The following is a 57,671-nucleotide window of genomic DNA, read 5'->3' on the forward strand; positions in this document are numbered from 1 at the left end:
CGAACTGATTTTTTGACCAGCGACCGGAATCACCAGTGAGCCGTAACTGAATTTCTGCGGCCCCGTAGCAGTCTGACTAGTGAAAGGTTTCAGCGAGGTCTTTACCAGTACTCCCTGTGAAAGCAGGGAATACAAAGCCCTTGAAGCATTGTATTCCGACCAGTTGAGCAAGTACGCCAACTGAGCCTTACCACCCGCTACACCTCCCTGCACGGTCGGCACGGCGGTAACGGCCTGTCCTAGCGAAGGTACCGAGTTGATTTTTGCCTGTTGGATACCATACGCGTGTACAACCGACCACGACGTGTTATCGTAGAACGTACTGTCTTTCAGTTTTGGGGTTTCTTCAAACAAGGAGTGTACGATTCGGAAAAAGGGTTGCTCGGCGGGAACCACGTAGGCTTTTCCCTTCTCGAATTTTTTACCATCGGCGGTTACGTCAGCATTCAGAGCATACACCTTCAGACGGTGCCGTAACACCAGCGATAACAGCTTATTCGTCAGCGAAACATCGCGACTGTCGCCGAAGACAAACGCCTTGGCTGGGTTAGCCTTGCCCTGAGTAACGGCCGATTTGAAAAAGTCCTTCTGGAGTTTGAATAGATTTTCTTTTTCGGCCAAAGCCCCCTTTAGCGTAGCCAGACCCGTTACCAGGTGATTACGAATCGTGAATGGAAACGTAACTGGACCGGACGTACTTTCCTGCACCAGTCCCCGCGAACTGCCCTGCTCGAAGGTTACACCAACGGCTCCGTAGAAATCAGGATACGTCGAACCGTAAATGGGCGACAGGTTATCGAAGCTTTCTTTGGTAAAATACAATGAGCCAATCTTGTCGAGGGCTTCGGCGTGGTACTTAGCCAGCGTCGCATTGAAATCATAGGAAGACTGCGGTAATAATGGACTCTGGTGACCCGCTGGCGTAGGTTCGAAATAATACGTGCTATTCGTACCCATTTCGTGAAAATCGATGTGCACATTAGGATACCACTGATGCGAGAAATCGACCCGGTTCTTGCTTTCAATCTGCTCGGCACTCAGCCAGTCGCGGTTCAAATCCGTAAAATAGTGGTTGACGCGGCCCCCGGGAAAACCCTGGAGGTGTTCCAGATCCGCCGGATCGGATACCGGTGGAAACGACTTGTACATGTTATGCCAGTTGGCCGCCCGGTCGCGACCATCAGGATTTTGTGCAGGATCGATCAGAATGACCGCCTCCTTGAGATACTGAGCCGTTTCAGCACTTTGGTTGGCTACCAGATAATACGCCGTCAGCAGGGCCGCTTCGCCACCGGACGTTTCGGCTCCGTGTACGCTGTAGCCCAGCAGCACGATTACCGGATCGGCCTTGGTCAGATTAGGTTGAGCTGGGTCAGTGACGGTGAGGTGTTTCTGGCGAATCTTTTCCAGATTACTGTAATTCTCCGGAGCCGTAACCGTCAGTATGATCTGTGGCCGTTCTTCGTAACTCTTGCCAATGACCTGCACGTGAGCCTTGCCATTGGAGGTACGTTCGAGTTCTTTGAAGTACGCAACGATCTGGTCGTGACGGGTGTAATGCGTTCCAATCGGATAACCCAGGAACTGCTCAGGACTAGGAATGCGGGAATCAAACGTACCCGTATTCGGGAAGTAATACGACTGCTGAGCCCACAGTGAAGAACTGGCTAGCAGAAGAAAGAGAACGAGTAGCAATCGTTGGTTCATTGGGAAAAGGAATACGAGGTGAATGAAGGATTTTTCTTTTGATTTCAGCGTCTTTGTAATCAGGTATCCAAACGCCTACTACTAGATTAACTAACCTTAGACAGAACGCACAACTGGCTTAGCTGCCAGTCTTAGATGACTGCTACTGACTGAGCTTAATTTGATTATGTAACTATTCACGAAACAACGAACAACTCTACAGTCGAGACCAACTGCCAACCATACGCCACCCAGATCAATACCCTGGATTTTGCTCCAGATCCGGATCGGATAAAACATCCTGGTACGGAAAAGGAAATACCCAGTATTGCGAGTTGGTCAGGCCCAACACGGCACCGGTGCGGCCCGTACGTACCAGATCGAACCAGCGGTGGGCCTCAAAAGCGAATTCGACGTTATTTTCTTCCTCAATAGCCAACAGTAAAGCCTCTTTCGTACTCGTGGTAGCTGCCGCAACATCCGCCCGACTACGTACCGTGTTCAGATCCGCGAGGGCATCGGCGAGTTTGTTTTGCTGAGCCCGTGCTTCGGCCCGTATCAGGTAAAGCTCAGCTATTCGAATGACGTAAGAAGGATCGGTACTCGTCGCCGAGGTATTGTAAAGCACACCGTATACGTTGTTACCCGTACCCGCCAGCAAAGCCTTGCGACTGCCGCCAATCGCTGGGTTATTCAATTTCTCCACGAGCGTGGCCGAAGGTTTCAAGGTATACTGTCCACCCAATGAGCTGGGGTACCATAAATTCCAGTAACTATTTCGGTTATTGGTAGAAAAGCTCAGTTCAAAAACCGACTCCTGACTTAAAAACGGCGACGTAAAAAGGTTTTGTACGGCTTCACCAAGGCATATTTCGTATTGCCAATCACCTGACTGGCGTACGTTTCAGCTTCCGCCCATTCCTTGCGGTACAGATGCACCCGAGCCCGCAAGGCACGGGCCGTACTTTTCTGAGCCCGGTTCCGGGTCGTGGCATCTTCGGCCAGCAACTCTTCGGCTTTGGTCAAATCAGCCAGTACCTGATCGTACGTCTGCGTGAGCGTACTGCGTTTGATGCCCTTCAGTCCATCCAGCGTAGTAGTTGGCGTCAGTTGTAACTGTACCCCACCCCAGGCCCGACCCAGGTCGAAGTAGCTCAGAGCACGAATGAAATAGGCTTCGCCCAGAATGGTATTTTTTCCGTACTGCCCAGATTAGGATCGTTGATGGCCGGAACGTAAGCGATGATGCTATTGACTGTATTGATCGCCCGATAAATGCTCTGGTAGACATCCAGCGTAATGGCATTATCCGGTGTAACGGCATTCTGATCCAGTTGTAGGTACTGACTCAGCGTTCCGTTAAAAATGACATTGTCCGTCGTAATCGTGCCCAGCGTGGGATAACCGCTAGCGTAGTAGCTCTGCACGCGGGAATACGCCCCATTAATGGCGGCCCGAGCCGTACCCGCATCCCGAATGGCCGTAGCGGCGGGGAGGGCATTATTGGGCGTTTCGTCCAGGTATTTGTCGCAGGAAATCAGGCTGGCCGTCAGCATAGCCGCAAGAATATATCGTTTCATGGATCGAAGATTATAGGGTGACACTCAAACCGGCCTGTACCGTTCGGGGCTGGGGTACCGTCGCCCAGTCGTAGCCTGCCGTGTTCTGGTTATTACTTTGCGAGTTCACTTCCGGGTCAAGTCCGGAATAGCGGGTGAAGGTGAGCAGGTTGGCAATTTGTACGTAGGCCCGTACGACCGACAAACGGGCTCGGCGGGTAATCGCATCCGGTAGCGTATAGCTCAGGGATACGTTTCGCAGCCGAATGAACGAGCCATCGAGCAAATACCGGGTACTCTGATTAGTCACGTTTCCGCTATAATTATTAGCTGCTCCGCCGTTGACGGTGGGATCGCCACTGTAGGTCGTCATCCGGGGAATGTCCGTAACGTCACCCGGTTTTTGCCAGCGTTCGAGTTGTCGGGGAATAAAGCCGATGAAATTCTGCGTCCCCCCGTGCACCAGGAAGAAATCATGCATACTCATGATTTTGTTTCCCTGCTGGAAGTAAAAGAGAACGTTCAGATCAAATCGTTTGTACGAGAGTGTGTTGGTGAGTCCGCCCGTAAAACGCGGCAGGGCATTGCCCACTATTTGCCGATCCGCGGAAGTAATCAGTCCATCTTTATTCACGTCTTCATACACGGCATTTCCCGTTTGTGGATCGACGTAAAGCTGTTTGTACAGTTGAAACGAGTTGACGGAGTAGCCCTGCCGCAGAATGGAAATATTCCGACCCGAAGCTCCCTGAGCAATATCCGAGGCCAGTTTTTCAATGCGATTCCGGTTGAAGGAAACATTGAAATCCGTGGACCAGCGGAAGTTTGATCCCGCGAAATTTTCGGAATGAATCGAAAACTCAACGCCTTTGTTACGAACCGCTCCGTAGTTCTGCAAATACGTCGTAAAACCAGAACGTGAGGGTACGGGAACGTTCAGCAGCAGATCGTAGGTGTACTTGTTGTAGTAATCCACGATAAAACTGAGTCGGTTTTTGAAAAAGCTGAACTCCGTCCCAATGTCGACCTGACGGGTTGTTTCCCAGGTGAGCTGGCGGTTTTCGAGCTGTGAAGGAGCAATCCCTGCTGCATCGAGGTAGTTCGCTCCCGAAGACCACAGCCCTTGAGCGGCGTACGGCCCGATGCCGTTCTGATTGCCACTCAGACCCAGACTGGCTCTGAATTTCAGGTCACTAAAGACGTTTAAATCCTCAATGAATGATTCGTGGGAAGCATTCCAGGCTACCCCGCCCGAAGGAAAATACCCCCAGCGGCGGTCGGCCCCGAATTTGGACGAGGCATCGGCCCGTAAACTGGCATCGAATGTAAAGCGGTTATCGTACGTGTAACTGGCCTTTCCGAAGAAACTAAGCAAGGTAGCCCGGCTCCGACCGGAAGAACCCGTGGTGGTAGCGGCTACCGAAATCGCCGTCAGATCATTACTGGCAAAATTCTGCCCCGACGCACTCGTATTTTCGTTCAGTACCCGGTTGAACGTATTGCCTACCAGTGCATTGATCCGATGCTTTTCCCCGAAAGATTTGATGTAAGTAAGTACCTGTTCGTTCGTAAAAATCAGGTTTTTCGTTTCAAACGAAGTTGCCGCTCCCTTAGTGGCAATCCCGGCAGCAATGAGTGTATTGCTGTAGTTGTTTTCGTACATGTCCGTGTTGTCCAGACTCCAGCTGCTTCGCAAGGTCAGTTCGGGCAGGATGTGTAATTCGGCAAATACGTTACCAATGGTCCGCCATCCGACGGCCTGGTTATTCAGATTATTGATCAAAGCCAGGTGATTATCGAAACTACCCGATCGGGCGTAGGTACCATCTTCGTTGAAAATGGGCAGGTACGAACGTGGGAAAATAGCCGAGTTGATGACACCCGTGGGGTTATTATCATTACTGCTGACGTTGCGAAACGAACGCGTCACGTTGATACTATTGCCCAGCTTAAGTTTGTCGGTTAAGTAATTGTCGTAGTTAAATCGAAGGGTATATCGTTCAAAATCAGAGGGTTTGACAATAGATTCCTGCTTGAGATAGCTAAAACCCGCAAAATAGGTACTCTTGGCCGTACCACCTTGAGCCGAAAGATCATACGCGGACGAGAAGCCACCCGAAACAGATCGCTAATGCGGTCGTACGTGGGCACGGTGCTGGGATTGGGAAAAGGCAGTGCAACCGTAGTAGGGTCCAGACCGCGATCCTGAGCCGTATTCCGAACGGCCTCGTTGACCAGCGTGGCGGTTTCGGGACCGGTGGTAGCCTTAAATCTCCTACTGGCGGACGACCAGCCGTGCGAGACATTGGCAGTGATTTTAGCCCGACTATTCAGACTGCCCCGTTTCGTTGTCACGATCACAACTCCATTAGCTCCCAGCGAACCGTAGATGGCGGTAGCGTTGGCGTCTTTCAAGACCTGAATACTCTCAATATCAGCCGGATTGATGTCGGCCAGGGGATTGGATTGCTGTTGCTGCCCCAGGCCTGTACGTATAGGTTCACTGGTACTTACGAATACTCCATCAATGACGTACAGCGGATCGACGGAAGCGTTGATGGAGTTATTACCGCGAATACGGAAAGTAATCCCGCCACCGGGTACGCCGGAGTTTGACTGTATTTGCACCCCCGTTACCTTGCCCTGTAAGAGTTGGTTGAAACTGGCAGCGGGTATGTTTTTGAGTTCCTCCCCGGAAATTTTCGCAATCGAACCGACAATGTCTTTCCGATTCTGAGTACTGTAGCCCGTAATGACCAGTTCGTTGAGTTGCCGGCTGTCGGGTTTCAATTGGATGGTTAGACGCGTCTGGCCGTTTAGCGTAATCTCCTGAGATTCAAAGCCAATGTAGCTTACCCGCAGGGTGGCTGAACCTGCCGGAACATTCAGTTGAAAGGAACCATCCGATTGCGTCAACGCCGCTGATGGCGTGCCTTTGATTTGTACGGTCGCTCCTACCAGGGGTTCCTGATCGGTGGAAAGAACGTTGCCTTGTAGCAATGCGGTCTGAGCAAAGGTTGCCTGACTCAGCAACCAAACCGTCAGCCTACTAAAAGACGGGGTATACTTGTTTTCATACATGAAGGATTTGATGGTTTGAAGAAACGGGAGAAGTGAAGGGGAACACTCATCGGGCTTTGCGTCTACTATAAACCCGACGTTAGGCAGAACATTATGAGATCATGAGGGAATCAGGTTTGTACATGAAAGGGAAGATTCAACCAAAATAATATAATCTATAGACTTTATAGATTATTGGTCGCAAGTAAGTAAAACCTTTTTGTACTTTGATCAACAGACGAGTGATTTCTTAAAAAAAACAGGGACACTCGAAGGCCATTAGCTTCGAATACTGCTGATTAGTAGGGGAATACATTGATTCTGTCGTAAGTAATTTTGAAGGCTCTGTTGAATGCTCAAAAGGTGATGGTCGTCGATTTTACGGAATTAGGTAAACTTAATGTCCTTGTTTCCGTTTTTCCTACGATTGTTTTTCTTCGTCTTTCGAGTAAGTACCCGCTGGCCACCGTAAACCCTTTTTATTATCGATGTATACGCTCAAAATCATTACCTCCACTACTCGTCCGGGTCGTAAAGGACCCAGCATTGCTGACTGGATAGCTTCCGTAGCCCAACGCCATCCTGATTTCTCGGTGGAAATACTGGATCTGGGCGAAATCAATCTTCCCTTGATGGACGAACCCGCCCATCCTGCCATGCGTCAGTACGAACACGAACACACCAAGCAGTGGAGTGCGAAGATTGATGAAGCGGATGCCTTCATAATTGTTACCGCCGAGTATAACTTCAGTATTACGGCTCCCCTAAAAAATGCTCTGGATTACGTCTATCACGAATGGGCCTACAAGCCCGTGGGCATTGTCAGTTACGGTGGTCAGTCGGGCGGACTCCGGGCGGCTCAAGTCCTTAAGCAGGTACTTACGACATTGAAAATGGTACCGCTCGTGGAGAGCGTAGCCCTGACGTTTTTCAATAAGCTATTTGACGATGAAATGAATTTCCAACCCACGGATAGTTCGGAGCGGGCGGCGGATGCGATGTTTAAAGAGTTGGCCCGCTGGACGAAAGCGTTGCAGACGCTACGGGCTTAACCATTCTAATCCCGGACAGGGTCGATTAAAATCCGACCTTAGTAAACTAATCGAGCTACGGCTCTTACAGGCGTGTAAGAGCCGTAGGCTCGATCCATTCTGTAACCTAGGATTTCAACCCCAACCCCACTCCCCCAGGCCTTATTTCTTCAGCAGCCGTACCTCATAAACTCCTCCTGTCGCCGAACCTGGTTCTGCGACAAACTTGACCGTTAGCGGTCCTGTCTGAGCATTTTGAGAGGCCGGAATGGCGTATTCTTCCGTATAAAACGCTTCGCCTTTCTGACCATCCTGCTCAACGGTAGCCAAAGGTTGATCGTTTAAGAGAATTTTGAACTTTCGGTTTCGGTCCTTACCCCAATACGTCACCTGCAAACGATCCGCCTGCTGATTCGGGTTTTTGAGCTGATAACTGAACCAGCCTCGGGCATCCCGCCAGTGACGATCCTGATTTTGCCCCGTATTGCTTTTTTCGCTCTTCACAAAGTGATCGGACTCGGGTTGCTGTTCGCCGGCATAGACTACATCCAGCGTTATCGCGGCTAACTGCTGGGCGGCGGCCTCCTGCCGAGCCAGCTCTTCCTGCATTTTCTGCAAGCCTTCCGGACTTTGTTTTTGCCAGTAAATTACGTAGCGGGCGTCATGGAGCCGGTAAAAAGGAATAAGCTCCAGCGTCCGATACTTGGCCGGATACAGTAATTCGGAAGCCGTGTAAGTAAGTGATTTGCCCGGTACGGGTTTCAGGTATTTTTCGATCTGCGATTCGGTACTCACCAGCAGGGGCATTTGCTGAAGCGGATACGTTTTCCCGGCTGCGATGTGTCCCATCCGACTATCATCGGCCAGCAGGCCATCCAGATCGGTGGTATCCGTTTTAGCCGCCAGTACGATCGGTCCCCGCAGGAAAGCCACGTAATTTGAACCATCCGGCAAAGCTTCCGTAGTCGTTTGCATGGGAAGGGTAATCTCAATCTGATCCCCTTTCTTCCAGGTTCGCTCCAGAGCAATATACGAGCCGGGCTGAGCCGTTACATCCGTCTTCTTCCCATTGATTTGTAGGCTCAAGGCTCCAGCCGCTACCCAGGACGGATACCGCAGGTTCAGCGTAAATTTCCGGGGTTGCGTTGTCGTCAGCGTCAGCCGGGTACTTTCCTGATCCGGAAACTTCGTTTGTTGAGTTAACGTCACTCCCTGCTCTTTCCAATTTAACTGTGAAGGAATGAACAAGTTCACATACAGATCGTTACCCCGGTGAGCATAAATCAGCTCGCCGTATTTGCCATGATTTTCCAGTCCCGAACCTACGCAACACCACATCCCCTGCGGTACCTGCGAGTACACGCGATAATGACGGGGCCGCATGGGCGTGAAGTACACAAACCCGCCCGTACCGGGCCGTTGGGTCGAGAGGATGTGGTTGTACAAAGCCCGTTCGTAATAATCCAGGTAGCTGGCTTTTCCCTCCGCTTCGTACAACTGCTTGGTCAATTTAAGCATGTTGTACGTATTACAGGTTTCTGGCCCCTCCACGCGGCTAATCATCGAGCTGAAATTGTTGGCGGGGTTGAAGTGTTCACTCACACTATTTCCCCCGATGGCTACTGTACGCTGCTTGACGACGGTTTCCCAGAAAAAACGGGCAGCCCGATGGTACGCACTATCCCCACTAAGTTCGGCGATGCGTTCAAAACCGATCACCTTGGGAATCTGCGTATTGGCGTGTAAACCATTTAGCCGATCCTGTTGCTCAACCAGTGGATCCAGAATAACGCGGTGCGAGTAACGGCGAGCCAGTTCGAGGTATTTCTTATCTCCCGTAATGAAGGATACATCCGCAAATACCTCATTCAATCCACCGTGCTCGGAGCGTAACATATTCTGGATTTGCTCGTCGCTTAATCCTGCGGAAAGCTGAATCATCCAGTCGGCCAGTCGGATCAGCATCGTTTTGGCCTGTTCATTGCCCGCCACCAGATACGCATCCCGCAAGCCAGCGAAGGTTTTATGGATGTTATAAAGGGGCACCCATTTGGAATTCAGACTAAAAGTTCCTGCATCAATTTTTCCCTGGGCAATGTCCTTCCAGATCGCAACGCCACCCGGCACGCCCCCAATATAACCGGTTCCCAGTTGATCCTGACACCGTTTCAGCTCGGTAATCATGTAAGCAAGCCGATCCTGTACTCGCTTGTCACCCGTAGAAGCAGCCATGAGCGACAGGGCCGTCAGGTAATGCCCACCCATGTGGCCATCCAGACCCGTATTTTCCCAATTCCCGTAACTGGCTACTTTGGAGGGTAGGCCCGCTTCTCTCCGATACGGAGCCAGCAAACGGTCCGGATCCATCGCCATGATGTACTGGAGATCCGTTTGCTCCGCTTCTTTAAATGCTCCGGGGAGCAGTCGTACCTCACGGAGTGGAAAAGACTTTACCGGTTCCTGAGCGAAACCGAGTAAAGCCTGGGTGCATAACGTACCAATAAGTAGTCCTGTACGAAACCGATTCATGTCAGGTAAGTAATTAAAGAGGTCTTGTTTTAAAATTGCGTCAATTTAACACATTTATCAAAAATACTAAAACTTCTTTGTTTAATCCTTTTACATACCAGTTATTAATTAACCTTTTCGCACGGCCTTGCCATTCAGAAGCGTACCAAGCCAGCGGTCACGAACCAGATAGTGATAGCTCAACAACAGCGTAACGATCGAAACCCCGAAAATGACGATTACTTTTAGCAGCCAGGGCCAGGGTTGGGCACTAACCAGAATTTGCAGGACCACCACCAGCGGAAAATGGGCCAGATACATCCAGTAGGAAGCATCAGCCAAATAGCGGAACGTAGCGTTAGGCCGGGAGAAGAAATGTAGCATATACCCCAGAAACGAAAAAACCAGTCCCGTAGAAGCTAGTCCGTAACCAGCTTTGTATACGTAATCATTGATCGATACAGAACCGGTCTCGGTCCAGGCCCGGTCGGAGTGCGATAGAAAGTATACGTAAACCCCAGCCAGCAAACAGCAGCTAAAAAACAGCGTCGCATGGCGGTGAATCTTGAGCTGCGGTAACAATTCGCTTTGTCGCCGTAAGAGCCAGCCCAACCCAAAAAAAAGACTGTAAACGACAAACGGCCGGGTATTGGGAATCAGATTATTGTTGGGCGTGTCCACCCCAAAGAGTTGATTCATTCGCAACATGGCAACCGCCACCACCAATCCAACCACCCAGGCGGCCCAGGGTTTGTGCAGGAGCTGATTGAAAAAAGAATCAAATCGCGGTCGCAACTGACCCGTTGCATTCAGGACGGCAACCAGCAGCGGTCGTACCAGAATAGCCGTTCCACAAAACAAAGCCAGGTAATACAGAAACCAAAGGTGGTAAAGTGGCATCAGTAATCCATCGGGGTTGAACCACTGCCCATTCCAGAATTCGTTCCAGGAGGTAAGCCAGGGCGAGACCGCCTGTTGTCCAGGTGTTTCGGAGAAATCTCCCAACCGCTGACGACCCCAGATGCGTAAGGCCCGAAAGGTGATCTGTAGCGGCGGCCAAAAGAATACCAGTGGCAAAATCACGCGTTTAAACCGATGCTCTACAAAACCGGCAACCCCGCGTTTGTGATAGAGCTGATGAGCGAAAAAGCCCGCAATCAGAAAGAACGCATGCATCCGAAACGCATGCAGCACAAAAAAGATAAAGTCCAGTACGGAACTACCCGTGTTGTCGTGGGTGAAGTAGGCATTTTGCGGCTTGTACTGGATAAACGACTCTATGCCATGGTAAAAAATACCCAACAGCAAAGCCAGAGCCCGGCTTGCGTCTAAGGCATAAAATCGACTGGGTGGCACTACAATTGTAGGCACACCATCGGCGGATAAGTTCATAGAGCTTAATTGAACAACCCTCGGCGGAACTTAGGGCATGTGGTTAATGAATGCGTACTGAATGGAACGGGGGTACTCGTGTACAGGTAACTAGAAAAGCACGGAAATCAGGAGGGCGGTCTGACTGGGCTGGTAATCAAAGGTAAACAAGAGGGCTGACTTTACAACTGCCTGTTCTTGCTTTCGTTCATGATTTTCAGCTCCTTACTATTTTCAATAACCTTTGAACCCTAACGATTGTTTTGTCCTACTTGAATTCAGCGAATGATTGATCACCTTGCGATCGTTCATTACTGATTAATTTTTGATCGCATATACGCGTTGTAATCCCTAAAGCAGGACCGTAATCAAAGCTACAGTCCTGCTTCATTACAAAGATTCAGCTACTCATTCAGGGGTTCAGCGGCCGGGAAATCTAAGGCCGGTTGAGCCGTTACCGTGGCCCAGACGTTCAGGGCTTGTAGTAAGAATAATCGACGGGAGGATGATTAATGATGTTTCCCAGATGTCTTTGGGAGCATTGAGATTCAGGTCTTACCTGCTCCTGGGTAAAAACGGTGATCGTTTCCCAATCGCGTGGATTGAAAAGGTAATATAAAACCGATTAGCCACGGGGACGACTCAGATACAGACGGGCGGATTCGCTCATGGTCATCAAGGCTCCACCCAGAATAACGATGTCTTTAATGACCAGCCGTCCCCGTCCCGACAGGTACGGAAAACCCCATTGTTCATCGTCCAGGTTCGGCACCCAGCTTTCAGGCGTGGTAACGAGGAAGGAAAGCGTTCCGAGCGTCATGAGGAAAATGAGGATACTCCCCACCATACTCGCCAGCGGAGCTACCCGGTGTAGAGCTACCAGTACGGCTACTGTTACCAGAAATACGCCCAGCCCCCTGGAGAATCCGTAGGTGTTGTTTTCAAGATGCCAGGCGTGGTTTTTCGGGATTAATTCTCCCTCTTTGTTGATATAGGCCTTGTACGCCTTTGGATGTTCGTAAAAGAACGACATGAACGGACTGTTCGCCACAAAGGGTACAATTCCGTCGGCTTCGTAGGTGAAGAATTTGAGTCCGCCGATCCAGAGAAAAACGACGACGATACCCCAGCGAACGACCGTTTTACCGAGGTCATCCAGGTGGGCGATGGTATGAAGGATTGACGTTTTCATTGCTGTGTTTGTTTGAGTGAGACAAAACTACAGCAAGGGTCCACGGGGGAACATGGACAAAAAAGGTTAAGGCTTGGACAAATCCGCCACAATTGAAATGCCCGTCTGCTCGCGGAACGCTTGTGGTGATACTTTCGTGATTTTTTAAAAAAACGACTAAAATAGAACTCGTCCTGAAAGCGTAGGTTGTAGGCGATTTCCTTGATGCTTTGCCGGGTCAGGTGCAGTTGTTTTTTTGCTTCCAGAATTAATCGCTCCTGAATGAGCTGGGAAGGGCTTTTCCGGAAATACTTCTGGCAACGCCGGGTGAAGTTATCGGACGACATGGCCAGAAGGGCTGCGTAATCCGAAGGCTTGTGTAAAGTCAGATAATTTTCATCGAGCAGTTGCCGAAACCGTTCCATTTGGTCGTCTTTCTCGGGGCGATCCGTTTGCTGACCCATCGCCTGCATTTTGATACTACTCGATTTCGCCAGAAAAAGCTGTACATAGGAACGCAGGACAATCTCGGAAGGACTCGTCTGACCAGCTTCGTCCTGAATATCATCTAAAATGGAAACGAAGCGGCGGGTTTCGTCGGGCGTCAGACGTACAATGGGATCGAGGTAAATATTGTTAAAGAGGAGTCCATTACACGCAACTTCGTTCCGATGGTATTCAATACAGTAAAAATCACTGTGAAACTGAAGCATCCGGCCGCCGAATACCTGACATTCGTCCAGGTAAATAATTTGCAGGGGCGTAGCGAATAGCAACACGGGTCCGGTGAACGGAAACGTACCAAAGTCCGCATGAAATGTGCCTTCCCCTTCGGGAATGAACCAGATCGTGTACGCCGACGCTTGCGAGGGTACACACAAAACCTCGGCCGTGAGCGACTTTAATCCCAGTAGATAGGTACCAGCAGCTGAATAAATCGTTTCCAAGATAATCGGTTTAAACTTCGCACTAAACTATACGTTTTAGCGATTAATCCTTTGCTTTAGTACTGTACTGATCTTTTAGTACTTCCTGGAAATCAGATTATCTCTGAATCCTTATGAACACAGCTATTTCACTCGCCCAGCATCTACGTCATGTTTTCTTCGGAGGCAATTGGACCACGGTTTGCCTGAAAGACACCTGACAAACCTCAGCTGGCAGCAGGCTACTACCCCGGTTTTGACACTAAATACCATTGCCGCCCTCACCTACCACATTCATTACTACATAGCGGCCCAGCTTCGGGTATTGCAGGGCCAGCCCCTACAGGCCAGTGACCGGTACAGCTTTGACCATCCGCCCATTCAATCGCAGGAAGATTGGGAACATCTGTTGGCAAAAGTCTGGTCGGATGTCGAAACGATGGCTCAAGGGTCGAATCATCACCCGACTCGATGCTGGAGGAAGCCTTTGCCGATGAGACATACGGCAGATATTACCGGAATATTCAGGGCATGATTGAGCATACCCACTACCACCTGGGCCAGATTGTACTGACTAAGAAACTACAGGCTGCTCCACTTCCCGAGCCTTAATGTGATAAACGGGCGTTTCCTGCAAACGGGAAGCCACCACCAATTCAGTCGTATCCATGTGCGGCAGGAACAGTTCCCGGGCCCGAATGGGACAATTGTTTTCCTTCGATAAATGCGAAAGAATGACGTGGCTCATGTACGCAGGCTTATGGGTACGCAGCAAATCCAGTGCCTGCTGGTTGGACAAATGCCCATGACCGCCCCGAATACGCTGCTTGAGGAAATATGGATAACGTCCCTGTTCCAGCATGGCTTCATCGTAATTAGCTTCCAGAAAGGCAGCGTGACACTGGCTGAAATGTTCAATGAGGCCCGTACAGGTTTGGCCTAAATCCGTGAAAACACCTACCCGCGTACCTTCGTAGGAAACCATAAAACTATGGGGATCGGCAGCATCGTGAAATTTAGGGAAGGCTTTCACACATAAATCGCCCACCCACACGGGATCGGTACCGGATAGAAAACGAATCGCCAATCCCTCGCCCAGCAATCGGGCCGATCGCAAAGTCTTCGGTGTCAGGTAGACGGGCAGCTGATACTTACGGGCAAAATTGGTGGTTCCGCTGATGTGGTCGGTATGCTCGTGCGAGATAAAAATGGCCTTGATGGTATGTACCGACAAGCTCAACCGCCGGAGCCGGGATTCGATTTGCCGACAGGATATCCCTACATCGATCAGAACCGCATCCTGCCCGTTGCCTACGTAGTAACAATTGCCGTTACTACCCGAATTTAAAGACGTAATAAAAAGAGACATAGTCTCAAAGATACGGCTTGACTCCTCACGAATGCAATCTTTTCAAGGGTTGAGTGGTAAGGGACTTGAACCCCAGTCCCCTACTAAATACTTACCAGCCTGCTCGCCGTAATTTTTCGGGTTGCAGAATCCGGATGGAAGAACCGGCAATTTCAATGAGTCCGTCCTGTTTGAATTCGCTCAGCGTGCGAATAAGGGACTCGGTAGCCGTACCCACCATCGATGCCAGGTCGTCCCGCGAGTACTTAATGACCTGTTCGCCCGCGGAGGTGTACAGGTGTAGTAGCGTATCCGCTACCCGCCGCCGCAGTGATCCGTAGGCCATCGTCAGCAGTTGCTGCTCCCGTTCGGCTACGTGCCCGGCCAGTAAGCGAATAAATTCCTGACTCACGGAGCGATTCCCCGAAAGCAGCTGCTGAAAGTCTTCCTTGGGAATGTAATGCAACTGGCTATCTTCCAGAGCTACGGCCGAGTCGGTATACTCCCGGTTTTCCAGCAAGGCTAAGTATCCAAAAAACGATCCTTCCTCGTAAATACCCGTAATGAATTCTTTCCCGTCGGCATTGGTCTTGATCGTTTTAATCTTTCCGCTTTTCACGAAGTACAACCGCAGCGGCTGGTCACCTTCGGCGTAGATGTACTGTTTTTTGGGAATGGTATGGACCTTCCGATCCGCGGATAGGGATTCGAGTTTCGTTTGAGCATCGTCCAGAAAAGCTTCCAGCCCGTTGCTTTTCAGGTCGTAATCCGTACGCGTCTGGTCCAGTTGTTCAAAGCGTTTGAGGCGGCCTTCAATGGCACTGAGCAATTCACTTTCGTCGAAGGGTTTAGTCAGGTAATCATCGGCTCCCAATTCCATACCTTTTCTGAATTCACTCCGTTCGGTTTTAGCCGTCAGAAAAATGAAAGGCGTACCCGCCAGCGTAGGATTCCGCGAAAAAATATGCAAAACTCCGTAGCCATCCAGCACGGGCATCATGATGTCACAAATTACCAGATCCGGCTTGGCAGCCAGGGCTTTTTCAACGCCCACTTTACCGTTTTCGGCCGTTACGACGTTGTAACCAGCCAGTTCCAGAATTTCACACGTATTCTCCCGGATGTCCGAGTTGTCTTCAATTAACAAAATTGTTTTCATAGGTATAGAGCTATTGACCAGGTAAATGAATGGTGACGAGCGTCCCTTTTTCCAATTCACTTTTTAGCGTAATGGTCCCCCGCAGTAATTCCAGGTACTTCATCACGATGTGCAGGCCTAAGCCCGTTCCCTGGTAATTAATGGCGTTTTTCGCCCGAAAAAATCGTTCAAATAAATGCTTTTGATCTTCTTTGGAAATACCAATTCCCTGATCCTGAATAGCCAGGCACAGGTCCGTCCCTTCCAGAGTCGCCTGTATGGTTATGACCGTATGTTCGCCGGAATACTTGACGGCGTTGGAAAGCAGGTTGACCAGAATTTTCCGTAGCAGCGAAGCATCCGTGGGAAACAAATCCGGCGTTTGCAGGTCTAATTCAAATTCCTGTCCATTTTTCCGTAATCCCTGAATATCACTGAGTACTTCCTGAATGAGCGGTTCCAGAGCCACCAACGTAATGCGGGCCTCCACTTTTCCTTCTTCGAGCTTACCCACGGATAGAAATTCTTCCAGAATATCATTCAGGTGATTCACCGAAGCTGTGATGCGTTGAACGTGTCGAAGGCGTTTGTCCTGCTGCTCCGTTGCCGGATATTTTTCAATCAGCGAGGCCGACGTAAGTACGGTTGTGAGCGGAGTACGAAACTCATGGGAGGCCATGGATACAAAGCGTGACTTCAGTTCGCCCAATTCCCGCTCCGTCTCCAGAGCCTTGGCCAGTTCGTCTTTGGAACGCTCCAGCTGGCTTAAGGTCGTCATCAACGCGTGCGTACGGTCAGCTACTTTCTGCTCCAGGTCTTCGTTGAGACGTTCAATCCGTTGGTTTTGTAAGAGCAGGGCTTGTTCGGCCTCTTTCTTGAAGGTAATGTCAATGATATATCCTACGGCGTAGAGTTCTTCCTCCACCTGAAAATAACTCAAACTGATTTCAACCGGAAATACCGAGCCATCCTTCCGCTGGGCGTACAGATCGCGGTTATGCCCCATGGCCCGTACCTGCGGGTGTTGGTAGAACGACTCCCGATCGTGTACGTGCGAGCCCCGCTTGCTTTCGGGTACCAGCAATTCAATGGATTGCCCCAGCAATTCACCCTCTTCGTACCCCAACAGTCGATAACCCAGGGCATTACACGAGACGATCTTTCCCTGCCGATCAGACACAATGATCCCGATGGTGGCATTGGTAAATACGGCTTCGTAACGGCGATCATTGGCCTCCAACTGCTGCTGCATGTGCTGCATCAGCTCCAGGTTTTTCAGCCGAATCAATTGGTATTCGCCGGAAATTCCCTTGAAAGCCGTGATGCGAACCAGACCTTTTAAAGACTGTCCATCGGCCCGCATTAATTCGATTTCCTGTTCGGTAGCATGGGCGGCTCCCCAGGAAAAATGAGCTTTCGCCTGAGTCAATGCCTCCGTCTCGGAGGCGTATCCGAGGAGTCGGCAACCCGCCGGATTGATTCGAATAAACTGCTCCGTACGCAGGGCGTAAAGGGCGATTAAATCTTCCGATTCATCGAAAAGAAGGTTACTGAGTATATGATAGTCAAGCTCGTCGTTCATGCATAGGCGGCGTTACTAACCGGAAAAAACTGTCCGTATCCGAGCGGGCAAGTTATTAAATTCAGTTCAGGCAAAAAAACATTGAGCAAAATCAGGCCTGAAGCTGACAGCCCTCATGCGATCAAAAAGAAGAATGAGGCAAATTCGCTCTATGAAAGCCTTTGAAATCGTTGGCCCTTCACAGAACCTGGAATCTGTCATTCGGCCCGTGCTGCTTGTTTTTTTTGGAGAAGCCCCGGCCAAGGCTTCGGCAGGATTGGTGCAAAAGGTAAAAGAGGAAATGGAACGCATCCGTCGCGGACCCGTCGATGTACTGGGCATTGAGAGTCTGTACCACCCAGAAGTCGTGCGTAGTTTCAATATAACGATTTTTCCAGCCTTTGTACTCGTCGAGCAGGGAATGGAACGATGGCGATACGAAGGCATGCTCAATCCAGAGCAATTGGAAACGGCACTGGCTACTCCCTGTTAAAAACAAAAGACAGCTTTAAAAAGCCGCTGGGTCGTACTTGAACAAGTTACGACCCAGCGGCTTTTTCCTGATTAAGGATATACAAGACCCGTACTGCTTTCGGCTTTTCACCATAAGGTTTTAGCTACCTCTGAATCCCTTGCATTAGCCTGTATTTCAGTTAAAATCGGATAAGTCCGTAAGCCCCTGGTCCGGATATCAGCGGATTCAAAACCAAGGTAGGTGTGAAGCGGAAGCATGGACAGGTTGTAGCCTCTACAAAACAGAACTGGAAGACAACAGCACCGGCAGGCCTACCTGATTGGGCAAGCCATTCAGATGCAGTTGGAGCCGGACGTTTTCCGGGTAAGCTTCCAATTCCCGCTAGCTCCCGCGTTCCGGAGTTTTGCCAGAACCGATCTAGTTCCTGAGAAAAATTTCCTGAAAAACCTGCTCAATCGCCCCAACCTCAGGAGCCGTCAATGCCTTAAACTCCTTTGCCTTCGCCCGTTCGGAAAGCTTTCCATTCCCCTGTTCCAGAAATCGTACCAGCAGAGCTACCAGATCGTCGGGCATTTCAAAGGCATCATCCAGGTAACTTTTCAACTGGTCGTACTGCTGTAAGTACGCTACTTCTTCGGGAATCGTTTGCTGAGCCGTTTGTTTCACGCATTCGTACAGAAACTCAGCCGCCTGAGTCGCATCAAAGTAGCGATACAGGTCAACGGTTTCGTTCAGTACCTCCACATTATGATCGACCGTTGGTTTCCATTCAATCCCATCCAGCCGGGGTTTGGAGAAGGCTTCCAATACCTGCCGATAGGTCTCAATGTGCTCTAAAATAATGGCTGAAACGGGAAAAATAAGGCCTTTGGCTACGTACCCCTTGGCCGCCAGCACATGATGAAAGAGGTAGCGATGAATACGCCCGTTGCCATCCACGAAAGGATGAATGAATACAAAACCGAACGCCACGACCGCTGCCGCCAGTACCGCATCAAAAGAAACGTCCTTTTCCAGTTTCTGACTGGTCTCCAGCAGACCCTGCATCAGCGTCGGCAAATCCTTCCAGCGAGCGGAAATGTGATCCGGTATGGGCGTGCCTACGCGTCGGTCATGTTCGCCAATGAAGCCTTCCTGTTCCCGAAAACCCATTTTTGTAAAGCGGGGGTTATCAATAACGATCTGCTGTAGACGCACCAGTTCTTGGGCAGTCAGGGGTTTCTGTCCGGCTTGGCCCAGGGCCCTGCCCCACCGCTGAGCCCGGGTTTGTGGCGGTTTTTCGCCCTCAATGGCGTAAGAGGCTCTCGAATCTTTTAATAGTAAAAAAGCCGCCGTTCGGCCCATCACATCTGGATGAATTTTCCCAATCATCTGTTTGATGTGCCGGGATAAATCCAGTTGCCGGTAGCTTTCCAATACCGGCGTTTTTCGAATCATCGGGCAGAATTCCCGTACACCCGGCAGATTGTTCCGAATCCGCTGTCGTTTGACAGATACTTGCTCGCTCGTACTTCCGTATTGCAGCCGCTCATCGACGAGATCCAGGTAATTTCCCGTCGTCAGATCCGGCACGTCGAGTAATTCCTCCAGTAACCATTCGTACAGAAACCATACTTTCCGGCTGTACTGCCCCAGCGGTTCCTGGGTTACCCATTCTACAATCGGTTGCGGCCCCAGCGTTTCGAATAGCTTTTTGAGCAGACCTAATTCGATACCCTCGTATTTCAGGGCAAAGGTCAGGTGAGCCACAAGCGTTTCCTCGGGTTGGTATCTTGGCGTAAAGACCTGCCATTCTTCCGTCCGGTACTGGCGGTGTTTCTGACTAATGATCGCCAGTCGATCCGGTAAGGGAACCGCCAGCTCATACGCCCGTAGCAAGGCCGCGTAGCCTGCGAGTGCTCCGGGTTCAGGAGTAATACGATCCAGAAAAATAGTAACCTGGGAAGGAGCAATCGGGTACGTCATACATTCAGCTAAAAAGGTATTAAACGTATGAAATTTACTTAGCACTCATGAAAAGCGGTTATATAAATCAATTGTTATGAAAATCATTTATAAATGTACGAATACGGTTGGGGAAATTTTGAAAATTGATCCTTAAAATCGCCTTCCTGTATTCAGCCCTATCCACTTACGTTCGAGCCAGTGTTACAATATCTTTTACTTCCAGCACTGCTTTGGGATAGCCTTTTTGAGCAGCGTGGATCATGGCCTGCCCTACTTCTTCCAGGGTACAGAAGCCCTTAGGAAACAGGGCTCGCCCCAGTGGGTATATCCAGGCAATCCATTTATAAAAACTCTTTATATTTTTCTGGCCGGGCACCGCTTTCATAAAACCCGGACGAAACATATAGGCTTTCGGAAACAAACGCATCAAGGCATTTTCAGTCGCTCCCTTCACCCGGGCCCAGGCCATGCGACCCTGCTCATTCGTCCCCGCTCCGGTCACGTAACAGAAGGTCAGATCGGGATTGTGTTGGGCAACCGTCTGGGCGAAGTGGAGCGTCAGATCGTAGGTAGTTCGTTTGTAGTCTTCCTGACTCATACCCACCGATGATACGCCCAGACAGAAATAACAGGCATTATAACCGGCCAACTGGGAGGCGATGGGTTCCAGATTGAAGAAATCCTTGTGGATGATTTCTTTCAGTTTAGGATGGGACAAGCCCCCTGGCTTCCGGTTGATCACCAGCACCTGTTCAACGTCGGGATGCTTCAGGCATTCGAACAATACCCCTTCGCCGACCATACCCGTAGCTCCGGTAATGATTGCTTTGATTTTCATCACGGTGATGGTTTAAAATTGGAGTCAATGTTTACTGAACCCAACCATTCTTTTTCATCCAGCTAAAGAGTGGCTGCATCCATTCTTCCGTAGGTAATTTGAGTACAAAACCGTGATTTCCCGTTGGATACAGGTGCATTTCAGCAGGGACGCGATGATGTCGTAGGGCTTCGTAAAAAACGATACTATTGTCTACATCCACCACTTTGTCATCACCCGTATGCGTCAGATACGTGGGCGGGGTCTGATTGGTTACGTGTCGTTCGCTGGAAAAACGTTCGATTAATTCATCACTCGGCTTTTCGCCCAATAAACTTGTACGGGAACCTTTGTGAGCCAGCGTTTCACTCATCGAAATAACGGGATAAATCAGAATCATGAAGTCAGGACGCAGACTAACACGACCGGGGTTTTCAATGACGGGCGTATCGAATTTGGTTCCCGCCGTAGAAGCCAGGTGGCCACCCGCCGAGAAACCCATGATACCTATATGATCAGGTCGGAGTTGCCATTCTTTGGCCCGTTCGCGTACCAGTCGAATGGCTTGCTGAGCGTCCTGCAGGGGGCCCATACTTTTATCGACCATGATCGAATCGCTGGGCAGGCGGTACTTCACGACGAAGGCGGCTATACCATGCTTCACGAAGGTTTCGGCAATTTTTACCCCTTCGCCATTATAGCTCTCTGAGACATAGCCGCCACCGGGGCAGATGACGACGCCCGTACCCGTTGGATTTTCTTTAGGTAAAAAGATTGTTATCGTGGGTTGAGATACTTTGCGGTACCCTTGAATCCGACCGCCGGGTTCAGCATTCACGATTTCCTTCATGGCGTAGGCTTTCGCGTTCGGAATGGCACCTGAATACAGAGGAATGACTTGCTGAGCCTGCGTTGGGAGTAGTGTAGCTAGCGAAAGGACCAGCATTGGCAGGGCCACTTTCCAGAGGTAAGACATAACGTTAGAGGTTAATATGACGGACTAAAGATAGGGAAAGCCGCGTAAAACGCTTACATTCCTTTGCTTCTCCCCTAGCCTACTTCCTTGGCGAAGATTCAGCCGTATCGAGTCTGTTCGATTTATGGCCGTTATAACGCAAGGCCTAAAAAATCTGCGAAGCGTATTCACAGGTTTTTTAGGCCTTGGGTTGAGTATCGGTCCCTCTCTTGGAACACATAATCTTAGATAGGGAAATCCCGTAAATTTTACAACCCCTATCAAAACCAGAAAAGCGATTTAAAACCAGCTACTGATAAGCAGGCTTCTTGTAACGAGCTGCTTATGCTGCTTATAAGGAATGAGCGTCTGTACTCCCTTTTACACCCGACTTTCGGCGAATACGTCACCGAAACGCGTAAAGGTCTCGTTCGCCGCAGCCACGGCCTGAGCTTTATCCGATTCGGTACGGCCCTGGGCGTTGAGCACTTCCGTAAAGGTTTTCCACATACTTCCCGTAGCTGGCCCGTATCCTGAGAAGAAGGAAACACCTTCCGTAATACCTACTTTCTCCAGCATTTTCACAATAATACTGCCGCCCATGATGGAGCCTTCCATAACGTACAAAGCCCCTAAAGCCTGTACCGTCGTCGCGATGGTCGGAGCCGTGGCGGCGGGTAAGTCGTCACTTGTACTACCCAGGGTTTCCAGATCCGCCTTCAGGAAAGAAGCATGGCGACGTTCCGCGTAATCAGGTAGTACCTGCGGCGTAATATAGGGGGCAATGGCCTGTTCAACCGCGTGAAAGTAGGCGTAGAAATGCTTCAGAAAATCAGCGTAATCGGCTTTGTTCGTAATGGCTTTCAACCGCTGAACGACCTGTTTTTCAAGTTGCTGATGGGAGGTGCGGGTATCTTCTTTTAAAGTAAGACTTAACATCATTCGTAAATGTTCATGCAAATCGAAGGATCAACCTAAGCGTTCCTTCGAATAAAGTTCTTACCCAGTAACCGCTTTCCTGCCCCAAAGGTTGCACGGGTACGAACTTCCGAAACGCAAACGGCCTTAAAATTACCGTTTCGTCATTTCAAAAAGATTGGTAGCCTGATCCCCCAGAAAACCCTCAAACCAGACTCCGTTTTCCTGACCCCGCTCGGCCAGTTCGTAATAGGCATAACTCCAGCGGAGGGTTCCGGTACTTCCATCGGCTTCAGTTACGGGGCAATCCTCGTCAACGGCCTGTGTCGAGGACTGGCGTAATTTACTGCCCCGCTCCCCTTCGATTTGACTTTTCATTGGAATGCCCGCGGCTTGTAGACCCGCAATGGTTGTTTCCAGATCGGGCCATTCGGGAACCTGCTGGAAGTTGATGTACGCCGTGAAGTGATTGACCGCATTCCCGTGCAGCAGGGTCCAGGCCGCAAACTGCGATTCTTCATTTAAAGCCAAAACCGTTTCGCGAGGTGGAGCCGGCCAGGGTCGCGTAAAGAAGTTTTCCAGAGCCGATACCAGTGTTACTGCCGATTCGTCTTCAAGCTCCTGCTGGTCTTTTAATCGCTGTAATAATTCCCACGGGGTACCCGCCAGCAAATCCGGCGTATGAGCAACGGCCTCCGAAAGTAACTGCTGAGCCCGCCCGGAGAGTTGGGTTACGTCGAGCTGCGTAACAAAAAACTTGGGAAAGTGAGCCTCCGTGGGGTGCTGGTAATGCCAGGAATTCAGGTATTTGGTTGGGAACGCGTACGGACTTATTTTCTGGTATCCCAAACATTCCAGAATAAAACCGATGGCTTCTAAGCCGGGTGTTTGTTCACCCGTACGCGTGTTGAACGTCCGGAACGCACAGTGGTCATTGACGACCTGCCCCGCTTTTTCAAGAACTAATGCTGCGTAACGCCGGGCATATGGTACCCGTTGCTGATACCGTTCCCAGAGGCGGTCGAGTAATTGTTGGGTGATGGAAGATGGAGAAGTCATGGAAGCGTTTGATTAGAAAGGAAAGGTATAAAAGATTTCGTAGGCTTGGTCGGCTTGTCAGTTACCAACCATAAGCAATCTAAAAGTCAAGTCCAATTCAGGCTTTTGTCCCGTACCACCAATCCATTAACTGCCAGCAACGCCGGAAAGAAGTTCCCTGCTTAGTTTCCAAAGTCGAATTTCAAGCCAATCTAGCCATGGAGTTCCGCATACCAAACATACTTAGGACTCGATTACAGAACTAGTCGTTCGAAATACCCCTCAGGAAAAATAAGTCGCGATCGACCCTGCCGTTTGGCGGAAATCCCCGCTTGCTCTTGCCCGGATTGCCGTACCTTTGCCTACTCTAAATGCATGTACGGCATGAATACCCCCGAGTCAAAGGAATCTGAACAGCCGCTCCAAAACAAGACCTTTCTGGCCATTCTAATCAATACCCTGGCCGCTTCATTAACCAATAATTTTATCTGGTTTGCCCTAACCTTTTGGGTGTATCTGGAAACGAAATCCGTGTTAACCACGTCGATCATGGCAGGAGTTTATTCCGGAACAGTGGCCGTTACGGGCTTTTTCCTGGGTACACTTGTGGATCGTTACCCCAAGAAGCTAGCCATGCTCCTTTCGAGTAGCAGTTCGCTGCTGCTGTACATCGTGGCCGCGGGCATTTACCTTTCCACGTCCGAGACAACGTTCCGGAATCCCGGTAGCTGGCAACTCTGGATGTTTATTACGCTGGCTTTAATTGGGGCTATTGCTGGAAACCTCCGCAGCATTGCCCTTTCCACCCTCGTAACCATTCTTCTTCCCGAAGATCAACGCGATAAAGCTAATGGGATGGTAGGTACCGCCAATGGTGTATCATTTCTGGCCGCTTCCATTTTTAGTGGCCTGGTGATTGGCTTTTTAGGGATGTTCTGGACGCTCGTACTGGCCATTGGTCTTACGCTACTGGTTGTTCTGCACCTTTCTACGCTTTCGATTCAGGATCGTACGCACGTCCATGCCGAAGCTCCACCAGTCAGTTTTAACGTTCGTCATACCATTGCTATCATTCAGGAAATCCCCGGTTTATTCGGGCTGATCTTTTTCAACTGCTTTAATAACTTCCTGGGCGGTGTATTCATGTCCCTGATGGATGCCTACGGACTATCGCTGGTATCGGTACAGGTTTGGGGCATCCTCTGGGGTTTTCTGAGTCTGGGTTTTATTATTGGTGGACTGATTGTTGCTCGTCAGGGCCTCGGCGGCAAGCCGTTACGGACGCTGTTTCTCACCAATCTGATCATGTGGTTTGTCTGCATTTTCTTTACGTTGCAGGCTTCGATTGTACTGTTGAGCGTCGGACTTCTAATCTACATGTGTCTGATTCCCGTGGTCGAAGCCGCTGAACAGACGATTGTCCAGAAGGTTATTCCGCCCGATCGACTGGGGCGGGTGTTTGGCTTTTCTCAGAGTCTGGAACAGGCCGCTTCTCCCATTACGGCCTTATTGATCGGTCCTATCGCCCAGTATATCTTTATTCCTTTCATGACTACCGGAGCGGGTGTTCAGTGGCTGGGGTCCTGGTTCGGTACGGGGTCTGACCGGGGTTTGGCCCTTGTATTTACCCTGACGGGGATTATAGGTTTTATTGTTACCTTGCTGGCGATGCGATCCCGGGCCTATCACACGCTGGCTTCGCAATATTGAGTCTGTTCATGCGTATCCCATTTTCTTCCTCCTCACCCCGCCTGTCGCTATTTACGGGCATTCTCTGTATTAGTATCTATCCTATTCTGATTCGGATAACGCCTGTTTCCGGAGTTACGGCGGCTTTTTATCGCCTAAGTATCGCCAGCCTTCTGCTTTGGCCCTACATACTTGGGCGGAAACAATGGAAGCGTGAAACGCTGCGATTCTGGAAACCGCTGGTCGGCTGCGGCCTACTGTTTGCGGCAGACATTGCCTCCTGGAATCTTTCCATCCAATATTCTTCAGCTACCCAGGCCAGCTTGCTTACGAATCTCTCCCCAATTTGGGTAGGACTGACTTCTTTTTTGTTTCTACCGCAAAAGCCGAGTCCGTTTTTCTGGATCGGGGCGGTCGTTGCCTTAACCGGTCTTGTTCTTTTCATGGGGCTGCAACTGTTTACAAACCTTGCCTTCGATCGGGGATTTGGATTGGGCCTGCTTTCCGGAATTTGCTACGCCGCCTACCTCATGCTCAGTAAAAAGGTATTGCAAAACGTAAACCTCCTCAACTTCATGGCCTGTATGACCACGGTCGGGAGCGTCTTCCTGCTGTGTTTTTGTGTTTTGGGGAAACAGGAGCTGGGTGGCTTTTCGACGTTGGTATGGGAATCCCTGCTCATTCAGGCACTGGTTTGTCAGCTATTGGGCTGGTTTTCGGTCAGTTATGCTCTGACGCACATTCCCGCCCAGCAGGTGTCCATTAGTTTACTCAGTCAGGCCGTTTTAACAGCCCTCCTAGCATGGCTGCTTCTGGGCGAACAGCTTTCTGCTTCCATGATGCTGGGTGGCATCCTGTTGCTGACGGGTATCGCTATTACTTTCCGTAAGTAAACTTTTGAAAGGACCGCTACTGCTTTTTATAGAGAACGAAACTACCGGGCGGAAGGGTAAGCTGAACTGCCTTTCCGTTACAGGCTGCAACTGATACGTTTCTAGCTGTATTCTCCGGATGCGTGGTATATAGACAGGTAAGTACGTCGCCGGTGGTATGGAGGTCATTATCCACGGTTACCCAGGCTGTATGGCTTTGATTGACGTCGGTATTGAAAGCACAGAGTACTTCCTGCGTATGCAAAATTCGGGACCACGCTACGATCGACTGCATGGACGCTCCCCAGAGACGCGGGTAACCAAAATGGATACCATCGCCGGAAATTTTCCGCAGGTATTGCCGACCGCGTCGCAGGGCGATTTCCTGTTTGCGTACCGCCAGTAGCTTGCTGATTTCCGGAAACCAGGGATTATCCTCCCGAAAAAAATGCACTCCTTTGCTACGAAAGGCCCCAAAGGCTCCCCCAAACATACTCTCCCGGATATAGCGGTCGTGGCCACCGTGTCCGTCAAACGCCTGCTCCGTTCCGTAGTACAAACAGGGAATACCCAGCGAAGTAACATTTAAACCGATCACCGCCAGTAATTGCCGAGAGCCCGTCGCATCGGCACAAAAACGAGCCTTTTGTGGTCCCTTCCGTACCTGATCGTGATCGTCAAACAGGGTAACTACCTTATTCCGAAACCAGCTGTGCGATTCTTTCTGAAGTAATTCTGAATTGCGAAACAAACTGAAGTATTCCGCTGGGTTACGGTAGCCTTTTACCAGGTACTCCAGTTTGTCAGGAATATCGTCAATACCCAGGGCCGCATCGAGTCCCGTAAGTTCCAGCGTGGTAAATGCCCGCTGACGACCGCCCGTAATTTCTCCGATCAGGTAAAAGTTTTCCTTGCCGATTGCTAAAGTAAATTCCCGGATGACCGAAGAAAAAAACCGGGTCGCTCCCAGGTCCATGTGCTTGACCGTATCGATTCGAAAGCCGTCGAGATCCGCCAGGGCGATCCAGTATTTATACGCTTCGGCGAGGTGCAGAAGTGCCTCGGAAGGCCGGTAGGCATCCAGAGGTCCGTAACCGTGATGAATGTCTTTCAGGGATTCGAAATCGCCTTCCAAAAATTCCGGGTCGTGATCCCAATACTGAATTTTACCTTTTCGGGTAAAGGTTTGGGGCTGCTGGAGTTCGGAGGGCCACACGGTTCCATCAGGCCAAGCTCCGACTGCTTGCGGAGCAAAGGGTAATGTAGGCTGCCCCTCCGCATTTCGATATCCGCGTACCGGAAAAACCGCACCGCTGGCGTATACGGGTTGTCCGGTTTCGTAGGCAAATACGTCACCAGAATGGTTTAAAATAATATCCAGAATTACGTAGATGCCGTGCTCATGGGCCGTTTCCACGACGTCGATTAAGTCCTGCTGCGTTCCGAAGCGGGGTTCGATTTCCAGAAAATTCTGGATTCCGTAGCCGTGATACGTTTCCTGCGAGGCGACTTGTTTGAAAACCGGACTAATCCAGATCGCTGAAATTCCTAGGCGTTTCAGATAACCGATCTTACTTTTCAGTCCACGGAGCGTTCCGCCCACAAAACGTTCGCCTGCCTGCTGCCAGGCTTCAGCATCGGGCGTCAGGGCATTACCGGCGTCTTCGGGTTGGAAACGGGGTGTTTGTCCTGTAGTAACGAGCTGGCCTTCATTGTTCAAATAGTCCTGTTCCTGCCCATCGGAAAACCGGTCGAGTAACAGAAAATACAGGACCTGATCTTCCCAGGCCAGCGGCGATGGATGGTACGAAGGGCGAAGGACCGCCGGAAGCGAAAGCTCGCGAAAGGATTGAATCGGTTCCATAATCAAATCAGTATCGAAGGTCTAAGAAATGATTACTCGTTTTTTCGCCGTGCTTCCGCTCCTTTTCCTACCACTGAATATCCGAAAGCGACGACAGGGGTTGCCGTTCAACTGGAGCCAGCATCCCACGCACCTCCAGAGCAAAATCGTCGGCGTTTTTCAAAAGGTCCGAAAGTGTAAAACCCGCTCGTTGCTCAAGTTCCGTCAGACTTACCTGGTACACTTTAAAGGCATCTAAATTCAAAAAGGATAAATCATTGAGATTCTGCGTAAGCAGGAATGCCCTGACTTTCAATGTGCCCGCTTCTACATAAGCCAGAATTTTATAAAATTCACGTGGAATGGCTACGCCGCGAAAGACCTGATCATCCGTTCGGAAAACGGGTCCGCCGATGACACTTACTTTTAAATGATCGACCTCCGTTTGCTCAAAAACGGCATCTTCCAGTTTACCCCAGATTCCACCCTGCGAACTCTGGTTGAAATTGTCCATTTGCGGAGTAATGTTGGTAAAGAAAAAGGAGTCTTTATTGGCTTGCTGGGCTTCGGCCATGGTGCCCCAGATTAGATCGGCCCGTCGAGCAATATGTCCCCGATCCAGACGATTGTTGGCGTACAGCGAATCGCCCACCTGGTATTCGGCGGGCAAGCGGGGGTCCAGTGCAAAACTCAGGTTTTTACGCGTAATCTTCTTGAGGTTTCCGCCGTCAATATTCCAGGCTACCCAATAGGCAAACCGTCGGGATTTACTCATGGCGAGAGAAAAGTGTGTATACGGAATGATTTCGGAATTCCCGAGCAGAACCGCATCCAGCTGCTGACCCGTAGAAAGGTCAGGTACGGTTACCATCGGCCCAAGAAAAGCTGGGTTGTACCCCAGTTCAGGCGGAAGGGCGTGTTGGGGCGGCACTAAACTGATGTCCAATTTCTCGAATATCGAACGCGGATAACAGGCCAGGGCATATTGCTCGGGACTGCCCGACGACTCTCCGGCAAAGTGTAAGCCCGCCATGATCATGCTTGGTTGCCCTTCGGCGGTTTTAAAAAGCCAGATCGACCCCGAGTCTCCGGCTTGGCTCAGCTCCCCGCCCATGGGTAGATGGTCCGGGTCCAGACTAATTTCGAAGCCACCAATCGACTGCTCGCCGATTGGAAACCCGTAGTTGATTTTAGCCATCGTATGCACCCGAGTCACGATGCCGTGTGTCACACCCGAGGTCCGTCCGCTCTTCATGACTGTATCCCCCAGTTCGGGTTCACCGAGTTGATTCGGTACGACGTCCAGTTCAAAAACGCTAGCATCAAAGTTCCGCGTTTCGATACTGGCGATCGCACAGTCTCCTGCAGCTCCCAGGTGTGAGCGTACCAGTCTGCCCATTCGATTGCGTTCGATCCGGTTATCGTCGTGCGGCCCCGGCTGTACAATCGTATCGCCGAGTTGTCCCAGCGGACCCTGCAAAATGTGCCAGTTACTCAGCACGTACGGGGTTCCGTCCGTTCGTCCGTATACGATGCACCCAAGGGTACCCGCCGAGAGTTGATGATGCGATACGCTGATCCCCGGAACGATGGGATCCAGATGAATTTTGCGGGGATTGGATACCCGTTCATCCACCACCAGAAACGAAGCCTGGAAACTTCGCTCCAGTACATCGGTCGGGACTTCCTGACCATCTACTACGATGGCCCCGGGAATGAGTATTGTGCCGAGCGAAGGCAGCACTTCCGGCTGTACTTTCGTTTCGACTGTAAACTGGATGACTACTTCCCGGCTTCTTTTTCCATCCACACACTTGTACCCTATCCCAATGGAAGAAATGTTCTTGTCCAGTAAATAATCCGCTCCCCGTGTCCGGACAAACTGTTTGAGTTTCTCCATGAAGTTCGGGGTGTACGTTGTTTGGTTTTGCTGAGCCATGGGTTCGGATAAAAGTTAAGGCGACTCTCCTACAACGCTCAAACGCCCGGCTTGTTTCCAGTTGCCAGCATTGGTTTACACTTCCGCCAGTGGGACCGACGGTCGGTTTACTCTGACCTGGCTGAGCACCCGTCCGGCATCGTCCACGACATCATATTCGGCGGGCAGATTGCCGGGCTGGTACTTAGTCGTGGGATGGTGCAGACGATACAAAACGGATTCGTGTAAACGTGGATACAGCAGCTGCGTCTGGTCCCGCGTTGCTTCGGCAGCGGGAATGGTACGGCTACCGTTTAAAAAGGGAAACAGTTTCCAGGGCATCCGCCGATGCGGCCAGTGAAGGGTGGCCAGAGCGTCGTCGAGTCGGGCGATGCCTTCCAGATCGGTAAAATCGTTCAGTAGCAGGCCATGCCCGTATGCCCGTTTCATCATCCAGCGAAGCGTGAGGTTAGCCATGCGTCGTTTAGTATCGGGATCGGATTGGTATCCGCCCCCCACATCCGAATGAGCTCCGGCAAACCACACCTGCTCCATGCGATCCAATCCCTCGGGCGGACTCCAGCGAATGGGATTAAACAGACTCCGGCGGCGATCATCAATGGACAGGGCCTGACAGGCGTACCGCACCTGACTCGATAGAATGGTATCCCGGAAATAGTCGGGTAAGGGGCTCAAGTATCCTTTTCGCAAAACGGTACTTACGGTATCCCAAACGCCCAGGAAATGGACGTCTACGGTTCGCGAGAGAATGTCCCGGAAGTTTTTGGCTTGCCCCTCATTATTCCGTCGCCGGAATATTTTAAAAGCATAGTCGATGAGATTCGTATTTCGTTTGTGCAGAATGCCGCATTTGGCGAGGAGTCCCGTCAGTACGCGAACGGTATAAGCTCCCCGACTAAAGCCGAAGAGGTAAATACGGTCGCCGGCTTCATAGAAGTTCATCAGAAATTCATAGGCCTGCTTTACGTTTTCGTCTACCGTCCAGCCGGTAATCTGGTCCCAGCCATCCAGGAACGAATACCCGCGAGTGCCCACGCCCGGATCGTAGTAGGCAACCTGCCGTTGCGAATCAATATCCTTGAGGTGGCAGAACAACTGCATAACGTTGGAGGTACGGTTCGGCTCGTCAAGCTCGTTGGCCGTTCCATCACAACAGATGATGATGTTTTTACGCATATGGGTTGAAGGTATCCAGGCAGAAACCTGAATGTCCCTGCCTTCCAAAGATGAATAGAAATTCGTTTTTCTGCCTTGATCCTGAGGGCTTTTATAAACGAAACCAGCCCTGTACCTGCGGAACTGTTTTGAACTGCTTTACTGGCAGGGCGTATTGTTAAAATCCTCCAGCGTCTGCCTCGAAAGACCCGTGTAATACGTGGGGCAGGTTTTAAAAAGATCGTTAATCGCAGCTTTATAAGCCTCGCAGGTGTTTTTGCCCGGATTGCTGACGTAGGCATTGGCGGCGGCGGCTATTTTTTCCGCGTGGTTTTCGCAGGCGTTCGTAGCTCCGGGACCACTTTTCGAACAGCTCGTCAGGCTGAAGAACAGAATGCCTAGTCCGAAAACATACACGCTTTGTTGCTTTTTCATAGGATTGATAGATTTGGTTGAACGTCTACCGGGCCTTACCCGGTAGCAACAAAGGTAACGGTTGCTCCGGAGGAGGACCAATCCCCAATTTGAGGTACGGAAGCCAGTGAACGAGGAACATCGGAACGCTTTGATGCGGACAGGGGAGGGCCCCTATTCTTTACCCTGGAAAAGTTTTGTGAAATTTTATTTATCCCTCTTAGTAGGTGCGATTGTTTCCTAAAGTATTTTCATACTAGGCTTTCTGATTCTGATCAACGCGGTCAATATGAAATAAAACCAGTGAATATTAGGTATTTACAAAATTAATCAATTAATTTGGCCTTGCTGAGCGAGCATACCACACCGTCACCCCCCTTGTCCGCTTAGCTCCCAATCCCCTACAAAGTACCCTCCAGGTCTGGCTGATTCGCCCGCTAACCCGGACGCTGTAGTCCAGCCTGAAAAACAATATGGCCTGTAGTCGGTTTAAGTATTCGCTACCAAACCGGTACAAACCAAATTCAATCCGTCTTCGTCGGCCGCCACCGCCGCAGCAGAAAATATCCCGGCCCCTGAACAGGGGGCTGAATTTTCATTTTGCCGAGTAATGTCAGCGATCAAAGTCGCTAAAGGTTTTCTGTGTATAGTACCGGTTGAGCTGTCACCCTCATCGCATGAAAAAGAAACTTATTAGTATTGATTTGACGACGGGTAATTACGCCAGTTTCATTGATCGTCAGATTACCATGGCCCAAGAACGAACGTCAACCTATACCTGCGTTTCGAACGTACACATGCTGGTTGAAGCGTATCGGGACGCATCCTTTGCGGAAGTAGTCAATCAGGCAGACATGGCTACTCCCGACGGACGGCCACTCACCTGGGGTCTTAAATTAATTCACGGTTTTGATCAGGATCGGGTGGCCGGGCTTGATTTAATGCCTGATTTGATTGCCGAAGCGGAGAAAAAAGGAATTCCCGTTTACTTCTACGGAGGAACGCCGCAGATGCTTGAAGCTACTGACCGCTATCTCAAAAAGACACATCCTCAATTACAGGTAGCAGGCTATTATAGCCCCCTTTCCGCCCCCTGACTGCTGTCGAAGAAAACGAGACTGCTGCCATGATTAATCGCAGTGGAGCCCAACTCGTTTTTGTAGCATTAGGTTGCCCTAAACAGGAACGATGGATGGCCGCGATGAAAGGTAAAATTCAGGCCGCCATGATTGGTATTGGTGGAGCCCTGCCTATGATGGTAGGTTTACAATCCAAGGCACCTAACTGGATGCGGGCATCCGGGCTGGAATGGGTCTACCGATTCATGCTTGAGCCACGGCGGCTGTTTAAACGTTACGCTGTCACCAACAGTACGTATATCTGGCTGGTGACGCGGGCGATGCTCCAACCCAAGGCTCGGGCAAACGCCTGACACAGGCCAGTATCTGGTAGATACAAAAAATCGAAATAGTATATTTTTAAGCAGGCTTTCACAAAAGCTACAGGTTATATACGAAGAAAAACGGGTATACACTTGGCAATCTCGGGTTGAAGCTTTAACTTAACCCCGTCATTATGAGGATATACCGTCATTCTCTTCACTTTTTACCGCTTTTCTTACCGCCCATAAGATTAGTCATAGTTTAGTCAGTTATTGTACAAAATCCAGATTGTCATAAGGACGATCAAATGCACCATAAGGTACAGGCATCCTGGTTTTCACCGCTAAACTGTGATCGCTTTTACCCGAACGGGAAATGTCAGGCTTACGAGCTGAACGAATATGGGAGATCACTTCCCCAATATACGTTTATTTCAGTCTGGCATGATTATTGTATGTTAATATTCTGAGTATTTTACTAGGCATGCCGTTACATGAGCTAAAGAATACCTGAATTATTAGTAACCGCTTTCATCCATACTTTTTCCGCCAGAAGTAGGACAGTTATTTGCGTAATGTTAGATACTAAACTCTTTGCCGGTATTCCCCTAATTATGGGTTATACTGTTGCAAAGAACCTGGAAAAAGTATGTCTATACTAAAGCCTTCTCTTACTAACATATACAGTGAAGACTTCCAGAATAGCTATTACAGCTTTCCGGTCGAAGCTACGCTGGAAACTCTTGAACATCCGGGTGTACTCACTCTTCGTGCTCCGGAAGGGTACGTGTTGAAGACAGAGGCATCAGACACCTACCAGGGAGAACTGGAATTGAACTATGAATTGCAAAACGATGGTCGCTGGCTGGTTCAGCAACAAGTAATACTTCAGGCTCTGGTACGGGAGGGAGGTCGATTAACACTCCAAAATAAATGTCAGGAACTGAAGCACATTTTCATTGAACCCCGGCATGGTCTTGAAATCGGCACGACGACGATGGATTTTTATCCGGTCAAGGTGTTGAAACCTCAGTTCGGACTTTTAACCATTCGAACTCTTATCACGGACCTATCTATTCATATTCAAACAGACCGACCTGATCTGTTTCAGGTAGCAAGCGACGAAAGACCTGAGTACCTACCTGCATTACGGATGATTCCCCAGAGTAAAATACGTATATTCATATACGTTACCTATCAGGTTGCCTGTTTTCCAAGCCGCAGATCGCTACTCTCTTCATTCAAACACAATCAGAAACACATGAGGTGATGTTGACAGCTCATCCCATGAGTCGCCTGTCTACGATGGCCAAATCTTCTGGCTGGATGGTTAGAGGAGGATCAATGCTATTGGCAAGTAGTCTGTTTTTGGGCTTGTATACAACTTATCAGCATCGTTGCGAATGGTTTCCAGGACTTTGTGAGCAGAAGGTAATGCAGAGCAGGCCTGTGATAATATCGGTCTCCGAACCACCCGAAAAGCCATTAGCAAAAGTTGACCCGGAGAAGACCAGTACAAAAAAGACCTTCAGAAAGGCTAAACGCAAACAACCGCATCCGCTTAAAACGTCTACCCCGAACCGTTCATTCACTCCAGCTGAAGCCTCAGTACATAAGGAAAACCATTTGGAAAAAGTAGTAGACAACCGCTTTTAGATACCTACCCACGCCCATTTATGAAAATAGTATTGACCCATTTTTTCTTTCTCTTCGGTATACTTTCTGTATTTGCTCAAACTGCCCGTGCAACGAGTCAGTCTATTTGCTACATCAAACTAGCAAATACATCAGGGGAAGCACATAAATCTTCAGAATCCACTGGTTCGTTAAAAAGAGCAGTTTCGGCCTGTGTCAACTACATATATCGGCAGGCACTAGCAAATAAACTTTTGGATTTACATTACGAAGATTCTCAAGATTCAGATCACGCACTTCTTTTATTTAACAAGTCACTTAATCCATACGCGAAGCTAAACTGTGTTGCCAATGCCTGGGCTATTAACGACGTTAGCCAGGATATTTTGGGTAAAAAAACCTACGCGGATACTCAGCCTGCTGCTTCTGCTTTACCACTAGCAATTCTCGAAAACAACGCTTACGAAGAGTCGATTGATTTCGAATTTGGAATACGGGATAAATCCTGAAAATACGTTGTCAACTCTAACTATGATTCACCAATAAATAGATGATGTTTTGAGTCTTTTGCAGGAAGGCATTTAATGAAAGCTCAGACGTGGAAAAGTAATCAGAACGATTAGTCTTTATATTAGATATGAGTATTGGTTTGGCAACAAATAAATACTCGCAAAAATCAACAGAAAGCACAAATCCACAGTTGCGAAGGGGGCTTTATATACTCCATAAATCAACCTAAATTTTCAAAATACGTATGAATGCACCCGTCGTTTTATTTGCTTACAAACGGGCCCGAGAATTACGAGCTACCGTCGAAGCTTTGAGGAAAAATCATTTAGCCGCTGAAAGTGATTTATTTATTTTTGTAGATGCTCCCAAAAAAGCAGAAGATTGGCCGAAGGTGTACGAAGTCCATCAGGTACTCGATGAACTGACTGGTTTCAAAAGTATTTATCGGGATTACGCTAAATCCAATATTGGTTGTGCGGATTCAATCATTCGTGGTATTAGTTACGTTTTAGATCGATACCCAACGGCTATTATAGTAGAAGACGATTAATTACTGCTCCCAACTTTCTGGACTACATGAACCAGAGTTTAAAGCAGTACGAAAACGATAAAAAAATCTATTCGATTGCGGGCTATACGTTTCCTTTTGAACGCCTTCGGATTATCCTTACGAGTCTTATTTCGTTCCCAGACATAGTCCCTGGGGCTGGGCTACCTGGCGGGATCGCTGGCAATCCATTGACTGGGAATTGGTAGATTATCCTGAATTCCGTCAGGATAAATACCAGCAAAAAGCCTTTAATCAGGGTGGTTCGGACCTGGTAAAAATGCTGGAAGATCAAATGGAAGGGCGTTCGGATGCCTGGGATATTCGTTTCTGCTATAACCGGTATAGAGCGAATGGATTAACGGTCTATCCAACCATTTCAAAAGTGCAGAATATTGGTTTTGGCCACGAGGCTACGCACACCAATATTTATAACCGCTATAAAACCACGCTTGATCAGGGTTCACAGCGTCAATTCAAGCTTTCGCCGCAAGTAGAAGCTACCCCGTACTATCACCAGAAAACGTTACAACGGTATAGTGTAGTAACGCGTATTTACAACAAACTTAAAACATACGCAGGGATGCGTTAAGGTATGTTCTGTAATGGATCAAGGGTGTTCTTAAGTGATCTATAATCCCTTGGTATAAGGTATCATACAGCGAATGATTCGTCTATTCAACAAGATTCGTTCATTCGCTGCATGGTCTTTATAAACCTAGATCAGGATTTACTGATCCCTCTTTCCCATCCGATAACCATGAAAAAACTACCTTATATTTCAGGGCTATGTTCCCTGATGATCATTTTTTGTATCGGTGCTTCCTGCAAGAAGCCTGATGATAACTTTAAAGAACCAGTTGAGCAACGGACTGATACCCTCACTGTGGCCCAGTTAAGGGACTTTAGTTCACTCCCTTTACCCAGCCGAATTTATATTACAAATGCTCGGCAAAAAGGCTATTATAATCTGGATCAGGGGGATCGAAAAACGGCTGATAACCTGGGCGTAACGCTGGTTACTGCTCACGGCATTCGGTACAAACGTGACTATTCAGGCCCGGCGAATGCGTTGTGGTTTGATGTACTTCCCTCGGATGATGATATCGGTCCGGAACTTCAAAACGCGGTGAATGGAGCTGATGATGTATTTATTCCCGACGGATCGTACCGCCAACGCACTACGGTACGCTTACGCAGCAACATGAAACTGCAGGCCAATCCGGGAAAAGTTTTGATTACGTTACCCGCTACGTATGTGTCACTGGCAAACGCTATTGATCCTAAAATAGATTTGAAGAATGTCGTTATTGATGGCTTATCCTGGAATGTCACCACGCGTGAAAACGGAGTATTCGGTACTATCTATATTGATAGTCCGAATGTAGCTAATTTAACCATTCAAAACTGTACGAGTAAAGATTACGATTCAAAGGATAGTACCAACTGGCTAACGCTGAAAATTCCCGCTGGTAAATCGGCTGAAAACATTGTAGTTAAAAATAACGTAGTACGGGCCAGACGTATGGGTTGTGAGATATTTAATCACGATAACTATAACAAATACGTCGGGAAAAATATTGAGGTAAGTAACAACACGTTTTACGACTGCCATTTCGGTATTTCCTTATCGGGTCCCATGGAAAATATTACCGTCGAAAATAATACAGTTAAAAACTGTAGTTTATACGGAATTGAAATTGCTGGTGCCTTGCGTAATGTAAAAGTGAACAGTAATAAGTTTGAAGGGAAATTCGACAAGTTCTTTATCGGGTCAAATGATGGAAATGGTAATGGTAGTGTGACCGGAGGAATGATTGTTACGTCGAATGAAACCGTTGGTCGCTGCACGGGAGGAATCGCAATCTATAACGGTGGAGCATTCACTGTATCGAAGAATAAGTTTAACATGACCGGTATGATTGAAATTTCTCATTCCTCGAATGGTGGAACGTTCAGCGAGAATACGGTCGAGAGCTTATCCAGCAAAGTAATTATTTGTGATAATACCTCCAATAATCGCTTTATGAATAATGTAATTTCCAATCGCAACGCTTCCTCCAATCAGGCTGTATTCATGGCTTACGGTAATAAATCACTCAACCACGTTTTAACTGCCAATCGCTTTACCAAAGGCCCGGGTGGCAAGTATATGGAAGGTGCAGATGGTGGAACGTACAGGGCTTCCGATAATCAGGACGAATCAGGCAAACCCGTACATGAGCAACCAATAAAAAGCACGCGTATCTGAAATCTAGTAATTTCAGATACGCGTGCTTTTTATTGGTTTTATGAAATCTTCTTACTAAACTTATATAAATGTTCACTGATACTTAACCTACCATTTATTACTTCTACATGAAAGGTTTGTTAACATTTAGTACTTATATAAATAAAATCCAATTCTTTACTGTTCCTAATCAATATTTACTTACTTAAAAACGGTAAATGTAAATATATTGATTTAAATTATAACAATTATACGAATGTAGAAATAATGCCTTAGCGACGGGAATAATTGTTCCCATTTTTACATTCATTACCACAGGGTATTGTGAAATAATAAAAAAAAGCTTTACCTTTATATCGTCGCCTTCTTACATTTATCTCTTCGCACATTTTTGAATAATAGTGGTAAGTTCCTAGTGATTAACCAATTGACTATTCTTCAAAAAGTTCAATTAATGAATCAGATACTGAATTACGTTTTGAGCTTACGTATAGCAGTTGAGTTGGCATGACCTTTTAACGATTCCTAGTTGGTAAAGAAATTTAATTTGTTTGTTCATATCCGCCCCGAACGAACGTACTTTAACTAATCCTTTACTAACTTGGTACTATTGTTGAGTCAAGAATGAGCTTTTTGAAAACATTTGTTTATCATTCATTAACAAGTACACTCGTTATCATTCCATTGATTGTCTTTTCTACCCGCCAGTAGGTGGTGCCTCGCCGGTACCGAATTCCGCTAGTAGTTTCGCCGCTACCTGCTATTTGTTTAGTCTGCGTACCTGAGTTGGATACTGTAATGAATTGCATTCCCTATTTCTCCGGAATTGGGAAATGATTTTTTTATTAAGCAGTCCATTTGGCTCTCGCGTACTTAGCCTTTTGATCGTTATTTTGAATACTGTCCTCACGTATTCAACTGGCACCATATTGTCCTTTTATAACCCTGTTCCTTCAACCTGATCAAACGGGTTTTAGCCCATACACTTAGGTAAGAATGTATTGCGTCAACTCATGAATAGTATACCGTTTTTCCGCCTATCGAAATCCGTTTCGTTCGCTATATCCCTTAATGCTTATGACTGGAAAACTACACTGATCTATACACCTATCCTTGCATGCACCTCTTTTCTGCCAGTTGCTCACAGGCACTGGGTTCCCTTTCTTAAGTCGGCCGCAGCACAGACTTTCGGAAAAGCAGGTCATATTATGTCTTTGATTCAAACGAAATCCTTCATCGTAACTTTTCTGAAGGCAACAGGCCTTGACCAGGCTCCAGTGCAGGGGTGTTCCGTTCGTCCAATTCCAAGCCAGATGCTTCTTTTTCCGGCCTTTGTAAGTCACGCCTGAGAAAGTCAATGCCTGTTCACTGCCTGTTATGTCCGCCTCACATACCGACGTTTATCCAAGACTTTAATTATTCTGTTTTAGCGACGTGTCAGTAAGACTCGTTTCCTACTCACATCACCTGAATACGTATGCAAGCCAAACCAACTCCGCCTTACGAATCTTATCAAGTAGTCGACTCTAAGGGTATCAATCTTAGGGCTTCCTTACTTCCCTATTTAAACCGCTGGCCTTGGTATGTCGTATCGCTCGTCCTGGCATTTGCCGGAGCATACGTATATCTGCTGTTCAAGCAACCCATTTATCGCAGTGAACTGAGTCTGTTGTTACAGGATGAAAAGAAAGGCAACGTTCAGGCGAATCCACTTAAAGAACTGGATGTATACACCTCCAAAAAAGCCGTTGAGAATGAGATTGAGGTACTGACTTCCTCTTCACTCATGGGCCAGGTGGTAGATGCCCTGCAATTACAGGCCAAGTACTTCCATCAAACGTCTTTTGGTAAGCGGGAGATTTTTGAGGAATCGCCCGTAACGGTTCTGGTCGAGAAACCCAAGAACACCCTTTATAAAAAGCCTCTGGAGCTGAGTTTCCTCAACAACAAGCAGGTGAACATCGACGGGAAGGTATATCCCCTGAACGCCAGTATTCAGCTGCCCACTGGACAAATTCGTGTACTTACCCGGCAGGCAGTCAATGCTCAGACCGAACCGTTATCCGTGCAGCTCCTGCCGCGAAACGCAGCCGTTAAAGGTTATCTGGGAAATCTGAAAGCAGAAGCTACCAGTAAGACGTCTTCCGTCGTGCATCTCAAACTCGAAGATGCCGTACCCGAAAAGGCTGACGCTATTCTGAATAACCTCGCTAAAGCGTATAATGATCGCACCGTCGCTGATAAAAACCGTGTAGCTACGCAGACGATTCAGCTGATTGAAGACCGGCTTCGGACGGTATCGGGCGATTTATCCAGTGTAGAGAAACGCGTTGAACAATATAAATCGGCTCGCTCTATTACCGATCTGGGTACGCAGGCATCTACTTTTCTGGAGTCAACCCAACAAAACGATAATCTGCTCAATCAGGTAAACATTCAATTGGCTACCCTGAATGATTTACAAAAATTCATCAGTACGCAATCGGATGAGCAGGGTTTGACTCCCGCTACGGTGGGTCTGAATGATGTGGTACTGTTGGGGCAAATTGACAAGCTTTCGCAATTGCAGTTACAGCGGCAGCAACTCAGTCAGACGACTACTGAATCCAATTACATGATTAAGGGGATTGATGATCAGATCCGCTCTACGCGGCAGAACATCAGTCAGAACGTACAGACGATGAAGAGTATGCTGCTCAATACCCAAAAGCAGTATGAGCAGAAAAATGCCCGGCTCGAAAACAGCATCCGTGACATCCCCCAACAGGAACGTTTGCTGATCGATATCACGCGTCAGCAATCCATCAAGAATAACCTGTACAACTACCTGTTACAGAAGCGTGAAGAAATGGCCGTGGCTTTTGCCGCGAGCATTCCTGAAAATCATACCATCGATCCAGCAGAGAGCGGAGCAACGCCCGTAAAACCCGTTGGTATCGTAATGTATGCCCTGTTTGGTTTGATTGGATTTCTGGTACCCACGGCAGCCATTGCGGGTAAAGGAGCACTCAACGGTCGCGTGATGCGTCGGGTAGATGTGGAAGGCGTAACCCGCGTTCCTATCCTGGGCGAAATCATGAAGAAACGGGAGAAAGATCAGCTCGTTATTGCTCAGCATAGCAAATCGATTATTGCCGAGCAGATTCGTACCATTCGTACCAACCTCCACTTACGTCGGGGTGATATGGACGAAAGCCACGTCCTGCTCTTTACGTCCAGCATTAGTGGTGAGGGTAAATCCTTTATTTCCATGAACCTGGGAGCCAGTCTGGCCCTGATGAAGCAACCGACCGTTATTCTGGAAATGGACATGCGGATGCCCCGGATTCACCAGGTATTCGACGTGGAGAATGATATTGGCATCAGCGATTACCTCAATGAAGAAGCCTCCCTCGAAGAAATCCTGAGACCCGTTCCGGGCTATCCCAATTACTTCGTGATCCCGAGTGGTCCACTGCCGCCAAACCCCTCTGAATTGTTGAGTGGTCACCGACTGCCCCAGCTTCTGCAGGAACTACGCGAACGCTTCTCGTACATCATCGTCGATGCTCCTCCGGTAGGTATTGTTACTGATGCCCAGCTCGTTTCACCGATGGCCGATGCTACGCTGTTTGTAATCCGTCACGGCGTAACGCCTAAAGCGGCCCTCAAGGAGCTGGACGTTTTGCACCGGGAACGTCGCTTCAACAACCTCAACATTATTTTGAATGGGGTTGCGGGCGGAGATTCGTATCACTACAACTACAAGAACAGTTACTCGTATAAATAGCGTTTGCCTTCATCCCATAACCCGCAATACGATGTCACTCACGATAAATAAGAAGGTGGTCCCGATACCGATCACGAATCAGACGCTCTTTACGCCTACGCATGCCCAACCCAATCCGACTCAGTTTTTCAAAAAACGGGTTTTTGATTTGGCCATTGCTAGCTCCGTAACGATTCTGGTGCTGGTCTGGCTGGTTCCGATTATCAGTCTTCTCATCAAGCTGACTTCTCCGGGCCCGATCCTCTTTGTTCAGCTGCGTACCGGACGGAATGGCAAACCTTTTCGTTGCTTTAAGTTCCGGACGATGCGGTACGAACAAAATGCGGATTTCAAACAGGCTACCCGCAACGACTCCCGCATTACTCCCCTGGGCCGTTACCTGCGGAAAACCAACCTGGACGAAATGCCCCAGATTTTCAATGTCCTGCTTGGCGATATGAGTATTGTGGGTCCACGCCCCCACCCCATCGCTCTGGATGCCCAGTACTGGCACTCGATGCCTGGTTACAAGGAACGTTACACGGTTCTTCCCGGCATTACTGGCCTGGCCCAGTCCCGGGGAGCCCGCGGTGAAACCGAGCATCTGAGTAAAATGAAACAACGCGTTCGTTACGACCACCTGTACATTCATCGACAGTCCGCTCGCCTGGACGCTACCATTTGCTGGTGGACCATCAAAGCCGCCGCTACGGGTAATAAAAATGCCTTTTAACTGAATACCTGATTAAATCGCTACTTCAGCCTGCCTGCTGTTGTTTTAGCCTTATTTTATCTGAATCGTTTTTTGTGTATCAGTACGTTATCCCCCTTGTCGCTATCAACTCTATTGAATGGATAACCTGGTATTTCCAATGAAAAAAGTAGCTGCCGTTGTTGTTACCTACAACCGGCTCGAAGACCTCAAAGTTTGTATTACCAGTTTGCAGCAGCAGACCTTCCCGGTACAGACCATTTTTGTAATTAACAATGGGAGTACCGATGGAACGGCCGATTGGCTGGCAACCCAATCCGATCTGCTGGTTACTACGCAGGCGAACTGCGGCGGAGCTGGTGGCTTTGCAACGGGGATCGACACCGCCTATCAGGCCGGGTACGAGTGGATCTGGTGTATGGACGATGATTGTGTGGCTACGCCAGAGGCTCTACAGGCTCTGATGGAATCGCCGAATATTGGGCCCTGTATCAAAAATTGTATGTCGGTCAGTAATAAGGATCATTCCGAACTGGCCTTTTACGTCGATCGGCCCAACAAAAGTTATCGCAAAGTGGTTGATATGACCCAGGTGGACATGGTGTACGGTGTCGCTTCGTTTTTCAACGGCACGCTTATTCACCGGCAGGTAATCAAACACATTGGTCTACCCGACCGTAAGCTGTTTATCTGGGGTGATGAAGTCGAGTACATGACCCGGGCCATCAAAATGGGTTTTTCAGTAGTGACGGTTACCAACTCCGTTTTCTACCATCCCCCGTCCTTTGACCGGAATGGAATTCCCTGGCCCGGAGCCTGGAAACAGTACTACGCCGTACGAAATCAGCGACGCATTTTTCAGAATATGCACGGGAATAAGTACGGTATTATGGTTTTTCTGCAATGGTCGTTACGGGAAACTTTCGTCCAGCTTCGTTCCAAGCGAAAACACCGGATGTATGATTTTCTGATTTACAGTGAAGCTGCTCTCGACAGCATTTTTAACAATTTCAGAAAGTACCCTGATGGTATAAAAACGGTACGACTGTACCGCTTCCTTAATAAAAAAAGTACCGCTTAGCGAGGCCCCAATTAACCCGCCATTACCTATGATCGAAGAAAAAGTACTGGATGAACCCGTAAAAGAAAAGCCCCCGGTTGCCCTGTCCAAGTCGACCATGAAGCGTTTTGCCATCAATGTGGCTTCTCTCTTCAGTGTCAACGTGGCGAATATGTTGCTGCCGTTGCTTACGGTGCCTTACGTCGTTCGTATCATTGGACCCGAACGTCTGGGATTGCTCAATTTCTCCCAGGCGTATGTGGCGTACTTTACTTTATTGATCAATTATGGTTTTGATACGGCAGCGGTACGGGCCATTGCCGCCGATCGCCACAACAAATCGCTGGTCAACCAGATTTTTAGTGAAGTCATGACCGGCAAGGCCCTGCTCTGGGTACTTTCGACGATTATCTTTGGGGCCATTACGTATTTTGTGGAGGAGTTTCGGGCTCAGTGGTGGCTGCACGTTTGTACATACATCAGTTGTCTGGGCATTGTGCTCTTTCCAATCTGGCTGTACCAGGCCATGGAAGATCTGGGAAGGGTGGCTATCTTCAATACCATTGTAAAGGTACTTTTCACGTTTACAGTGTTCATCTTCATCCGTGAACCCAACGATTACATTTATCAGAACCTCTCACTAAGCATCGCCCAGGTACTCATCAGCGTAGCTGCCTTTGTCGTAGCCTTGCGGCGGTTTGATCTGACGTACACCTTCCCATCCTTTGCCCAGTTACTGAAGCGTTTCAAAGACGACAGTACGCTGTTTTTTACCTCGGTAGTGGCTACAATTTACGCAGGTTCCAATACCTTTCTGCTGGGTATTTTCTCAACGGCCTACAGCGTCGGGATTTTTTCGGCGGGTACCCGTATTGCGGGTATTACGCAGTCGTTCGTATCCCTGGCCCTGAGTCAGGCTTTCTTTCCCATCGTAGCCCGGGCTTTTGGTCAGGGTAAGGAAGAAGGACTTAAAGTAGTCCGGACCATCTTTTTCCCGGTCGTGGTATTGATGACGCTGATTACCATCGGACTGTACATCATCGCTCCCCTCTTCATTCACCTGTTTTACGGAGATCAGTTTGAAGAAGCCGTCGTTGTTTTACGTATTGTATCGATTCTACCCATTACCCTGGGTCTGAATAATTTGCTGGGGGTTCATACCATGATCAATCTGCGAATGGATAAAGCCTTTTTCCGTATATCTGCTCTTGCTTCTATTATTAGTTTGGGCTTAAATGCTTTGCTTATCAAGCAGTTAGGTCACATTGGCGTTTCCTACTCCTGGGTTATCACTGAGATTTTTGTCATCATGGCCTTTTACGTCCACCTGCGTTCGCAGGGAATTCAGGTCGTGAAGCTGGCCTACCTCCGGGAAGCGTTGGCTTTCAGTAAAGAACGTATTCAGAGTTTTCGGCAACGCTAACGAAATCATCCAGCCATGAACGTATTAATTGCTACTTTCTTAGTTCCTACCTCGCCTTCGGGCGTGGTGACCTACTGCCGGACGCTGGCGAAGGACCTGACCCGCGAAGGCGTGCAGGTTACGCAGGTGGATGCCTCGCATACGCCTACCGTCTGGAAGAAAGTGCTCGGCGTGCTCAAACGCATCATGCGTCCGCTGGGGGGAGCCTCCTCGGTAGTGTACGATGAGTTCGCTTACTTCACCGGTTTGTACCTGGCAACCCGTAAACTCCGCCATGCGGGCATCGACCTTATTCATGCTCAGGATGTACGCTCGGGCGTTGCCGCTTACCTGGCCCTGGGCCGCCGGACCCCGATTATGCTGACCTGTCATTTCAATGATGATCCGGTCAAGGAACTGGTACTGGCCTATGATCTGAAACCCTGGTTTACCCGCAAGCTGACGGCCTGGTACCAATACCTGTTCTCGTACGTAAAGAATTACGTATTCGTTTCCAACTACGCTTATACCCAGTCGCGGCACCTGTTGCCCGAAGACATTAGTAAACGCGTACTGCCGAATACGGTACAACTTGAAGGACTGTCCGTTTCCCGGACTCCCTCCCCTACCCTAACCATTACGAATGTAGGTCATATCGACGAACGGAAAAATCAGAAACTGCTGATTGAAATTGGTCACGAACTACGCTCGCGTAACCTTTCCAATTTCAACATCTGGCTGATTGGAGATGGCCCCAAACGCAGGGAATATGAGCAGCTCGCTGAAACGCTGGGCCTGAAAGAACAGGTAAAGTTTTACGGACGGCACGCCGCTCCCTGGCAGCTCGTTGCTCAGAGTGACCTGTACATTCACACGGCCCTGAACGATAACTGTCCGTATTCCATCATCGAGGCATTTGCCGTGCAGACGCCCGTACTGGCTCTGCCCGTCGGTGGGATTCCGGAAATGTTACCCGAATCAAACGGACCGTTGCGGGGTACCGACGCCCGGAGTCTGGCCAATGAAATTGCTCCGTATTTCGAAGCCGACAGACGGGCGAGTCTGGCCGAAGCTCAGGCCGTTCACGCTGATTACAAATTCAATCACCGCAAGTCGGTCAGTGAGTTGATTAACTTTTACCGGCAAACGGCTCAGGAGCCGTCGCTGGTTACGGCACAAGCCATTCCCGTTTAATAGGTCGAACCGCCCACAAGCCTTTCTATGGTCTGGATTTATCGCATTCTTTTATTCATACTCCTGTTTGGGGTCAGTGCTCTCAGCCACGGGGGCAATACGCTGAGCCCCTTTCTGGATAAGCTTACCAACGTGGTAGCCCTGATCGGCATACCCGCCCTGGTGCTTTGTTATTTACACTACCCTGCTTTTTTTAAAGTGATGGCCTGGCCGATGCTGCTGGGGGTGGTCCTGCTCGTCCTGGAATCGAAGTACCTCTACGGTACCTGGATGTATTCGTACTTCGTCATCAAGCGGTTCTTTTACAGTGGCCTGGCGATGGTTACGTATTACGTGGCTACGCAGGCCCGACCGTTTAAACTCAAGTATGCCAACTGGCTGATTTTTAGTTTTTACCTGATCAATCAGATTTTTCTCGGACAGATTTTTTCGTATAGTCTGACCTCTGAAAGCCGTACGGTTACCGCTCCCGAATCCCTGTATCTGACCATTCCTTTCCTGTATTACATGATTATGTACTTACGGGAACACCGGCTCTCCGACTTCTTCAAATCCATACTGACCTTCGCACTTATCGTTTTTCTGCTGCACCGCTCAGTCATCTCGGCGGCGGGTGCGGCGGCGTTTCTACTCGTGGTATTCGGCTTGTTTGGAAAAATCACTGAACAGGCTCTGCCCCTCGGCAAAACCCTGGGTACGTTTCTGGTGATGCTTTGTTTACTGGCTCCGGCGGTTACGCTACTGCCCGAAGCTAAAACGCAGGCTTTTCTTGAAAACGTCGGTGGAATTCTGGACCCCAAGGAAGACGAAACCGGCAGCTGGCGACTCGAACAGTCGGAATTTTACATCAGCAAGATTCCCGAACGCCTCATGCTGGGCTGGCGGTACGAAGGATATGACCGGGGCGAGATCATGGAAAACGAAGATTTCCCCGAAAAAGGCACCATCATTCACTCGCAGTACATCGACATGCTCTACAACTACGGAGCGGTGGGACTTTTCCTGAATATGTTATTGATTGTGGGTACGCTAGTGATCATGTACCGACGCAACGAAGTTTTCACAACCGAACAATCCACGTTGTTTGGCTTTCTCATCAGTGGACTGTTTTTCAGTATTTCGTACCAGTTGCCCGTATACTTCTGGGGCTTTGTGGGACTGGCCATGTACTATGGGCTATTCCCGAACGAATCGGAGGATTTTGAACAGCCTTCCGAACCTGAGCTTGTCATTCTTACCGAAGAAACTATTAATTCCCAACCGTTATGATCAGCGTTGTCATCCCCGTCCATAATCGTAAAGCGTTCACCGAACAGTGCCTGGCCTGTCTGTCAGATCAAACGTACCGAAATTTTCAGGCCATCGTCGTGGATGACGGTTCCTCGGATGGTACGGCGGAAATGATCCGTCAGAAATTTCCCGACACCGTTATCCTGACCGGAGACGGAAGTTTGTGGTGGACGGAAGCAACCAACTGGGGCATTCGGTATGCCCTCCAACATCAGGATCGCAATGAGGCGAATTTTGTATTGACGCTCAACGACGATACCAAAATGGAACCGGATTACCTGCAATCGCTCCTGGATGCGTATGCCCGGTTTCAGCCCTGCCTTATTGGTTCAGTCAGTGTCAATAGCGACGAACCGAATAAACTTGAATTCTGCGGTACCGTTTGTGAACTGTACCTGGCGGGTGGCCGTCACATGGCCGAGGATTACAACTTTGATTATCAGGAACTCGTCAAACGTACCGATCACGTCGTATCGGATTCGCTGCCCGGACGCGGCACGCTGATTCCGATGGAGGTGTTCGAAAAAATCGGTCTGTTCGATTCCAGGAAATACATTCATTACATGTCCGATATTGATTTTTCGGTTCGGGCGAAAAAAGCCGGGTATCCGCTGATCGTCGATGTGAAAAGCGTGGTACAGGAATTCGTGAGTGCCAGTGGTATTCAGGTCGAGCGGATGATTACGACCAAGCAGTTCATCGAGAGCTTCACGTCCATCAAATCACCGACGAATCTGAAGGTTCGCTACAACTTCGCCATTGACCATTCCAAGACCAAACTCGTTTATTTCTGTTTCGACGTAGGACGCATTTGTGCCGGATTTTTCCTGCGTAAAATGCGATTGATGAAACCCTTATAAGCTGTATGAAAAAGATACTTTTATCGACTTACGCCTGTATTCCCAACATGGGTTCCGAGCAGGGCAATGGCTGGAATTACGCCATTCACCTGAGTAACAGTGGCCTGGAAGTACACTGCCTGACGCTGGTGGATGGGAAAGATCGGATTGACCCCATTCTGGCGGGTGGGTTCTACCCCAATCTGACCGTTCACTACGTACGGGTACCGGCGTGGGTCGATAAATTTTGCTGGAAAGGACTCATTGGTATGTACTTCCATTACCTCTACTGGCAGTGGGCGGCGTATCAGGTGGGCAGGAAACTCGACCAGCAACATAACTTCGATTTAATTCATCATGCCACGTACGGCAGTTTGCAACTGGGAAGCTTCCTGTATAAACTGGGTAAGCCTTTCATCTTTGGACCCGCTGGTGGCGGCCAGCGGGCTCCCAAAGCCCTTAAACGCTACTTTGGCTCGCACTGGACTCGTGAATGGATGCGGGATATTGTCGGCAAAGTATTGGAATACACGAATCCAGCCTATTTCCGAATGCTGAAAAAAGCGGATTTAGTAATTGTAACGAACAATGATACCTATGATCTGGTACGGCGATTGCGGCCAACCCAGCCCATTGAGCGTATCTGGGATGTGGGCATGGCTCTGGATTTTCTTCCCCGCGAAGTCACCGTACATCCGCCAAAGGCAACCCTCGAACTGCTCTGGACGGGTCGGATGCTGCCCCGCAAGGCGTTGGAACTGACCATTCAGGCCCTGAGTAAAGTCGATCCCAAGCTTTCCGTACGACTCACGATTGTGGGAGGGCAAGGTGAAATGGTCGAGCATATTCCCGGCTACATCCAAACCTACAGCGTCGAAAACCGCGTCAACTGGGTGGGGCAGGTTTCGTATGATCAGATGAAACAGTACTACATCGATTCGGACGTTCTGTTTTTTACCAGTTTACGGGATTCCTGTCCGCACCAGCTGGTAGAAGCCATGTCGTACTGTATGCCAATTCTGACGCTGGACTTACACGGTCAGGGCGAATTAGTGAATGGCAGTAACGGCATCAAGGTTCCGGTTACGAACGAAACCGAAGTGGTAGCCGCTTTGGCCCGGGGCGTGGAATGGATGGCGGCTCATCCCGAAGAACGCCGTCAGATGGGTCTGGCCGGTTATGAAATCGCCAAGGGACTTATCTGGGATCATAAAATCCGGCGTTTCGTGGATGACCTGTACCCGGCCCTTATGAAACCCTCGGCTTCCCGTACGTCGGCAGAGGTTTCTACCCCCTAATCCGTACGCCGAAGGCATTTCAACCCCTATTGATCCGAAACCATGCATATTGCTATCCTAGGCTTCATCGCTACCCGGGATTTACTTCCGGCCTCCGCTATTCAACCCTCCTATCCCAAGGGCCGGGAGGGGGCTCCGCTCATCACCAATTTAATCAAGGCGTACCTCAGCATGGGCCATCGGGTTCTGGCGATTACCCACGACGATACGCTGAGTGCCGACGAACCGTCTTTTATCCTCGAACAAGGACTGCTTACCTACGTGGTTGTGCCCTGCCGGCAACGGATTTTTCGACCCAATGGCAAACGGATCGGCCGTAATCTGGATTTCTACCGGTTCGAACGGCGACGGATGCGGGAAATTCTGGATCGCTTTCAGCCGGAAGCGGTGCATGCCCACTGGACCTACGAATTTGCGATGGCGGCTCTGTCGTATACCCCCAACGCCATCATTACGGTGCACGACAACGCCCAGGTTATTTTCAATTACGTTCGTACCCTCAACCGTTTTTTCCTGCTCCTGATGGCCCGGCAGGTATTCCGCAAGGGCCGCTGGTTCACGGCGGTATCCCCTTACATGGCCGACACGGTAAGTCCCTGGGCTTCGCAGAAAGTCATGGTGGTACCTAACCCGGTCACCCTACCTGACCGCCTGGGCGAACCAGCCCCGGTTACAAAACCTATCATCAGTGTGGTGGTGAATGGCTGGGACGACCGCAAGAATAATATCAAGGCCCTGCTGGCCTTCAAAGCATTGCTCCAGCAACACCCGACTGCTGAATTATGGGCAATGGGTACGGCCTTCGAGCCGGGCAAAGAAGCAGAAGCATTTTGTCGGGAAAACAACATTTCCAATGTCGTTTTCATGGGTACAACCAAGTACTCAACGGTGCTGGAGAATATCTCCCGGAGTACCTTCGTACTGCATAGTTCGCTGGAAGAGTCGTTCGGCATGGTACTCGTGGAAGCCATGAGTTACGGTATTCCGGTCGTAGCGGGGAAGGATAGCGGAGCTGTTCCCTGGGTGGTACAGGACGGCGGACTGCTGGTAGACGTTACTAAAGCCGAAGCCATGACCGATGCGATGCACCAGTTGCTGACAGATGCCGCTTTGTACGAACGCCTGTCTAAACAGGGACTGAACATGGTACGGGCCCGGTTTCCCCTGGAAACAGTGGCTCAGCAATACCTTGACATTTACCAGAGCTACGGCTTGCAGGAGTCCATCCCGGTGCTGGCTTAAGCAGGCTGCATACGACCTACTGGCCCTTCCCACCAAACCGCGTATTCATGAATCGTATATCTACTCAAACTCTGTCCCTCAGTCTCGGGATCTTCCTGATCTTCTCGCTGAGCCTGATCGTTTCTTTATTCTTTAAAGATCACTGGTTATGGATGGATGAAGTGCTGAGTTATCTCCTCGTGTCAGATCCCTCGCTGGCCCACGCCAATGATGCTCTGGTAAGCGGCATGGACGCCAATCCCCCGCTATTTGTGAATGTGTACTGGATGCTGGGACACGCTATTTCCCTGGATTTCCAGTTCCTGCGAATGGTCTCCATCGTCTTCTTTGCTCTGACGTTAGCCTTGTTTTTCTGGTACACCACAACCTTAATGGGCACGCCACTTTCCAACTTCGTGCTGATTACCCTGATTGCGGCTTTCACGTACCTGAATTTAACCTTAGCAACACAGGTGCGATCCTACGCCCTGTTTTTACTGATCAGTCTGCCGTACTTTATAGTACTCCATCGCCTGATTGCTGAACCTCGCCATCGGCTCTACCTGGGTCTGTTCGTACTGCTAGGGCTGGGGCTGAGTCTAACACATAATTTTGGTCTGTTCTATTTGGCGGCTTCGGGAAGTTTCTTCTTTCTGCTCTGGCTCTGGTCGAAACGACAATCAGTATATCTCTGGCCGATGGGGGCTCATGTACTCACCCTATTGCTGTGGGCTGCGGGCTGGTTCACTCGTTTTCAGATTCAGACCGAAGCCGGTAAGCCTCACTCCTGGATTCCGCTTCCTACCTGGCAAAGCTTCTTTACTACCGTTGGTGAATTGAGCCCTACGCTTTCGTACTCGCTGGAGCAACGAAGCTGGTTGGCCTTCCTGCCCTACCTCCGTTTTTTTGGGGTGGCTTTTCTTTTCGTTTTCATCCTGCGTAAAAAACTCAGGGATGGCTACGCGGCCTTTCGTACGGATGCAGCTTTCCAATTCTATCTTCTGTCGGGATTTATCTATTTCAGTACCATTCTGATTTCGCTTGCGGTTAGTCTGGTGCATACGTCGGTTTTCATCAGCCGGTATTTATGGCCTAACCATCTGTTAGTTATGTTTCAACTGATGTACGCCTTTTACCAGTTCTACACCCCTCCCCGGCTATCGGGCTGGTACCGGCTCGCACCCGTGTATGCTCTGATAATCGGAGCTTTCGTGTTCTATCAGAATCGCAAAGTCGTCCATTTTCCAAAAGGCATTCTATCGTACCTGCCGCAAATGAATCCCCGGTATCCGGTCTTTGTAGAAACGGCGGATTACTTTTTGCCCATCTGGTTTCACAAGTTTCCGCAACAGGTGCATTACCTGATTCACTGGCCCACGGCTGCCGTACCGACCAATATCCTCAGTGCTACCGTCGAACATAAGATTCTCAAATCCGTTCGGGAAAAATATCAGGTTCCAGGGTTGATTCTGGCCAAAGATTTCACCAAAGCGAATTTCCCTCATTTCTACGTAGTCGATGAATCCAGTCACTACCAGATGGAAAAATTCATCAATGCCCAACAGATTAAAGTGGTTCGTCAGCTGCCCATAGACATTGATGGGCATCGCCTGCTGGAATGTACCTTCAATTAAAAAGGGCACCTGGCGGGGTGCCCTTTTTTAATTGAATCCCTAACCCAGGGCTATCTGGATCCGCGGCTTTGGTTAAAGCGTAATCACGTTTCCGTCTTTGTCGTAGTTATTATAGAACTTAATACTGGCACCGTTTCCGTAGCCAACATACCCACCCGAGCTTTTCACGATTATATTGTTGGTAAAGAGATTGTTCGTTGCTCCGGCTCCATTCACGATAATCACCAGCCAGCTATTTTTTACATTTTCATTGCTGATGTAGTTGTTGATGAAACGCAGGTTACCGACGTAGTTGATCTGGATTACTTTGTTTTCGGTCGTGCTAATGATCTTGTTACCCGTAATCTGAGCATTGTTAGTCGAACCCGTCAGGTCCAGTACGCCCGTCATGTTGATGTAATTATTTTCCATCAGCATATTGAAACCGTTCCGAATCGTCCATTTCCCGGTGCAGGTACCGATGGTACGATTTCCAAACATGTGTGTTCCTTCACCAATCGTGCCGTCGCCATCATTTTCCCAGTTTCCGGCGAACAAATCCGCGAACTTACCTTCGAAACGGTTATTGGACAACGTTGAGTTGTGCAACCATCCAGCGAATTCCACACCGTACGTCGGACAGTCTTTCAGGTAATTGGCATCGACCGTTACGTTGTCGAATGAGCCAGCAATCGAAATACCGAAGCCACAATTCTCAAACCGGTTTCCTGAAACGGTAATGTTCTTACCCAGGTACTTCTGAGGTAATCGCTGGGCCAGGAATTCCACGCCCATGCGTCCGCCGCGGGCGTAGTTATTCCGAACGATGATGTTGTCCGTTGATTTACCCGGCGATACTTTCAGGAAAAACCAGTTCACGTTAGCCGTTTTCGAGGTGTGGATACTCTGGCAGTTTTGTACCAGGAAGTTTTTTATGGTCGGACCATCAATCGTAATGGGACCGTACGAACCTTCCACTTTCGCCGTTGAAGACACTTCCCAGTTGATACCATCAATGGTAATGTTTTCCAGTTGTTGCTCACTCCAGAAGTTCTGGAAGGAAATATATCCGGCTCCGTTGAGTTTAAGGGTCACTTTACCGGGGTTTCCTTTGATCGTTACGTTGCTACGGAGAATCACTTTCGTGACCTGCGAATACGATCCATCCGGAATGGTTACGACGTTATAGGCATTGACGGCCTCCTGCAGTTCTGGACCAATATCCGAATCTGTCGTACTTACTCCAAACCAGGTGGCGTTGGCCGCACCGCTAAACGCCCGCTTGTAACGCAGCCCATTGCTGGTAACCAGCGTAATTCCGGTGTTGTCTTTGCTTTTCTTATCCGTAGTTACGAGTTTAAATAAACCCTGTTTTCCCTGATCGGTCAGGTATATACTATCCGGAGCGACAGTGCTACTGATGGCCCGGATTTCATTCAGACTCATTGATTTCACGTTTGCTGACAGGGTCGTAGGTTTTGGGGCTACGCTGTCGTCTTTCTGGCACTGCGTAAAGAGCATAGCTACGCCCAGCAGGCCCATCATTTGGGAGACAAATGAATACTTCATGAGGTGTATTAGTTTAGAATAAGTAGGTAGATTCGTTTAGCAAAGGGCAATACAAGCCTGACCTTGAGCAGACAAGGTGCAGTTACGAAGTAGCTTCAGAGGTCAGTAAACTCCACGGAAAATCAATACGTCATTGCCATTACCGGCAGTAACGATAATAACTATACGTTAACGGATACTGAGAAGCAAACGGATAAGTAAGGCATGCCTGGGGCATGCGAAGAACCGGCAACACTCCCGATGGCGGCGGTAAGTTGTTAGCTATGTAAACTATGAATGAGCAGTGAAGCTCTTTTTTGTCATTGCGTAGGCTAATGAGATAAATGTAACACTAACACGTATACTATTTTCTAGTAAAGCAGGTAATCCACAAACTGATACCAATTTTATAAAACGGACTGCTTCAAACTAAGTTTACTATAGAGATCCTTTATCAAGGTTCTATTTGTAGTCTGCGTTTCCGGGCTTTCAGGAATAGGTCTACTCCTTTACCCCAGAAAAGCGTACTGAATTAAGCTGCGATATTACTTGCTGATGTTGAAGGAAGGACTATAAAACCGTTTATCTTTTGTTTACGTCTGCGTAAAGAAAAGATAATACCAAACTTTTTACTGGAGTTGCAGAAATCAATAACTAAAAAAAATCCTTAGTCATAAAGACCTGAAACCCGTGGAAAATACCTGATTGAGAAATATTGAATAAAATTAACTAGAGCTTCACGATCTTCCAGCATTTACGTCTAATTTTTATAAAAATTATTTGATTTATTGATAATAATGTTGAAAAAATACAAAAACAATACCTAACTGGAAATGGTTACGGGGGGAATACGGGCTTAATCCGAAGTATGTAGATTATTTTCCGCACTTTTTTCGAAAACGCGAAATAAATGTATTATTAATTGTTCACAATATAATAGCTCACAATAGATTTTTCGTTCAAAAAAGTTCATTATGGCACAGATATTATACCAACGCTTGCCTTACTACCTATATCAAGTCAATCCATTACGCTATGAACACCGCCGAGATTTTTGTAAACAACATTGACACGAATGCCATTTTATCCGAAATGGCCCGTTTAAAAGCCCAGAATCGTCTGATTATTCATCTGCTAACCAAAGATAAAAGCGATCAGGAATTTGATCATTTCCAGGATCTGGAGCATTTTTTCTACGTACAGGAAGCCCTGCAATTCATTTCCAGCGGGAAAGCTCAGGCCACGCCCGAGCAGATTGACTCGCTGGAAGAAGCCTTACGAACGCTACAGAGCAAGGTTCAGGTCTAGGCTGTTCCACAAAAAAGCCGCTTCCTGTATTGGAAGCGGCTTTTTCATTAGATTGACTACAGAGGGGCGACGGTCAGGGCGAGGTGGTCAGTGGTTATGGGCTGCAATCGTTTCAGCGTAATCCGGTAAATGGTATCACCCCACTTGGTCCGAATGCCTTGGTCTTCGGGCGTTTGCAGGGCTACTTTCTCTACGAATGGCTCCCATTTTCGGGAATCGTACTGTACCACAAAATCACGACTCTGCCTTTTTGTCCCTTACTACGGAGGATGAGCTGCCCCTCTTTGCCTACTTCTACCGGATAACAGGTCATCAGATGCTGACTGAGACTGTCGGCTTTTTTGAGGTGAAACTGATCCGTAATGATCACCTCCCTACCCCGCTTCAGACGCATACTCCGTTTCCAGCTTTTCACGCCCGCTTCGGCTGGATAGGCCTGAGTCAGATCCAGCGAAAAGGTTACCTGCTCTTTTCCGCCCTGATAGGTCACCTGCCGGGCTTTGAACGTATTTCCTGGGGGCTGACTAAAACCATTGATCGTGGGCAGATTATGGTAAGCGGAGCCGTTGTACCAGATGTCGTACCGCTGACTACTAAAGGTTTTTCGCGTGTACGTACCGCGGCCGACATCAATGAGCAACGGTTGTCCGTCGAAATACACAACATAATTGCCGACGTCATTGTGATTGTGACTTTCATCGTTATGTCCCCCCTTACCAGCCAGGTAAAACCCCTGCGTGGTACCCGCCCGGTCGCGGGCGGCGAATACCTGCAGGTCCGGTAACCAGACGTCAGCGGGCAGAGCGAGTCCTTTTTCCGCCCGTTCAAATTCCTGCTGCATAAAGAGTGCGTAGAAGTTGCGGAAGAAATGATACCGCGGCAAGGCCCCCGTTTCGGGTTTGCGATAGTAAGCTCCAAACCGCATCATATCGGCATCCTGAATATCCTTGCCGTAGCGGTAGATCATCGTGGCTGCCATACCGGGTTGCGGATCGGCGTCGGCGAAGTTTAAGAAATAGTTGGGACTGATTTGAGCCCGGTAGATGAAGCGGCCCATGTTCCGGAATTTTTCGTCGGCATACACGTAAGCAAAGGCATTCCGCGAGGCAGTATTCAGCATGGAAATATTGTCATACAGGGACGCGGCAGCGGCTCCCCAGTAACTCGGACCTTCGTCGCATCCCCCGTCGGCCGGATAGGGATTTAAGAAATTATCGAGCACGCCCAGTAGTTTGTGTACCGCTGCGGCCCGTTTTTGATCCTCTTTTTCGAGCAGCAGTACAGCATTCAGCCAGTTCGAACAAATCCAGGGATTCCAGTTATTGGGCGGCCGACCATTAGCATGACTTTGCATCCAGCTGTGGGGCTGATTCATTAGTGGTTCAAAAATCCGGCGATTGGTTTCGTAATAGATACGTTTGCGAATTTGCGGGGTCACGGCGTCCAGTTTATCGCCCAGGTAATAGTCCACCCAGGCCAGATACGTTGCCGTTTCCGCCGCAAACAAATCGACAAAGGGTTTGGAAACATCCACCAGACCCTTGACCTCGCGGGGCAGGTGAGCCGAAGCTCCCCAGAAAGATTCTTCACAAATGGACCAGACGCCATCAATAATGGGGTCTACAAATCGCCCCTGATTTTCGTAAATCTCCGCCAATAGCAGGACCCCCAGCACATCCCGTTTCTGAAAGCTAATGCTTTGGTATTCATCCCGATTACCCGTACGTTCGATCAGGAGGGATTTCGTAGCGGGTACGTAAGGCCATTCATAATTCAGATAGGTTTCGGCTTTTTTCACGTACGCCTTCATCATCCCGGAATCGGCCTGAGCCCAGCCCGCCCGATCTTCCCGACGCGGAAAGGGCGTCCATTCCCGCTGCGGAATCAGTACGTTTTGTAGTGCTTCCACCGAAAATTTCCCACTCAGTAAGTTTTGCTGAGCCAGAGCCGGGACAGCCAGCCAGAGTAGCCAGCCGATAAGGACGTATCGTTTCATGCAACGTTAGAAAAGGGCTTGGGTAAGACGCATAAAACCGCTGGGATTCGGGATCGTTACAGCAGGAACCTCCGGATATTTTCGGGCCGCCAAGGCTTGCAAAGGAATGAACTCTTCCCGGTGCATGGCTTTGATTTGCTGGTGCGTCCAGGGCTTTTTGCCTTCGGCGTAAGGTAATAGCCATAGGAAGGCTTTTTTGAGCCCTTTTCCCTCGGGTGTCTCGTAATTCCAGAGATTCATGTTGAGACTTTCCGCCAGCAAGGCCAGTCCAAAGAAGCCCTGCAGGTTCATGACGCAGTACCCCCAGGAAACGGTACGAGCCAGTTCGTGCGGCTGACTGCCATCGACTGCGAACTGACTACTGATGCGGGGCAGGGTATGCTGCTCCAGCATTCGGCGGGCCAGGGCGGTATCTTCAATGAATAAGGCCATGGCCACTGCCTGAAAATCGTAATACGTTCCGTGGTTGTTGTGTTCATCGGCCTCGTCTTTGCCGACGGGGCTAGTCTGCATCCAGTCCAGAAAGGTACGGAACCAACTTTGCAAGGCCTGATGCTCGGCTTTCGGCCAGGCTTTGGAGGGTTTTAGCAGTTGCACGGCATCTACCAATGCGGCAAAATAGCGGCTGTCGATCAATCCGATTCCTCGCCCATCGGTGACCCCGGGAATCGCCTGCCCGTAGTTCAGGTTCGGGTTCATCCGGGTTTCGGGATTCAAA

At 49.1% G+C, this 57,671-nt stretch carries 49 protein-coding genes and 1 pseudogene (2 of these 50 cut by a window edge); 24 read left to right on the forward strand and 26 right to left on the reverse strand.

What is annotated here, in order from left to right; genetic code table 11:
* From BWI93_RS14925 to BWI93_RS14950, 6 genes and pseudogenes are all read right to left on the reverse strand, one after another.
* On the reverse strand, positions 1–1,707 hold the 5' portion of the coding sequence (locus tag BWI93_RS14925) for a M14 family metallopeptidase (RefSeq protein WP_094812664.1). It extends 882 nt beyond the left edge of the window; 1,707 of the gene's 2,589 nt are visible here — the first part of the coding sequence; the start codon lies at positions 1,705–1,707; its stop codon lies beyond the left edge, outside the window.
* A gap of 235 nt (positions 1,708–1,942) precedes the next feature.
* Positions 1,943–2,413, reverse strand: a complete 471-nt coding sequence (locus BWI93_RS14930; RefSeq protein WP_176454235.1) for a RagB/SusD family nutrient uptake outer membrane protein — start codon at positions 2,411–2,413, stop codon at positions 1,943–1,945.
* Positions 2,414–2,508: 95 nt separating this feature from the next.
* Positions 2,509–2,874, reverse strand: a complete 366-nt coding sequence (locus tag BWI93_RS14935; protein ID WP_094812668.1) for a RagB/SusD family nutrient uptake outer membrane protein — start codon at positions 2,872–2,874, stop codon at positions 2,509–2,511.
* Complete coding sequence (locus BWI93_RS14940) at positions 2,841–3,266, reverse strand: hypothetical protein (protein WP_141217478.1); 426 nt, start codon at positions 3,264–3,266, stop codon at positions 2,841–2,843. Before BWI93_RS14940 ends, BWI93_RS14935 begins: the two co-directional genes overlap by 34 nt.
* Positions 3,267–3,276: 10 nt before the next feature.
* A pseudogene (locus BWI93_RS14945) lies at positions 3,277–5,298 on the reverse strand (SusC/RagA family TonB-linked outer membrane protein); the annotation flags it as partial.
* On the reverse strand, positions 5,208–6,326 hold the full coding sequence (locus BWI93_RS14950) for a carboxypeptidase-like regulatory domain-containing protein (protein ID WP_094812674.1): 1,119 nt from the start codon (positions 6,324–6,326) through the stop codon (positions 5,208–5,210). The gene BWI93_RS14950 and the pseudogene BWI93_RS14945, both read right to left, overlap by 91 nt.
* A gap of 467 nt (positions 6,327–6,793) precedes the next feature.
* Between BWI93_RS14950 and BWI93_RS14955 the strand changes: the two genes are divergently transcribed.
* Positions 6,794–7,357 (forward strand): NADPH-dependent FMN reductase, encoded by a 564-nt coding sequence (locus BWI93_RS14955; RefSeq protein ID WP_094812676.1) that lies wholly within the window; start codon positions 6,794–6,796, stop codon positions 7,355–7,357.
* Between the two features lie 141 nt (positions 7,358–7,498).
* Here BWI93_RS14955 and BWI93_RS14960 read toward each other — a convergent pair whose 3' ends face one another.
* The 4 genes from BWI93_RS14960 to BWI93_RS14975 all read right to left on the reverse strand — a co-directional run bounded on the left by BWI93_RS14960 (position 7,499) and on the right by BWI93_RS14975 (position 13,333).
* The gene (locus BWI93_RS14960) at positions 7,499–9,865 is read right to left on the reverse strand and encodes a glycoside hydrolase family 127 protein (protein ID WP_094812678.1); all 2,367 of its coding nucleotides are present in this window, start codon (positions 9,863–9,865) and stop codon (positions 7,499–7,501) included.
* Positions 9,866–9,973: 108 nt separating this feature from the next.
* The gene (locus tag BWI93_RS14965; RefSeq protein ID WP_094812680.1) at positions 9,974–11,236 is read right to left on the reverse strand and encodes an acyltransferase family protein; all 1,263 of its coding nucleotides are present in this window, start codon (positions 11,234–11,236) and stop codon (positions 9,974–9,976) included.
* Positions 11,237–11,840: 604 nt separating this feature from the next.
* Positions 11,841–12,407: a DUF417 family protein gene (locus BWI93_RS14970; protein ID WP_094812682.1), complete on the reverse strand. Its 567-nt coding sequence runs from the start codon at positions 12,405–12,407 to the stop codon at positions 11,841–11,843.
* On the reverse strand, positions 12,404–13,333 hold the full coding sequence (locus BWI93_RS14975; RefSeq protein ID WP_217902281.1) for a helix-turn-helix domain-containing protein: 930 nt from the start codon (positions 13,331–13,333) through the stop codon (positions 12,404–12,406). Before BWI93_RS14975 ends, BWI93_RS14970 begins: the two co-directional genes overlap by 4 nt.
* Before the next feature lie 181 nt (positions 13,334–13,514).
* Between BWI93_RS14975 and BWI93_RS14980 the strand changes: the two genes are divergently transcribed.
* Entirely contained in the window at positions 13,515–13,847 is a 333-nt protein-coding gene (locus BWI93_RS14980; protein ID WP_217902282.1) for a hypothetical protein, read from the forward strand.
* Positions 13,848–13,886: 39 nt separating this feature from the next.
* Here the strand turns inward: BWI93_RS14980 and BWI93_RS14985 are convergent, their stop codons facing one another.
* The 3 genes from BWI93_RS14985 to BWI93_RS14995 form a co-directional block, all read right to left on the reverse strand.
* The gene (locus tag BWI93_RS14985; protein WP_094812684.1) at positions 13,887–14,681 is read right to left on the reverse strand and encodes an MBL fold metallo-hydrolase; all 795 of its coding nucleotides are present in this window, start codon (positions 14,679–14,681) and stop codon (positions 13,887–13,889) included.
* Positions 14,682–14,772: 91 nt separating this feature from the next.
* A complete protein-coding gene (locus BWI93_RS14990; protein ID WP_094812686.1) occupies positions 14,773–15,819 on the reverse strand; it encodes a response regulator in 1,047 nt (348 codons plus the stop codon).
* 10 nt (positions 15,820–15,829) lie between these two features.
* The gene (locus BWI93_RS14995) at positions 15,830–17,380 is read right to left on the reverse strand and encodes a PAS domain-containing sensor histidine kinase (protein WP_094812688.1); all 1,551 of its coding nucleotides are present in this window, start codon (positions 17,378–17,380) and stop codon (positions 15,830–15,832) included.
* A 151-nt stretch (positions 17,381–17,531) separates the two neighbouring features.
* On the opposite strand from BWI93_RS14995, the gene BWI93_RS15000 reads away from it, so the two are divergent.
* Entirely contained in the window at positions 17,532–17,852 is a 321-nt protein-coding gene (locus BWI93_RS15000) for a thioredoxin family protein (protein WP_094812690.1), read from the forward strand.
* A gap of 399 nt (positions 17,853–18,251) precedes the next feature.
* Here BWI93_RS15000 and BWI93_RS15005 read toward each other — a convergent pair whose 3' ends face one another.
* The 5 genes from BWI93_RS15005 to BWI93_RS15025 all read right to left on the reverse strand — a co-directional run bounded on the left by BWI93_RS15005 (position 18,252) and on the right by BWI93_RS15025 (position 23,530).
* Positions 18,252–19,799: a Fic family protein gene (locus BWI93_RS15005; RefSeq protein ID WP_094812692.1), complete on the reverse strand. Its 1,548-nt coding sequence runs from the start codon at positions 19,797–19,799 to the stop codon at positions 18,252–18,254.
* Positions 19,800–19,965: 166 nt separating this feature from the next.
* Positions 19,966–20,619 (reverse strand): epimerase, encoded by a 654-nt coding sequence (locus tag BWI93_RS15010; RefSeq protein WP_094812694.1) that lies wholly within the window; start codon positions 20,617–20,619, stop codon positions 19,966–19,968.
* 31 nt (positions 20,620–20,650) lie between these two features.
* A complete protein-coding gene (locus BWI93_RS15015; RefSeq protein WP_094812696.1) occupies positions 20,651–21,574 on the reverse strand; it encodes an alpha/beta hydrolase in 924 nt (307 codons plus the stop codon).
* A 360-nt stretch (positions 21,575–21,934) separates the two neighbouring features.
* Positions 21,935–22,495, reverse strand: a complete 561-nt coding sequence (locus BWI93_RS15020; RefSeq protein ID WP_217902283.1) for a biliverdin-producing heme oxygenase — start codon at positions 22,493–22,495, stop codon at positions 21,935–21,937.
* A gap of 129 nt (positions 22,496–22,624) precedes the next feature.
* On the reverse strand, positions 22,625–23,530 hold the full coding sequence (locus tag BWI93_RS15025) for a DUF1338 domain-containing protein (protein ID WP_094812700.1): 906 nt from the start codon (positions 23,528–23,530) through the stop codon (positions 22,625–22,627).
* 363 nt (positions 23,531–23,893) lie between these two features.
* On the opposite strand from BWI93_RS15025, the gene BWI93_RS15030 reads away from it, so the two are divergent.
* Complete coding sequence (locus BWI93_RS15030; protein ID WP_094812856.1) at positions 23,894–25,219, forward strand: MFS transporter; 1,326 nt, start codon at positions 23,894–23,896, stop codon at positions 25,217–25,219.
* An 8-nt stretch (positions 25,220–25,227) separates the two neighbouring features.
* Positions 25,228–26,091 carry a DMT family transporter gene (locus BWI93_RS15035; RefSeq protein WP_094812858.1) on the forward strand — a complete coding sequence of 288 codons (864 nt, stop codon included), beginning with the start codon at positions 25,228–25,230 and terminating at the stop codon, positions 26,089–26,091.
* A gap of 16 nt (positions 26,092–26,107) precedes the next feature.
* Here the strand turns inward: BWI93_RS15035 and BWI93_RS15040 are convergent, their stop codons facing one another.
* The 4 genes from BWI93_RS15040 to BWI93_RS15055 all read right to left on the reverse strand — a co-directional run bounded on the left by BWI93_RS15040 (position 26,108) and on the right by BWI93_RS15055 (position 31,442).
* The gene (locus BWI93_RS15040; protein ID WP_094812702.1) at positions 26,108–27,934 is read right to left on the reverse strand and encodes an alpha-amylase family glycosyl hydrolase; all 1,827 of its coding nucleotides are present in this window, start codon (positions 27,932–27,934) and stop codon (positions 26,108–26,110) included.
* Positions 27,935–28,001: 67 nt separating this feature from the next.
* Complete coding sequence (locus tag BWI93_RS15045) at positions 28,002–29,852, reverse strand: DNA/RNA non-specific endonuclease (protein WP_217902284.1); 1,851 nt, start codon at positions 29,850–29,852, stop codon at positions 28,002–28,004.
* Positions 29,853–29,927: 75 nt separating this feature from the next.
* Positions 29,928–31,028 (reverse strand): DUF2235 domain-containing protein, encoded by a 1,101-nt coding sequence (locus tag BWI93_RS15050; RefSeq protein WP_094812704.1) that lies wholly within the window; start codon positions 31,026–31,028, stop codon positions 29,928–29,930.
* Between the two features lie 138 nt (positions 31,029–31,166).
* A complete protein-coding gene (locus tag BWI93_RS15055) occupies positions 31,167–31,442 on the reverse strand; it encodes a hypothetical protein (protein WP_094812706.1) in 276 nt (91 codons plus the stop codon).
* Positions 31,443–32,098: 656 nt separating this feature from the next.
* On the opposite strand from BWI93_RS15055, the gene BWI93_RS28245 reads away from it, so the two are divergent.
* From BWI93_RS28245 to BWI93_RS15135, 18 genes are all read left to right on the forward strand, one after another.
* Entirely contained in the window at positions 32,099–32,518 is a 420-nt protein-coding gene (locus BWI93_RS28245; RefSeq protein WP_217902285.1) for a WecB/TagA/CpsF family glycosyltransferase, read from the forward strand.
* Positions 32,519–32,547: 29 nt separating this feature from the next.
* A complete protein-coding gene (locus BWI93_RS28250) occupies positions 32,548–32,853 on the forward strand; it encodes a WecB/TagA/CpsF family glycosyltransferase (RefSeq protein WP_217902286.1) in 306 nt (101 codons plus the stop codon).
* 598 nt (positions 32,854–33,451) lie between these two features.
* Positions 33,452–34,072, forward strand: a complete 621-nt coding sequence (locus tag BWI93_RS15065) for a hypothetical protein (protein WP_094812708.1) — start codon at positions 33,452–33,454, stop codon at positions 34,070–34,072.
* A 17-nt stretch (positions 34,073–34,089) separates the two neighbouring features.
* Positions 34,090–34,458, forward strand: coding sequence for a hypothetical protein (locus BWI93_RS15070; RefSeq protein WP_141217480.1), 369 nt, complete (start codon positions 34,090–34,092; stop codon positions 34,456–34,458).
* Between the two features lie 20 nt (positions 34,459–34,478).
* Positions 34,479–34,946: a hypothetical protein gene (locus BWI93_RS15075; protein WP_094812712.1), complete on the forward strand. Its 468-nt coding sequence runs from the start codon at positions 34,479–34,481 to the stop codon at positions 34,944–34,946.
* A gap of 245 nt (positions 34,947–35,191) precedes the next feature.
* Entirely contained in the window at positions 35,192–35,497 is a 306-nt protein-coding gene (locus BWI93_RS28895) for a hypothetical protein (protein ID WP_255157891.1), read from the forward strand.
* A 199-nt stretch (positions 35,498–35,696) separates the two neighbouring features.
* A complete protein-coding gene (locus tag BWI93_RS28900; RefSeq protein WP_255157892.1) occupies positions 35,697–36,086 on the forward strand; it encodes a hypothetical protein in 390 nt (129 codons plus the stop codon).
* Between the two features lie 168 nt (positions 36,087–36,254).
* Positions 36,255–37,745 carry a right-handed parallel beta-helix repeat-containing protein gene (locus BWI93_RS15085; protein ID WP_176454236.1) on the forward strand — a complete coding sequence of 497 codons (1,491 nt, stop codon included), beginning with the start codon at positions 36,255–36,257 and terminating at the stop codon, positions 37,743–37,745.
* Positions 37,746–39,201: 1,456 nt separating this feature from the next.
* Entirely contained in the window at positions 39,202–41,493 is a 2,292-nt protein-coding gene (locus BWI93_RS15090; protein ID WP_094812716.1) for a tyrosine-protein kinase family protein, read from the forward strand.
* A 31-nt stretch (positions 41,494–41,524) separates the two neighbouring features.
* A complete protein-coding gene (locus BWI93_RS15095) occupies positions 41,525–42,205 on the forward strand; it encodes a sugar transferase (protein WP_094812718.1) in 681 nt (226 codons plus the stop codon).
* A 139-nt stretch (positions 42,206–42,344) separates the two neighbouring features.
* Positions 42,345–43,265, forward strand: coding sequence for a glycosyltransferase family 2 protein (locus BWI93_RS15100; RefSeq protein ID WP_158242841.1), 921 nt, complete (start codon positions 42,345–42,347; stop codon positions 43,263–43,265).
* A 28-nt stretch (positions 43,266–43,293) separates the two neighbouring features.
* Entirely contained in the window at positions 43,294–44,667 is a 1,374-nt protein-coding gene (locus BWI93_RS15105) for a flippase (RefSeq protein ID WP_255157893.1), read from the forward strand.
* 15 nt (positions 44,668–44,682) lie between these two features.
* Complete coding sequence (locus tag BWI93_RS15110) at positions 44,683–45,840, forward strand: glycosyltransferase family 4 protein (protein ID WP_094812722.1); 1,158 nt, start codon at positions 44,683–44,685, stop codon at positions 45,838–45,840.
* 27 nt (positions 45,841–45,867) lie between these two features.
* On the forward strand, positions 45,868–47,109 hold the full coding sequence (locus BWI93_RS15115; RefSeq protein WP_094812724.1) for an O-antigen ligase family protein: 1,242 nt from the start codon (positions 45,868–45,870) through the stop codon (positions 47,107–47,109).
* Complete coding sequence (locus BWI93_RS15120; protein WP_094812726.1) at positions 47,106–47,990, forward strand: glycosyltransferase family 2 protein; 885 nt, start codon at positions 47,106–47,108, stop codon at positions 47,988–47,990. The genes BWI93_RS15115 and BWI93_RS15120 overlap by 4 nt, the downstream gene beginning before the upstream one ends.
* A 5-nt stretch (positions 47,991–47,995) precedes the next feature.
* Positions 47,996–49,267, forward strand: coding sequence for a glycosyltransferase family 4 protein (locus BWI93_RS15125; RefSeq protein ID WP_094812728.1), 1,272 nt, complete (start codon positions 47,996–47,998; stop codon positions 49,265–49,267).
* A gap of 42 nt (positions 49,268–49,309) precedes the next feature.
* Positions 49,310–50,509 carry a glycosyltransferase family 4 protein gene (locus BWI93_RS15130; RefSeq protein ID WP_094812730.1) on the forward strand — a complete coding sequence of 400 codons (1,200 nt, stop codon included), beginning with the start codon at positions 49,310–49,312 and terminating at the stop codon, positions 50,507–50,509.
* A 47-nt stretch (positions 50,510–50,556) separates the two neighbouring features.
* The gene (locus tag BWI93_RS15135; RefSeq protein WP_094812732.1) at positions 50,557–52,122 is read left to right on the forward strand and encodes a hypothetical protein; all 1,566 of its coding nucleotides are present in this window, start codon (positions 50,557–50,559) and stop codon (positions 52,120–52,122) included.
* Between the two features lie 72 nt (positions 52,123–52,194).
* Here BWI93_RS15135 and BWI93_RS15140 read toward each other — a convergent pair whose 3' ends face one another.
* Positions 52,195–53,670 (reverse strand): right-handed parallel beta-helix repeat-containing protein, encoded by a 1,476-nt coding sequence (locus BWI93_RS15140; protein ID WP_094812734.1) that lies wholly within the window; start codon positions 53,668–53,670, stop codon positions 52,195–52,197.
* 1,014 nt (positions 53,671–54,684) lie between these two features.
* Between BWI93_RS15140 and BWI93_RS15145 the strand changes: the two genes are divergently transcribed.
* A complete protein-coding gene (locus BWI93_RS15145) occupies positions 54,685–54,957 on the forward strand; it encodes a hypothetical protein (RefSeq protein WP_094812736.1) in 273 nt (90 codons plus the stop codon).
* A gap of 56 nt (positions 54,958–55,013) precedes the next feature.
* Here the strand turns inward: BWI93_RS15145 and BWI93_RS28905 are convergent, their stop codons facing one another.
* The 3 genes in view from BWI93_RS28905 to BWI93_RS15155 are tightly spaced (at most 6 nt apart) and all read right to left on the reverse strand, a layout consistent with a single transcriptional unit that may run on beyond the window.
* The gene (locus tag BWI93_RS28905; RefSeq protein WP_255157894.1) at positions 55,014–55,187 is read right to left on the reverse strand and encodes a hypothetical protein; all 174 of its coding nucleotides are present in this window, start codon (positions 55,185–55,187) and stop codon (positions 55,014–55,016) included.
* Complete coding sequence (locus tag BWI93_RS15150; protein WP_255157895.1) at positions 55,148–56,953, reverse strand: heparinase II/III family protein; 1,806 nt, start codon at positions 56,951–56,953, stop codon at positions 55,148–55,150. The genes BWI93_RS28905 and BWI93_RS15150 overlap by 40 nt, the downstream gene beginning before the upstream one ends.
* A 6-nt stretch (positions 56,954–56,959) precedes the next feature.
* Positions 56,960–57,671: the 3' portion of an alginate lyase family protein gene (locus tag BWI93_RS15155; RefSeq protein ID WP_094812738.1), read on the reverse strand. 470 nt of this gene lie beyond the right edge of the window; the window shows 712 of its 1,182 coding nt (coding positions 471–1,182); its start codon lies off the right edge, out of view — the gene reads right to left on this strand; it ends in the stop codon at positions 56,960–56,962.

The organism is Siphonobacter sp. BAB-5385 (assembly GCF_002261125.1).
Lineage (GTDB): Bacteria > Bacteroidota > Bacteroidia > Cytophagales > Spirosomataceae > Siphonobacter.

What these genes read in the sequence shown, in the direction of transcription:
- BWI93_RS15130 (WP_094812730.1), top strand. Translation starts at nt 49,310, where the DNA reads ATGCATATTGCTATCCTAGGCTTCATCGCTACCCGGGATTTACTTCCG.
- BWI93_RS15110 (WP_094812722.1), top strand. Translation starts at nt 44,683, where the DNA reads ATGAACGTATTAATTGCTACTTTCTTAGTTCCTACCTCGCCTTCGGGC.
- BWI93_RS14985 (WP_094812684.1), bottom strand. Translation starts at nt 14,681, where the DNA reads ATGTCTCTTTTTATTACGTCTTTAAATTCGGGTAGTAACGGCAATTGT.
- BWI93_RS28895 (WP_255157891.1), top strand. Translation starts at nt 35,192, where the DNA reads ATGAATGCACCCGTCGTTTTATTTGCTTACAAACGGGCCCGAGAATTA.
- BWI93_RS15045 (WP_217902284.1), bottom strand. Translation starts at nt 29,852, where the DNA reads ATGGCTCAGCAAAACCAAACAACGTACACCCCGAACTTCATGGAGAAA.
- BWI93_RS15020 (WP_217902283.1), bottom strand. Translation starts at nt 22,495, where the DNA reads ATGATGTTAAGTCTTACTTTAAAAGAAGATACCCGCACCTCCCATCAG.
- BWI93_RS15090 (WP_094812716.1), top strand. Translation starts at nt 39,202, where the DNA reads ATGCAAGCCAAACCAACTCCGCCTTACGAATCTTATCAAGTAGTCGAC.
- BWI93_RS15150 (WP_255157895.1), bottom strand. Translation starts at nt 56,953, where the DNA reads ATGAAACGATACGTCCTTATCGGCTGGCTACTCTGGCTGGCTGTCCCG.
- BWI93_RS14940 (WP_141217478.1), bottom strand. Translation starts at nt 3,266, where the DNA reads ATGAAACGATATATTCTTGCGGCTATGCTGACGGCCAGCCTGATTTCC.
- BWI93_RS15000 (WP_094812690.1), top strand. Translation starts at nt 17,532, where the DNA reads ATGAAAGCCTTTGAAATCGTTGGCCCTTCACAGAACCTGGAATCTGTC.
- BWI93_RS28250 (WP_217902286.1), top strand. Translation starts at nt 32,548, where the DNA reads ATGATTAATCGCAGTGGAGCCCAACTCGTTTTTGTAGCATTAGGTTGC.
- BWI93_RS15095 (WP_094812718.1), top strand. Translation starts at nt 41,525, where the DNA reads ATGTCACTCACGATAAATAAGAAGGTGGTCCCGATACCGATCACGAAT.
- BWI93_RS15025 (WP_094812700.1), bottom strand. Translation starts at nt 23,530, where the DNA reads ATGACTTCTCCATCTTCCATCACCCAACAATTACTCGACCGCCTCTGG.
- BWI93_RS15140 (WP_094812734.1), bottom strand. Translation starts at nt 53,670, where the DNA reads ATGAAGTATTCATTTGTCTCCCAAATGATGGGCCTGCTGGGCGTAGCT.
- BWI93_RS28245 (WP_217902285.1), top strand. Translation starts at nt 32,099, where the DNA reads ATGAAAAAGAAACTTATTAGTATTGATTTGACGACGGGTAATTACGCC.
- BWI93_RS14955 (WP_094812676.1), top strand. Translation starts at nt 6,794, where the DNA reads ATGTATACGCTCAAAATCATTACCTCCACTACTCGTCCGGGTCGTAAA.
- BWI93_RS14995 (WP_094812688.1), bottom strand. Translation starts at nt 17,380, where the DNA reads ATGAACGACGAGCTTGACTATCATATACTCAGTAACCTTCTTTTCGAT.
- BWI93_RS14970 (WP_094812682.1), bottom strand. Translation starts at nt 12,407, where the DNA reads ATGAAAACGTCAATCCTTCATACCATCGCCCACCTGGATGACCTCGGT.
- BWI93_RS15070 (WP_141217480.1), top strand. Translation starts at nt 34,090, where the DNA reads ATGAGTCGCCTGTCTACGATGGCCAAATCTTCTGGCTGGATGGTTAGA.
- BWI93_RS15015 (WP_094812696.1), bottom strand. Translation starts at nt 21,574, where the DNA reads ATGTCTTACCTCTGGAAAGTGGCCCTGCCAATGCTGGTCCTTTCGCTA.
- BWI93_RS14960 (WP_094812678.1), bottom strand. Translation starts at nt 9,865, where the DNA reads ATGAATCGGTTTCGTACAGGACTACTTATTGGTACGTTATGCACCCAG.
- BWI93_RS15065 (WP_094812708.1), top strand. Translation starts at nt 33,452, where the DNA reads ATGTCTATACTAAAGCCTTCTCTTACTAACATATACAGTGAAGACTTC.
- BWI93_RS15035 (WP_094812858.1), top strand. Translation starts at nt 25,228, where the DNA reads ATGCGTATCCCATTTTCTTCCTCCTCACCCCGCCTGTCGCTATTTACG.
- BWI93_RS15085 (WP_176454236.1), top strand. Translation starts at nt 36,255, where the DNA reads ATGAAAAAACTACCTTATATTTCAGGGCTATGTTCCCTGATGATCATT.
- BWI93_RS14950 (WP_094812674.1), bottom strand. Translation starts at nt 6,326, where the DNA reads ATGTATGAAAACAAGTATACCCCGTCTTTTAGTAGGCTGACGGTTTGG.
- BWI93_RS14990 (WP_094812686.1), bottom strand. Translation starts at nt 15,819, where the DNA reads ATGAAAACAATTTTGTTAATTGAAGACAACTCGGACATCCGGGAGAAT.
- BWI93_RS15135 (WP_094812732.1), top strand. Translation starts at nt 50,557, where the DNA reads ATGAATCGTATATCTACTCAAACTCTGTCCCTCAGTCTCGGGATCTTC.
- BWI93_RS15030 (WP_094812856.1), top strand. Translation starts at nt 23,894, where the DNA reads ATGAATACCCCCGAGTCAAAGGAATCTGAACAGCCGCTCCAAAACAAG.
- BWI93_RS15010 (WP_094812694.1), bottom strand. Translation starts at nt 20,619, where the DNA reads ATGAAAATCAAAGCAATCATTACCGGAGCTACGGGTATGGTCGGCGAA.
- BWI93_RS15055 (WP_094812706.1), bottom strand. Translation starts at nt 31,442, where the DNA reads ATGAAAAAGCAACAAAGCGTGTATGTTTTCGGACTAGGCATTCTGTTC.
- BWI93_RS14965 (WP_094812680.1), bottom strand. Translation starts at nt 11,236, where the DNA reads ATGAACTTATCCGCCGATGGTGTGCCTACAATTGTAGTGCCACCCAGT.
- BWI93_RS15005 (WP_094812692.1), bottom strand. Translation starts at nt 19,799, where the DNA reads ATGACGTACCCGATTGCTCCTTCCCAGGTTACTATTTTTCTGGATCGT.
- BWI93_RS15145 (WP_094812736.1), top strand. Translation starts at nt 54,685, where the DNA reads ATGAACACCGCCGAGATTTTTGTAAACAACATTGACACGAATGCCATT.
- BWI93_RS15120 (WP_094812726.1), top strand. Translation starts at nt 47,106, where the DNA reads ATGATCAGCGTTGTCATCCCCGTCCATAATCGTAAAGCGTTCACCGAA.
- BWI93_RS15115 (WP_094812724.1), top strand. Translation starts at nt 45,868, where the DNA reads ATGGTCTGGATTTATCGCATTCTTTTATTCATACTCCTGTTTGGGGTC.
- BWI93_RS15075 (WP_094812712.1), top strand. Translation starts at nt 34,479, where the DNA reads ATGAAAATAGTATTGACCCATTTTTTCTTTCTCTTCGGTATACTTTCT.
- BWI93_RS15100 (WP_158242841.1), top strand. Translation starts at nt 42,345, where the DNA reads ATGAAAAAAGTAGCTGCCGTTGTTGTTACCTACAACCGGCTCGAAGAC.
- BWI93_RS15040 (WP_094812702.1), bottom strand. Translation starts at nt 27,934, where the DNA reads ATGGAACCGATTCAATCCTTTCGCGAGCTTTCGCTTCCGGCGGTCCTT.
- BWI93_RS15105 (WP_255157893.1), top strand. Translation starts at nt 43,294, where the DNA reads ATGATCGAAGAAAAAGTACTGGATGAACCCGTAAAAGAAAAGCCCCCG.
- BWI93_RS15050 (WP_094812704.1), bottom strand. Translation starts at nt 31,028, where the DNA reads ATGCGTAAAAACATCATCATCTGTTGTGATGGAACGGCCAACGAGCTT.
- BWI93_RS15125 (WP_094812728.1), top strand. Translation starts at nt 47,996, where the DNA reads ATGAAAAAGATACTTTTATCGACTTACGCCTGTATTCCCAACATGGGT.